At 68.3% G+C, this 57,671-nt stretch carries 45 protein-coding genes (1 of these 45 running past the window's edge); 28 read left to right on the top strand and 17 right to left on the bottom strand.

Annotated features, from left to right (window positions below; genetic code table 11):
- The 3 genes in view from IT306_08670 to IT306_08660 are tightly spaced (at most 46 nt apart) and all read left to right on the top strand, a layout consistent with a single transcriptional unit that may run on beyond the window.
- Positions 1 to 335: the 3' portion of a glycosyltransferase family 4 protein gene (locus IT306_08670; protein ID MCC7368482.1), read on the top strand. The gene continues 805 nt to the left of window position 1, outside the view; the window shows 335 of its 1,140 coding nt (coding positions 806-1,140); its start codon lies off the left edge, out of view; it ends in the stop codon at positions 333 to 335.
- Between the two features lie 46 nt (positions 336 to 381).
- Positions 382 to 1,881, top strand: coding sequence for a sugar transferase (locus tag IT306_08665; GenBank protein MCC7368481.1), 1,500 nt, complete (start codon positions 382 to 384; stop codon positions 1,879 to 1,881).
- A gap of 9 nt (positions 1,882 to 1,890) precedes the next feature.
- Positions 1,891 to 3,012: a glycosyltransferase gene (locus tag IT306_08660; protein MCC7368480.1), complete on the top strand. Its 1,122-nt coding sequence runs from the start codon at positions 1,891 to 1,893 to the stop codon at positions 3,010 to 3,012.
- Between the two features lie 152 nt (positions 3,013 to 3,164).
- Here IT306_08660 and IT306_08655 read toward each other — a convergent pair whose 3' ends face one another.
- Positions 3,165 to 4,433 (bottom strand): adenosylhomocysteinase, encoded by a 1,269-nt coding sequence (locus IT306_08655; protein MCC7368479.1) that lies wholly within the window; start codon positions 4,431 to 4,433, stop codon positions 3,165 to 3,167.
- 273 nt (positions 4,434 to 4,706) lie between these two features.
- Positions 4,707 to 5,477, bottom strand: coding sequence for a TrmB family transcriptional regulator (locus IT306_08650; protein MCC7368478.1), 771 nt, complete (start codon positions 5,475 to 5,477; stop codon positions 4,707 to 4,709).
- A 131-nt stretch (positions 5,478 to 5,608) separates the two neighbouring features.
- Here IT306_08650 and IT306_08645 point away from each other — a divergent pair, with 131 nt between their 5' ends.
- Positions 5,609 to 6,070, top strand: a complete 462-nt coding sequence (locus IT306_08645; GenBank protein MCC7368477.1) for a YaiI/YqxD family protein — start codon at positions 5,609 to 5,611, stop codon at positions 6,068 to 6,070.
- An 82-nt stretch (positions 6,071 to 6,152) separates the two neighbouring features.
- Here the strand turns inward: IT306_08645 and IT306_08640 are convergent, their stop codons facing one another.
- Positions 6,153 to 6,749 (bottom strand): DUF2199 domain-containing protein, encoded by a 597-nt coding sequence (locus tag IT306_08640; protein ID MCC7368476.1) that lies wholly within the window; start codon positions 6,747 to 6,749, stop codon positions 6,153 to 6,155.
- Positions 6,750 to 6,934: 185 nt separating this feature from the next.
- Here IT306_08640 and IT306_08635 point away from each other — a divergent pair, with 185 nt between their 5' ends.
- From IT306_08635 to IT306_08615, 5 genes are all read left to right on the top strand, one after another.
- Complete coding sequence (locus IT306_08635) at positions 6,935 to 7,729, top strand: NUDIX hydrolase (protein MCC7368475.1); 795 nt, start codon at positions 6,935 to 6,937, stop codon at positions 7,727 to 7,729.
- A complete protein-coding gene (nadC, locus tag IT306_08630) occupies positions 7,726 to 8,673 on the top strand; it encodes a carboxylating nicotinate-nucleotide diphosphorylase (GenBank protein ID MCC7368474.1) in 948 nt (315 codons plus the stop codon). The genes IT306_08635 and nadC overlap by 4 nt, the downstream gene beginning before the upstream one ends.
- A gap of 17 nt (positions 8,674 to 8,690) precedes the next feature.
- Positions 8,691 to 9,680, top strand: coding sequence for a quinolinate synthase NadA (nadA, locus tag IT306_08625; protein MCC7368473.1), 990 nt, complete (start codon positions 8,691 to 8,693; stop codon positions 9,678 to 9,680).
- Between the two features lie 190 nt (positions 9,681 to 9,870).
- On the top strand, positions 9,871 to 10,449 hold the full coding sequence (locus IT306_08620) for a Uma2 family endonuclease (protein MCC7368472.1): 579 nt from the start codon (positions 9,871 to 9,873) through the stop codon (positions 10,447 to 10,449).
- Between the two features lie 604 nt (positions 10,450 to 11,053).
- On the top strand, positions 11,054 to 11,728 hold the full coding sequence (locus IT306_08615) for a Uma2 family endonuclease (GenBank protein MCC7368471.1): 675 nt from the start codon (positions 11,054 to 11,056) through the stop codon (positions 11,726 to 11,728).
- Positions 11,729 to 11,749: 21 nt separating this feature from the next.
- Here the strand turns inward: IT306_08615 and IT306_08610 are convergent, their stop codons facing one another.
- Both IT306_08610 and IT306_08605 read right to left on the bottom strand, forming a co-directional pair.
- Entirely contained in the window at positions 11,750 to 12,598 is an 849-nt protein-coding gene (locus IT306_08610) for a TIGR03619 family F420-dependent LLM class oxidoreductase (GenBank protein ID MCC7368470.1), read from the bottom strand.
- A gap of 108 nt (positions 12,599 to 12,706) precedes the next feature.
- The gene (locus IT306_08605) at positions 12,707 to 13,276 is read right to left on the bottom strand and encodes a hypothetical protein (protein ID MCC7368469.1); all 570 of its coding nucleotides are present in this window, start codon (positions 13,274 to 13,276) and stop codon (positions 12,707 to 12,709) included.
- 266 nt (positions 13,277 to 13,542) lie between these two features.
- Here IT306_08605 and IT306_08600 point away from each other — a divergent pair, with 266 nt between their 5' ends.
- The 13 genes from IT306_08600 to IT306_08540 all read left to right on the top strand — a co-directional run bounded on the left by IT306_08600 (position 13,543) and on the right by IT306_08540 (position 27,947).
- Complete coding sequence (locus IT306_08600; protein MCC7368468.1) at positions 13,543 to 14,352, top strand: hypothetical protein; 810 nt, start codon at positions 13,543 to 13,545, stop codon at positions 14,350 to 14,352.
- Between the two features lie 204 nt (positions 14,353 to 14,556).
- On the top strand, positions 14,557 to 17,259 hold the full coding sequence (locus IT306_08595; protein ID MCC7368467.1) for a VWA domain-containing protein: 2,703 nt from the start codon (positions 14,557 to 14,559) through the stop codon (positions 17,257 to 17,259).
- A gap of 239 nt (positions 17,260 to 17,498) precedes the next feature.
- Positions 17,499 to 17,957 (top strand): RDD family protein, encoded by a 459-nt coding sequence (locus tag IT306_08590; protein MCC7368466.1) that lies wholly within the window; start codon positions 17,499 to 17,501, stop codon positions 17,955 to 17,957.
- Between the two features lie 58 nt (positions 17,958 to 18,015).
- The gene (locus tag IT306_08585; GenBank protein MCC7368465.1) at positions 18,016 to 18,591 is read left to right on the top strand and encodes a hypothetical protein; all 576 of its coding nucleotides are present in this window, start codon (positions 18,016 to 18,018) and stop codon (positions 18,589 to 18,591) included.
- Between the two features lie 380 nt (positions 18,592 to 18,971).
- Positions 18,972 to 19,964, top strand: a complete 993-nt coding sequence (gmd, locus tag IT306_08580; protein ID MCC7368464.1) for a GDP-mannose 4,6-dehydratase — start codon at positions 18,972 to 18,974, stop codon at positions 19,962 to 19,964.
- Complete coding sequence (locus IT306_08575) at positions 19,954 to 20,472, top strand: helix-turn-helix transcriptional regulator (GenBank protein MCC7368463.1); 519 nt, start codon at positions 19,954 to 19,956, stop codon at positions 20,470 to 20,472. Before gmd ends, IT306_08575 begins: the two co-directional genes overlap by 11 nt.
- 418 nt (positions 20,473 to 20,890) lie before the next feature.
- Entirely contained in the window at positions 20,891 to 21,808 is a 918-nt protein-coding gene (locus IT306_08570) for a PHP domain-containing protein (protein MCC7368462.1), read from the top strand.
- Positions 21,809 to 21,878: 70 nt separating this feature from the next.
- Positions 21,879 to 22,751 carry a nucleotidyltransferase domain-containing protein gene (locus IT306_08565; protein MCC7368461.1) on the top strand — a complete coding sequence of 291 codons (873 nt, stop codon included), beginning with the start codon at positions 21,879 to 21,881 and terminating at the stop codon, positions 22,749 to 22,751.
- Between the two features lie 79 nt (positions 22,752 to 22,830).
- Positions 22,831 to 23,103 (top strand): carboxymuconolactone decarboxylase family protein, encoded by a 273-nt coding sequence (locus IT306_08560; protein ID MCC7368460.1) that lies wholly within the window; start codon positions 22,831 to 22,833, stop codon positions 23,101 to 23,103.
- A gap of 312 nt (positions 23,104 to 23,415) precedes the next feature.
- The gene (locus IT306_08555; GenBank protein ID MCC7368459.1) at positions 23,416 to 24,591 is read left to right on the top strand and encodes a glycosyltransferase; all 1,176 of its coding nucleotides are present in this window, start codon (positions 23,416 to 23,418) and stop codon (positions 24,589 to 24,591) included.
- A complete protein-coding gene (locus IT306_08550) occupies positions 24,588 to 26,447 on the top strand; it encodes a hypothetical protein (protein ID MCC7368458.1) in 1,860 nt (619 codons plus the stop codon). Before IT306_08555 ends, IT306_08550 begins: the two co-directional genes overlap by 4 nt.
- Positions 26,444 to 27,424: a GDP-mannose 4,6-dehydratase gene (locus IT306_08545; GenBank protein MCC7368457.1), complete on the top strand. Its 981-nt coding sequence runs from the start codon at positions 26,444 to 26,446 to the stop codon at positions 27,422 to 27,424. The genes IT306_08550 and IT306_08545 overlap by 4 nt, the downstream gene beginning before the upstream one ends.
- 52 nt (positions 27,425 to 27,476) lie before the next feature.
- Positions 27,477 to 27,947, top strand: coding sequence for a VanZ family protein (locus IT306_08540; protein ID MCC7368456.1), 471 nt, complete (start codon positions 27,477 to 27,479; stop codon positions 27,945 to 27,947).
- A gap of 320 nt (positions 27,948 to 28,267) precedes the next feature.
- Here the strand turns inward: IT306_08540 and IT306_08535 are convergent, their stop codons facing one another.
- From IT306_08535 to IT306_08520, 4 genes are all read right to left on the bottom strand, one after another.
- Complete coding sequence (locus IT306_08535) at positions 28,268 to 30,451, bottom strand: glycosyltransferase family 39 protein (protein MCC7368455.1); 2,184 nt, start codon at positions 30,449 to 30,451, stop codon at positions 28,268 to 28,270.
- Position 30,452: 1 nt separating this feature from the next.
- On the bottom strand, positions 30,453 to 32,264 hold the full coding sequence (locus IT306_08530) for a DUF2079 domain-containing protein (protein MCC7368454.1): 1,812 nt from the start codon (positions 32,262 to 32,264) through the stop codon (positions 30,453 to 30,455).
- Between the two features lie 150 nt (positions 32,265 to 32,414).
- Entirely contained in the window at positions 32,415 to 34,721 is a 2,307-nt protein-coding gene (locus IT306_08525; GenBank protein MCC7368453.1) for a glycosyltransferase family 39 protein, read from the bottom strand.
- Entirely contained in the window at positions 34,718 to 38,563 is a 3,846-nt protein-coding gene (locus IT306_08520) for a glycosyltransferase family 39 protein (GenBank protein ID MCC7368452.1), read from the bottom strand. The genes IT306_08525 and IT306_08520 overlap by 4 nt, the downstream gene beginning before the upstream one ends.
- Before the next feature lie 196 nt (positions 38,564 to 38,759).
- Here IT306_08520 and IT306_08515 point away from each other — a divergent pair, with 196 nt between their 5' ends.
- Both IT306_08515 and IT306_08510 read left to right on the top strand, forming a co-directional pair.
- Positions 38,760 to 39,698: a GDP-mannose 4,6-dehydratase gene (locus tag IT306_08515; protein MCC7368451.1), complete on the top strand. Its 939-nt coding sequence runs from the start codon at positions 38,760 to 38,762 to the stop codon at positions 39,696 to 39,698.
- A 100-nt stretch (positions 39,699 to 39,798) separates the two neighbouring features.
- Entirely contained in the window at positions 39,799 to 40,914 is a 1,116-nt protein-coding gene (locus IT306_08510) for a mandelate racemase/muconate lactonizing enzyme family protein (protein MCC7368450.1), read from the top strand.
- 327 nt (positions 40,915 to 41,241) lie between these two features.
- Here IT306_08510 and IT306_08505 read toward each other — a convergent pair whose 3' ends face one another.
- The 8 genes from IT306_08505 to IT306_08470 all read right to left on the bottom strand — a co-directional run bounded on the left by IT306_08505 (position 41,242) and on the right by IT306_08470 (position 52,587).
- The gene (locus tag IT306_08505; protein ID MCC7368449.1) at positions 41,242 to 42,300 is read right to left on the bottom strand and encodes a dipeptide ABC transporter ATP-binding protein; all 1,059 of its coding nucleotides are present in this window, start codon (positions 42,298 to 42,300) and stop codon (positions 41,242 to 41,244) included.
- A gap of 2 nt (positions 42,301 to 42,302) precedes the next feature.
- Positions 42,303 to 43,364 (bottom strand): ABC transporter ATP-binding protein, encoded by a 1,062-nt coding sequence (locus tag IT306_08500; GenBank protein MCC7368448.1) that lies wholly within the window; start codon positions 43,362 to 43,364, stop codon positions 42,303 to 42,305.
- Between the two features lie 11 nt (positions 43,365 to 43,375).
- Complete coding sequence (locus tag IT306_08495; protein ID MCC7368447.1) at positions 43,376 to 44,548, bottom strand: ABC transporter permease; 1,173 nt, start codon at positions 44,546 to 44,548, stop codon at positions 43,376 to 43,378.
- Positions 44,545 to 45,528: an ABC transporter permease gene (locus IT306_08490; protein ID MCC7368446.1), complete on the bottom strand. Its 984-nt coding sequence runs from the start codon at positions 45,526 to 45,528 to the stop codon at positions 44,545 to 44,547. The genes IT306_08495 and IT306_08490 overlap by 4 nt, the downstream gene beginning before the upstream one ends.
- Before the next feature lie 31 nt (positions 45,529 to 45,559).
- Positions 45,560 to 45,946, bottom strand: coding sequence for a four helix bundle protein (locus IT306_08485; GenBank protein ID MCC7368445.1), 387 nt, complete (start codon positions 45,944 to 45,946; stop codon positions 45,560 to 45,562).
- A gap of 116 nt (positions 45,947 to 46,062) precedes the next feature.
- Positions 46,063 to 48,177, bottom strand: a complete 2,115-nt coding sequence (locus IT306_08480) for an ABC transporter substrate-binding protein (GenBank protein MCC7368444.1) — start codon at positions 48,175 to 48,177, stop codon at positions 46,063 to 46,065.
- Positions 48,178 to 48,283: 106 nt separating this feature from the next.
- A complete protein-coding gene (locus IT306_08475) occupies positions 48,284 to 49,357 on the bottom strand; it encodes a LacI family DNA-binding transcriptional regulator (GenBank protein MCC7368443.1) in 1,074 nt (357 codons plus the stop codon).
- 263 nt (positions 49,358 to 49,620) lie between these two features.
- The gene (locus IT306_08470) at positions 49,621 to 52,587 is read right to left on the bottom strand and encodes a tetratricopeptide repeat protein (protein MCC7368442.1); all 2,967 of its coding nucleotides are present in this window, start codon (positions 52,585 to 52,587) and stop codon (positions 49,621 to 49,623) included.
- 383 nt (positions 52,588 to 52,970) lie between these two features.
- Between IT306_08470 and IT306_08465 the strand changes: the two genes are divergently transcribed.
- The 4 genes from IT306_08465 to IT306_08450 all read left to right on the top strand — a co-directional run bounded on the left by IT306_08465 (position 52,971) and on the right by IT306_08450 (position 57,415).
- Positions 52,971 to 54,605: a glycosyltransferase family 39 protein gene (locus IT306_08465; protein ID MCC7368441.1), complete on the top strand. Its 1,635-nt coding sequence runs from the start codon at positions 52,971 to 52,973 to the stop codon at positions 54,603 to 54,605.
- Positions 54,606 to 54,710: 105 nt separating this feature from the next.
- A complete protein-coding gene (locus tag IT306_08460) occupies positions 54,711 to 55,832 on the top strand; it encodes a tartrate dehydrogenase (protein MCC7368440.1) in 1,122 nt (373 codons plus the stop codon).
- 72 nt (positions 55,833 to 55,904) lie between these two features.
- Positions 55,905 to 56,927, top strand: coding sequence for a site-specific DNA-methyltransferase (locus IT306_08455; protein MCC7368439.1), 1,023 nt, complete (start codon positions 55,905 to 55,907; stop codon positions 56,925 to 56,927).
- The gene (locus IT306_08450; protein MCC7368438.1) at positions 56,915 to 57,415 is read left to right on the top strand and encodes a VUT family protein; all 501 of its coding nucleotides are present in this window, start codon (positions 56,915 to 56,917) and stop codon (positions 57,413 to 57,415) included. Before IT306_08455 ends, IT306_08450 begins: the two co-directional genes overlap by 13 nt.
- Positions 57,416 to 57,671: the final 256 nt, after the last annotated feature.

Here is a 57,671-nt window from a genome sequence, read left to right as displayed (position 1 = left end):
CCGAGCAGCAGGCCCTGTGGTATAGTAGCGCGACCGTGTTCGCGTTCCCGAGTCGGTTCGAGGGCTTCGGTCTCCCCCTGCTGGAGGCGATGGCGTGCGGCACCCCCGTCGTCTCATCGTGGGCCTCATCCCTGCCAGAAGTGGTCGGGGATGCCGGACGGCTTGTCGATCCGTCGGATGTCGAAGGATTGTCGGCAGCGCTGTGCGAGCTGATGAACGACGAAACGCTGCGCGCCGAGCTGTCGGCGGCCGGCCTCGCACGAGCGGCGACCTTCTCATGGCGTCGGATGGCCGAGGAAACGGTGCAGGTCTACCGCGAGGTGCTTCAATCGTGACCGCTTCGCGCGCCGCGGACCGCCGCGTCGGACGCTTCCAACCACGATGACCGTCGTCGATCCCCAGGGTCGTGTCGGCGTCGCCCAGGCTCCCCGCCCAGGCCCGTCCGAGCGCGCTGACGGCCCGTCCGGCGGCCGCCGCGACTGGGTGCTGACGGTCGTCCACGTCGCCACTGACGCCGCCATGATCGTGCTGGCGTTCTTCACCAGTTGGGCGATCCGCTACGTGGCCGAGATCGGGCCTGAGATCGAGGAGACGAACTACGTCCCATTCTCGGTCTTCGCGCCGGTCCTTCTCGGACTCATACCGGTCTCGCTGCTGGCGATCGCGTTCAGCGGTCTCTACCGCCAGCGGCGCGGCACCGAGTGGTTCGACGATATCCCGAGCGTCACGCGGAGCATCGCCCTCGCGACCATGACGCTGTTCGCCGGCGTGGCCCTGCTGCGCTACCCGGCCACCTCCCGCCTGACGTTCATCCTGACGTGGTTCACCGCCACCCTGTTCGTCATTCTCGGGCGGGCCATCGTCCAACTGGTCGCCTCGATCCTCCACCAGCGGGGCATCGGCGTCGAGCGGGTGCTGATCGTGGGCGGGAACAACCTTGGCCGCATCATCATGCAGAGCCTCGCCTCGCGCGCTCACCTGGGGTACTACGTCGTCGGCTTCGTGGACGACGACCGCGCCGGCGACTTTGGCCGGTTCCGGCACCTGGGCGGCCTGGACGACGTCGAGCGGCTGGCCGAGGAAGAGAAGATCGACCAGGTGATCGTGGCGCTGCCGGCCGCGTCGCACGCCGCGATCCTCCGCATCGTCGATCACTGCCGGCAGGGACAGGTCAGCTTCAAACTGGTGCCCGACCTCTACGAGATGAGCCTCAGCCGCGTGGACGTGGATACCGTGAGCGGCATCCCGCTCATCGGATTGAAGGACGTCGCGATCATCGGCTGGAACGCCCTGACCAAGCGGGCCATCGACATCGTGGTGGCGTCGCTGGCCCTGCTGGCGCTCTCGCCGATCCTCGCCGTCATCGCGCTGCTGATCAAGCTCGAATCGCGCGGGCCCGTTCTGTACCACCACACCCGCATCGGCAAGAACCGCCTGCCGTTCACGATGTTCAAGTTCCGCTCGATGCGCCAGGACGCCGACAAGCTCCGCGCCGCGATGCTCAAGGAGCAAGATGGCGACAATCGGCTTTTCAAGGATCGGCGCGACCCTCGGATCACGCGGGTCGGCGGCGTGATCCGCCGCTGGAGCCTCGACGAGCTGCCACAATTCTGGAACGTGCTGATCGGCGACATGAGCGTCGTCGGCCCGCGCCCGCAGATTCCGCCAGAGGTTGCAAATTACGAGGATTGGCATTACAAAAGACTGGCAGTATCGCCTGGACTGACAGGTCTCTGGCAGGTCAGCGGTCGAAGCGAGTTGACCTTTGACGAAATGGTCATCTACGACATCTACTACATCGAGAACTGGTCGCTCGGGCTGGACTTCCGCATCCTGTTGCGGACGGTGCCCGCGGTGCTCCAGGGTCGCGGGGCGTTCTGACAGCAACAGATGAGAATCGCACTGACGCATGACTATCTGAACCAGTATGGCGGGGCTGAGCGGGTTCTCGAACAGCTACACAGCTACTACCCCGACGCTCCGATCTACACCTCAATGTACGACGCGAACGTGATGCCGGCGGCCTACCGCTCGTGGGACATCCGGACGTCGTTCATGCAGCGCTTCCCGCTGGTGACGAAGCAGCACCAGGCGTACCTGATGGCGTACCCCATCGCCTTCGAGTCGTTCGACCTGGGCGGCTACGACGTGGTGATCTCGAACAGCAGCGCGTTCTGCAAGGGCGTGGTCACCGGCCCGAACACGCTGCACATCAGCTACTGTCTGACGCCGATGCGGTGGGTCTGGCGCTACCGCGAGTATGTCGAGCGGGAGCGGCTTGGCGGCTTCGCGCGGCTGGTGCTGCCGCCGCTGATCCACTATCTGCGCGTCTGGGATGCTGGCGCGTCGTCACGGGTGGACCGCTACATCGCGATCTCGACCGCCGTGGCCGCGCGCATCCAGAAGTACTACCGCCGCGAGTCGGAGATCATCCCGCCGCCGGTCGACACCGAGCAGTTCACCCTGAGCCGGACCAGCGGCGACTACTATCTGACCGTGGCGCGGTTGGCGCCGTACCGCCGCATCGACCTGATCGTGGAGGCGTTCCGCGAGCTGGGCCTGCCGGTCAAGATCGTCGGGATCGGGCGGGATCGCGCCCGGTTGGAGGGGCGCGCCACGCCGAACATCGAGTTCCTGGGCCGCGTGGACGACGAGACGCTGGCCGACCTCTACGCCAACTGCCGGGCCTATCTCTTCCCCGGCGAGGAGGACTTCGGCATCGCGCCCGTCGAGGCGCAGGCCGTGGGCAAGCCGGTGGTGGCCTACGCCGCTGGCGGCTCGCTCGACACGGTCATTGACGGCGAGACCGGCGTGCTGTTCCCGCGCCAGACACCGAAGGACCTCGCCGACGCCGTCCGCAAGCTCGAGACGATGTCGTTCGACCCGGAGCGCATTCGCCGCAACGCCGAGCGCTTCAGCGTGTCACTCTTCCGCGAGCGGTTCACCAACTTCGTCGAGCGGGCCTACGCCGAATGGCAGACCGAGCACCGGTCGAAAGCCGAGCGTCCGTAAGCCGCACAAGCCGCCGCACCCGGGCCGACGCACGATGTGCTGTACCCGGTCAGCTTCCGGAGTGAGTGCATCCGCGGCCCCCGCTCCGTGCCGGAACGGGGGCCACGGTCCTTCGAGCGATCACCGCACGCGTGGGTCAGGATCGCTTCGAGTCAGGCGACGGACTGGGCCAGCGTGCCGACCGTCCAGGAGCGGGCGTACGCCTCCTGGTTCTCGTCGAGCGTGTCCAGGCGCACGCCGATGGCCGCCAGCTTGCGCGTGGCCACCTGTTCGTCGAGCGCGGCCGGCACGTCATGGACGCCCGGCGCGAGCGTGGCCGCACGCTCCAGCAGGTAGCGCGCGCTCAGGGCCAGCCCGGCAAAGCTGAGATCCATCACCGAGGCGGGGCTGGCCTCGGCGGCCACTTGCCCGACGAGCCGCCCCTGGGCCAGCAGGTAGATCGCCTTGCCATTCGGCAGGCGGAACTCGGCCAGGTTCGGGCGAATCTCGATCTCCGCGCCGGCCTGCTCGCGGAGGGCGGCCACCTCGACCTCGACGTCAAAATGCCCCGAGTTCGCCAGGATCGCCCCGTCCTTCATCAGCGCGAAGTGCTCGGCGCGGATGACGCCGGCCATGCCAGTTGCCGTCACGAACAGGTCGCCCAACGGAACGGCCTCGGTCATCGGGAGCACCTCGAACCCGTCCATCACGGCTTCGAGCGCCCGAGTCGCGTTGACCTCGGAGACGATCACGCGCGCCCCCATGCCTCGCGCCCGGGCGGCGATCCCCCGGCCGCACCAGCCGTACCCGGCCACCACGAACGTTGAGCCAGCCAACATGATGTTCGTCGCACGGAGGATGCCGTCCAGCGTGTTCTGGCCGGTCCCGTACCGATTGTCGAACAGGCGCTTGGTCGGCGTGTCGTTCAGGCCGATGACCGGGAAGCGCAGACCACCCTCAGCCGCCAGCGCCCGCACCCGAATCACGCCGGTGGTGGTCTCCTCGATGCCGGCAACTGTCGAGCCGATGTCACCCCGCTGGTGGAGCGCCGCGATCAGGTCCGCGCCGTCGTCGACGACGAGGTGCGGGTCGGTTGCGAGCACGGCGTTCAGGTGGCGCTCGTAGGTCGGGAGGTCCTCGCCGTGCCAGGCGTGGACGTCGATGCCGTCGTCGGCGACCAGGGCGGCGCAGACATCATCCTTGGTGGACAGCGGGTTTGACGCGCACAGTGCGATCTCGGCCCCGCCCGCCCGCAACGCCCCGAGCAGCACGGCGGTCTCGGTGGTGATGTGCAGCGAGGCCGCGATCCGCTGGCCGACGAGCGGACGCGTGGCCGCCAGCTCCTCGCGGATCGAGCCGAGGACCGGCATGTGGCGGGCCGCCCAGCGGATCTTGCCGCGGCCGGTGGCGGCCAGGGCGGGGTTGGCGATATCGAACGACATGGAGCCTCCGTGGATCGTGGATCGTGGATCGTGGGTCGTGGGTCGTGGGTCGTGGGTCGTCAATGTTGGTGAAAGCATGCAAGCTGCAATTGTCATCCTGAGCGCAGCGAAGGATCTCACCCGCTGACGCGACACCTGAACGACAGCGGGTGACGGGTACGTTGACGGTCAGTGGGTGAGGTCCTTCGTTTCGTTCGCAAGCTCACTCAACTCAGGCTGACAGGGAGGGGCACGCGTCACTCACCATTGGCTCACAACTGAAAACTTGAGGTGTCAGGCGACGCGCCCGCCACCGCCCGTCCGCCGAAGCTGCTGGTGCTTTCTGGCCTCCCAGTCCAGCCAGCCACCGTTGTCGCCGACGGCCGCCGCCGGCTGGGTCAAACGGACGGCCGGTGATGGCTGCCCGGCGCAGGCCCCACGAATCGCCAGAGCCAGGGCCGGGTTGGCGCTCACGACGGCCTGACAGTGATCGGCCGGGGCCAGCGTCCCGGCGAGCGACTCGCGGCCATCCACCAGCACGATGACGGGCGCGGACTGGCCGTCGGGGGGGGAGAGCCGGTGCTCGACCACCCGGCAGCCGCGCGTCCGTGCCCGCTCCAGCGCGGCGTCAATCTCGACGTCCGGGGCGCTGCCCGAGCCGGGCCGCCCGATCACGACCTCGGCATGGGCCTCGTCGATGGCTGCGCCGGCCCGGGTCAGCACGTTGTGCCGGCCGCGCAGCACCCAGAACCCGTCAGCGGGGTCTGGCTGCTGGATGCTCGCCAGTTGCTCGGCAAGCTCCCCGAGCACGGCCTCCTGCTCGGCGCGGGTCCGGGCCAGCACCCGCTCGGGGCGCTCGGCGAGGTAGCGTGGCGGATCTCCCGGCTGCACCAGGGCCAGCCCCCGCCGAGTCAGCCGCTCCAGCACCTCGTAACTCTTGGAGAGCGGCACGCTCGAACGTTTGCCAAGCTCATAGCCGGTCAGGGGACCATCGGCGAGGAGGGCGAGGTAGGCCTCGGCCTCGTACTTGTTGAGCCCGATGCGCTGGAGCAGATCGACCGCCACGACACCGCCTCCGCAGTAGTAACCACCGTCGTGGTTACTATCGCGCGTTCACTGGCGCCCTGTCAACCGTTCTGCCCTGCTTCGGAGTACACTCTCGGCATGCAGCCTCCACGGAGTGGGGGGCAGGCCGTGTGAGAATCCTGGTGGATGCGGATGCCTGCCCCGTCAAAGAGCAGATCTACAAGGTCGCTACCCGCTACGGGCTGCCGGTCGTCGTCGTCTCGAACACCTGGATGCGCGTCCCCGAGCAGGACAGCATCACGCTGGTGCAGGTCAACGGCGGCCTCGACGTCGCCGACGACTGGATCGCCGAGGAGACGACGGCAGACGACATCGTCGCCACGGCAGATCTGCCGCTGGCCGGCCGCGTGATCGACAAGGGCGCGCTCTGCATCGACTTCCGGGGGCGAGAGTTCACCCCAGACGCCGTCGGAGGACTGCTCGCCAGCCGGGAGATCGCATCCTACCTGCGCGGCTTCGGCGAGTACACGGGCGGGCCGCCGCCGCTCAACGCGCGCGACCGGGGCAAGTTCGCGGGCAAGTTGGACGAGGTCGTCAACCGGCGCTTGCGCGAGCGCCGAAACGGCCGCTAATCCTCACGTCAGCGGGCCGTCTCAGACGCTGTCAACGTGTACCAGCTTCGGAGCAGGGCGGCGGACGTTCCCGAGTGCGAGCCTACGGGGCGAACCAGCCGATCAGCCCTCGGATCAGCCGGCGCAGGCCGCGCTCCTGGCGCACGGGCTGCGTCGCCCGCGCGGACTCAGCCGCCTGTTCCTGCCGCCGATAGTGCGCGATCATCGAGTCGGCCTCAGCCGTGGTGATGCCGTGCCGCTGATCCTGGCCCAGCGGGTGCCGGTCGGAGATCACCAGGAAGCGTGGCCGCAGGCCGCCGCCCTGGAGATGCACGACCACGTCGAGACGGTCGGCGTCGGTATACGGTTCGATCCCGCCAGACAACTGGCCAGTGAACAGCGGCACCTGCAACTCGCTGTCGCTCTCCCAGGCGTCCACGTACTGCTCGAAGTCTGCCCGAGCAACGCGGGCCCAGACGCCCCAGGTAAACTCGCCCTGCTCCTCTGGGACCGGCACGGCCAGGATGCCGCGAATCAAGTAGTCGCGGTCGTCGATGACGCAGAGATCGGTGGTCCACTGGGCGCGCTCAGCGCGCTGGCTGGGCGGCACGAGGCAGAGGTGCTTGGGGAGCGCGAACGCGATGTCGCGTGGGCGGCCGATGAGCGCCTCTCGACTCTGAGAATGCGGTTGGGGTGACATCCGACGCTCCGTTCTCGCGTTTGCTGGCTATCAAAACGCAAAGCGCAGCGGTTAGGGGACTCGTCCACGGTGACGTGCCCATCAATCTGCGGAAAGCGCGCTCAAAGAAACGATGATGTCAAGCTCCTTGCTATTTAGCCCGGACGGGAATAGAATCGAGTTGATTCTATTCTGAGGATCGGTGGGTGCCGGACCAGCTCATCCCGAATGTTGTGGCGGCCGTCGACGTGGTCCTTTTCACGGTCCGTGCCGCGGCACGCGTTGACAGCGCCTGGCAGGTCTTGCTCGTCCAGCGCGGCGACGCCGCATTTGGCGGGCACTGGTCGTTGCCCGGCGTCTTGCTGCGCTCGGATGAGACTTTTGACGAGGCCGCGCGCCGAGCCTTGCGGAGCAAGGCCGGCCTGGACGCCCGAGACTGGTACCTGGAGCAGCTGGCTACCTTTGGACGGCCGGACCGCGACTCGCGGGGGCGGGTCGTCTCGGTGGCGCACGCAGCCCTGGTGCGGACGGATCACCTGGAGCTGGCGCCTGGAGCGGATGTCCTCCGCATCGCCTGGTTCCCGATCTCGGAGCTGCCCTGGGAAGAGCTGGCGTTCGACCACGGAGACATGCTCCGCGTCGCGATTGACCGCGTCCGCAGCAAGGTCCGCTACTCCTGGGTGGCGTTCCAGCTTCTGCCAGAGAAATTCACGCTGCCGGAGCTACGCGCGGTCTACGCGGCGATCCTCGATCCGTCGCTGGTCCGCCTCAACACCAGCAACTTCAAGAAGGCGTTTGCCGCCCTGTTCACGACCGGCGCGCTCGTGCAGACGGGCGAGCGCGCGGCGGCAGAAGGCCCGGGTCGGCCGGGCGAACTGTACCAGTTCTCCGGACCGCTGTCCGGTACGTGGCGTCGCGAGCTGCGCTGGCAGGGTGGCCCGGCCGGCTCGCGCAGTCCCCGGCTCGTGGTCGGGCCGGGATCGTCGGAGGTAGCCTCATGACCCCGCCCGGGGTATCGAACCCAGTGTCCGCCGTCTCGGCCCCGGCGGACCGTGGGAGCGTCGTCAGCCAGGCCGGCCGTGGGGCCGCTGCGAGCTTTCCGCGCAGCGACGCCGTGACCGCGATCATCCAGCTGGCGCTCGCCGAAGATGTGGGCCGGGGCGACATCACCACCGAAGCGACGGTCGCAGCGGAGACAACGGCCGTCGCCGAGATCCTCCAGAAGCAGGACGGCATCCTGTGTGGGCTGCCGGTGGTGGAAGCCGTCTTCGCGATGGTCGATCCGTCCGTCCGCATCACGCGACTGGCCGACGAAGGCTCCTGGGGCAGTCGGCGGGTGGTCGCGCGGATCGAAGGCTCGGCCCGCTCGATCCTGACCGGCGAGCGGACGGCCCTGAACTTCGTGCAGCGGCTGAGCGGGGTCGCCACCAGCAGCCGGCGGGCCGCTGAAGCCGTCGCAGGGACCGGCGCCGAGGTGCTGGACACCCGCAAGACCACCCCCGGTGCACGGGTGCTGGAGAAGTACGCCGTGCGTGTCGGCGGTTGTCGCAACCACCGGGCCGGCCTGGACGACGGCTTCTTGATCAAGGAGAACCACATTCGCGCGGCCGGCGGCATCACCGCCGCCGTGCGTGGCGCACAGGACCGGGCAGCGCCCGGTCAGCGCGTCGAGATCGAAGTGACGAACCTGGACGAGCTTGACGAGGCCATCGCGGCGAACGCCGACATGGTCCTGCTCGACAACTTCGTCGGCGGGGACGGCGACGTGACGCGCCTCCGCGAGGCCGTCGAGCGTGCGGCCGGCCGGGTGCTGCTCGAAGCGTCCGGCGGCGTCACTCACGCCACCTTGCCAGCCATCGCCCGCACGGGCGTCGACTACGCCTCACTCGGGGCGCTGACCCATTCGGCCGGCTCCCTGGACTTCTCACTGGAGGTCGTCCTGTGACCCTGGAACTGCCGATGATGGCAAACGGCTTCGGCGCCGAGCCGCCCCTGTCCGATGCGGAGCGCGCCAGGCTGTCCCGTGAGGTCCGCGAGCTGGCCCGCGAGCGACAGGCCGTCATTCTCGCGCACAACTACCAGGTGCCCGAGGTACAGGATGTCGCTGATTTCGTGGGCGACTCGCTCGGACTGGCGCGCGAGGCGGCGCGCACGGACTCGAAGGTCATCGTGATGTGCGGCGTCTACTTCATGGCTGAGACGGCCAAGATCCTCAACATGGAGAAGACGGTCCTGATCCCCGATCCGACGGCTGGCTGCTCGCTGGCGGACTCGATCACGGCGGACCAGGTGCGGGCCTGGAAGGCCGAGCATCCGGGCGCGGTCGTGGTGAGCTACGTCAACACCACGGCGGCCGTGAAGGCGGAGTCAGACTACTGCGTCACCAGTGGCAACGCCGAATCGATCGTCCGCTCGATCCCTTCCTGGAAGAAGATCCTCTTCCTGCCGGACTTCTTCCTCGGCACCTGGCTCAAGGCGACACTCGGCCGGGACAACATGGAGATCTGGATGGGCGAGTGTCATGTGCATGCCGGCATCCGCCCCGACGAGCTCGAGGCCAACCGCAAGGCGAACTCGAACGCCGATCTGCTGGTGCACCCAGAGTGCGGCTGCAGCAGCCAGTACGTCTACGGCAAGCAGGCCGGCATGCTGTCCGCCGACTCGACCTACATTCTGTCGACCGAGGGCATGGTGAATCATGCCAAGAAGAGCTCGAAGGAGCTGTTCCTGGTGGCGACCGAGGTCGGCATTCTCCATCGGCTGGAGAAGGAGATCCCCGACAAGCGGTTCCTGGCCGCCGACCGTGCCGCCGTCTGCTCGTATATGAAGCAGATCACGCTGCGGAAGCTGCACCGGACGCTGCTGGAGATGTCCCCGGCCGTCGAGGTCGAGCCAGAGATGGCCGACAAGGCGCGGCTGTCCATCGACCGGATGCTGGCCGTCGCCGTCTAGTCACGGGACTCAGGCCACAGGTTCAAGGGTCATGGGGCGGTGAGCCTCATGACCCTTGATGGCTTTTCCGATTGTGCCGAGGCCGTGATACGCTGATAGGCGAGCCAGCGTCCCGGGAGGGAACCCGAACATGCTCAATGTCGATCTGACCGGCCCCGACCGCCCATCTCCGTCGCCCTCGCCAGCGCGCGTGACCTGGGAGGAGTTTCACGACGGCTGGGACAAGGAGGAACGGCGAACCGAGTGGGTCGACGGAGTGCTCATCAGCGTGTCACCGGAGAACATTCGCCACCTACTTCAGACGGCCTTTCTTGCTGACCTGATCAAGTCGCGTGTCCGACCGAACAAGCTCGGCATCGTCATCACGTCGAACTTCATCATGCGGCTGCGATCTCGCCCCAGCGGTCGGATGCCGGACATCCTGTTCGTGGCGAACGAACATCTGGACCGCGTGAAGGACACCTATCTTGACGGCCCGGCTGACATCGCGATTGAGGTAGTCTCGCCGGAGAGTCGGGGGCGTGACCGCACGGAGAAGCTCGCCGAATACGAGGCTGCTGGTGTTCCCGAATACTGGATCATCGACGAATCACGGACGGAAGCGCTGTTTTACGTGCTGGACGATGCGGGCCAGTACACGTTGATCGCACCCTCTGCGGATGGCGTCTACACGTCGGCGGTACTGCCGAGTCTGCAGCTTCGCGTTAGCTGGCTCTGGCAATGGCCGCTGCCGGACCTTGAGGACGCGCTGGCCGACCTGCCGGCGTGACACGGCGGTTCAGGCTCGGCGCTTGAGGAAGCCCGGCCGGAAGGTAGGCTACCGGGGCGGGGTGCTGGCCGGGTAGGATAAAGCAACCGGTCAGGTGAGTGAGGGAAGCGGAAAGGCCGGGAAGCGCGGGCCACAGCATGTGCTGTTTGAGGCGGACACAGTGTACAGGGCGTTCGTGGGACGGGACAGCTTCTACGGGTGGCTGGCGAGCCAGCGTGGGGAGTTGTTCGACGATGAGGCGTTCGCCGGGCTGTACGTGCTGAACAACGACGGGCCGAGCGTGCCGCCAAGCCTGCTCGCGCTGCCACCAGCAACTGCCCGTCGACCCGCATCTGCCTGCCGTTGGGCTGTGCCTGGGCCTCTTGGGGCTGCTCCGAGTCGCCATGACGGGCCCGCTCGCCTCCGGGTGGCACGACAACGTTCCGACCGCGTTCCGATCCTCCCTAACCACGTCACGCAGTCCGCAGCTCAGATCGCTGCAAACCGCGTTCATCAGACCCGGTTGTCGGCCGGGCTTCTCCTAGCAACACTGCCAGAGCTGAACGAACGAGGTCGCGAGACGTACGGGTCTCGCGACCTTTGTCGTGTGACCCTGGCATGCCCCATGGTACGCTTCAGAGAAGCAGTTCGCGGTCGAGGAGGTCTGTCCGTGGCGATTCACTCCAACGAGCGGCGATCTCCGAGCCGCTACGAGCCGCCGCTGATGTCTTTTGAAGATTTCCACGACTGGCTCGATGAGGACCGACGAGCCGAGTGGGTCGATGGAGAAATTGTCGAGATGTCGCCATCAAACCTCGGTCATCAGGACATCCTGACGTTTCTCACGCTCTGGCTGGGGACATACATCGACCGATTTCGCCTGGGACGCCTCTACCTTCCACCGACGCTGATGCACCTGCCAACGCGCCCGAGTGGACGTGAGCCTGACCTGCTGTTTGTGGCAAACCAGAACCTCCATCGGCTTCAGCGCACATATGTCGATGGTCCCGCTGACCTGGTGGTGGAGATTGTCTCGCCAGACAGCATCGTGCGGGATGGTCGCGACAAGCTTCTTGAATACGAGCAGGCAGGCGTTCCTGAGTATTGGATCATCGACGAACTGCGCGACGAGGCCCGATTCTTTGTGCTCCAAGAAGATGGCCGGTATCGTCGTATCGAGCCGAGTCCAACCGGCATCTACACATCGACGGTATTGCCTGGGCTCAGTCTCCGTATAGAGTGGCTCTGGCGCCGACCGCTGCCCACGCTCGATGAGGCCCGAGCAGACTTGCCATCCTGAAAGGCACCGGGGATCGGGGCGCTACGCCCGGCCGACCAGGGTCTCGCCGACCATCGCGATCAGCGCTTCGACCTCGGGACCGTCGAGATCGCGCGGTTGGAGCAGCAGCCGGTCCACGCCAAGCGCCGCGTACTGGCGCGCAAGATCGAGGGTCATCGGCTCTGTTGGCGTGACGGTGATCTCCAGGTCGCCGAGAGCGGGCGGGCGATCCAGCGACGCGGCCAACGCCCGGATCTCGCGCAGCACCGACTCGGATTGCGCGACCGTATAGTTCGAGCCGTAGAACCCGTTGGCGGCGAGGATGGCACGCCGATAGGCCGGCCTCGAGCTGCCACCGACGACAATCGGCGGGTGTGGCCGCTGCACTGGCAGCGGGCGCTGCATCACCGAGGCGAAGCGCACATACCGACCGTCGACGTCCGGGGCATCGGCGGCCCAGATCGCGCGGATGGCGGCAAGGTACTCGTCCGTTCGCGCACCTCGATCGGCCAGAGATGCGCCGAGCGACTCCAGCTCTGGTTCGAGGTAGCCAACACCGATCCCGAAGATCAGCCGGCCGCGAGAGAGCACGTCAACGGTGGTGAGCTGCTTCGCCAGCAGGACCGGCTGGCGCTGCGGCAGCACGATCACGCCGAGACCGAGTCGGACCCGCGAGGTGACGGCGGCAAGGTAGCCGAGGGCCACCACCACCTCAAGGCGCGGCTGATCGGCGGGCAACGTCGGGAGGGCCTGCGCGCCGAACGGCAGCATGATGTGGTCGCCGAGCCACAGGGACTCGAAGCCGGCATCCTCCGCGAGCCGTGCACGACGGGCAAGCACGTCGGGATCAGCGTTCGCGCCGCGATGCAGGCCGAAGAGGCCGAACTTCATTGTCGCTCCTGTGTCCCGGACCCCGGGATCTATCGCGGAGTACGCTCAGCGACCAGATGCCGAGACCCCTGGAGCCTCGGCATCCTCAAAGCACGGTCGGCGCCGAGGCTAGTCGGCGGTGAACTTCCAGACCAGCTCCGCTTCGTTGCCGGACGTGTCGCGAACCTTCGCGTAGACGGCATAGTAGCCTGAGTAGCGCGGGACGACATTCCAGGCGAACGCGCACGGGACAGCCCCGGCACAATCGTAGGTCTGCTCACCGCGATGGGCCATGTCGTCGCCAGCCGGATCGTCGGCGGTCGGACCGACCGCCCGCCAGGACACCTGCGAGATCGGGGCCTGATCCCCCTTCACCGCCAGCGTCAGGTTGGAGTTCGCCTTGGGCCACTCATTCGAGCGCCACAGCTCGACAGTCAGGCCGCTCCGCGCGGAGCCAATCGAGCGCGCGTCCGGGCCGCCGCCCGTCGTCCAGGCGTTGTCGTTGTCCCAGCCGTTGTAGCGGCACTTCTTCTGCTTGCGCGGGTTGCCGCTCCGGCACAGCTCGTCCGGATCGTCGTTGTTGATACCGGCCGCCGGCGAGAGCACGCTCGCTCCCTGCAGCGCAAGATCGCCGGCCGCCATCACGATCCCCGTCGGCGCCAAGAGCACCGGCGCTCCGAGCAGGAGCAGCGCAGCCAAAGCTCGCCACACTCTTTGCATCTCCGGAACCTCCTACCCATCGTCCGATGCGCCAGCTTCGTGTCCGTCCAACGTGACAGAACCGCGCTCATCAACAACTGTAAACGGAGCCTTCTGACAACGGTGTCGCAAAAACCTGCCGGTCACGGCTCGGTCACGAAATCTGTGACGCGTCTGTATTCCTGTACGCTTCTGGTGAGGCGTCAGGCTCCCCCACGATGACCGGCGCACACTCCAGCGTACAACTCCACTGTGACGGATCGAGGATGGTCGACGCGCAGCCTCTACGGATCGTCTCGCTCAACACCTGGGGCGGAAAAGTGTTGCAACCGCTGCTGTGGTTCCTCCGCCAGCAGGCCGACACCACCGATGTCTTCTGCTTCCAGGAGATCCTACACGCCTCCGCCAATGTACCGCTCGACTGTGGTTTTCGCACGGACCTCTACGCCGAACTCTCGACCACCCTTCACGAGTTCGAAGGCCGCTTCGACACCGTGGTGTCGTGGGACCAGCCCCGCGCCGACGGTCTGCCACCGATTCACGTTCCGTTCGGGCTGGCGACCTTTGTCCGCCGAGGTCTGCCGATCGTCGACCGGGGCTGCGAGCCGATCATCGTGCACGACGACACGCTCGACGCCGTGCCGGGCGTGTTCAGAACGGCGCGCAAGCTCCAGTGGATCCGGGTCAGGGGCCCGAGCGGCGGCTTCCTGATTGCGAACTTTCACGGCATGGCGCGTCCGGGCACGAAGCTCGACAACGAGGAACGCCTGGAGCAGTCCCGGGCGATTCGGCGCGTCATGGACCGCCACAGCGGCCCCGCCCTACTGGTCGGCGACTTCAACCTGCTGGCCGAGACGCTCAGCGTGCGCCTCCTGGAGTACGGCCGGCGCAACCTGATCGCCGAGTACGCCATCGAGACGACGCGCAGTAAACTGAATCCGTACTACGGCACCCCCCAGGAGCAGAAGCACGCGAACTTCGCGTTCGCCACGCCAGGACTGGACATTGCGTCGTTCCGTGTCCCGGACGTCGAGGTCTCCGACCACCTCCCGATGTTGATCTCGGTGCGTCCCTGATCCCTGCGAGATTCTGGCCGCCGAGGTGCATTCCTTGCAGCGCCCTGCAGCGGGCGCTGCTCTACGATCCGGAATTGGATCTTTTCGGCGGCGGCCGGCGTCTCGCAGTGAGAGCGCAGGCATGCGGGTAGCCAGGCGTACTGTCGAGACCCATCGTCTTTTGCGCGGCCAGCACCGTGCGTCAACACGCCCGTGGAGGCCCAGGTGTTCAATCCTCGCACGTTTGAGAACGCCCGTCCGGACGGCTTCCCCGTCCTGGAGATCATCCCCCGGCCAGATCGGCCAGACTCCGCCACCGGCCAGCTTCGCCAGTTTGTGCCTCTCCAGCGCACCGACCTGATTGGCGAGATCGCAGGGCCAGTCGCCGCGCTCCAGCTCGTGCAGCGCTTTCGCTTCGGCGCGGAGGTGTCCGCCGAGCCGATCGAGGCGGCCTACCGCTTCCCGCTGCCCGGCGACGCTGCCATCACCGGCGTCAGCGTCCAGTTCGGCGAGACGAGCATCCAGGCCGAGCTTGCCGAGCGCCAGCAGGCCGAGGAGACGTACAAGCGCGCCCGTGACGAGGGCCGACAGGCGACGCTGCTCAGCCGAGAGGCGCCAGACGTTTTCACCCTCCAGGTAACGGGCGTCAAGCCTGGAGAAGACGTGACCGTCCGCACGTCCTACACGCAGCTCGCGCACGCCGAGGGCGACGGCTGGAGCCTGCGTCTCCCGCTGACGACCGTGCCGCGCTACGTGCGCGGCGACGAACGCGGGTCGTCGGCAGCCGATGGGCAGCCGTTCGCCCTCCTGCGCGACCCCGGTCACCGCTTCGCACTCGACCTGACCGTTGAGGCCGCCGAACAGGTCGCCAGCCCGACGCATCCGCTGGCCGTTGAGGCTGGCGAGGGACGGCTCCGCATCCGCCTGCGCGACGGCGAGGTGATCCCGGACCGCGATTGTGTGCTGACCTGGCAGCCGCGGCGACAGGCCGGCCGGCCATCGTTCCAGGTGCTGCGGCACGCCCTGCCCGAGGGCAAGGCCTCGTGCTTCCTGGCACTGGTCTCCCCGCCGGCGTCCGGGGCCGCCACGGCCCTGCTGCCGCGTGAGCTGATCCTGCTGATCGACCACTCCGGCTCGATGGAGGGTCCGAAGTGGGAGGCCGCCGACTGGGCGGTGCAGAACCTGCTGGCCGGCCTGACGCCCGCCGACTCGTTCAACCTCGGCCTGTTCCACTCCACGACTCGCTGGTTCGCGCGCGGACCTGTGCGCGGCGACGAGCGCACCGTTCGGCAGGCGCGCGAGTTTCTGGTCAACCACCGCGACAGCGGAGGTACTGAGCTTGGTGTGGCGCTGGAGCAGGCCCTCCGACAGCCCCGCGACGCAGAGGGTCGCGCCCGGCACGTACTGATCGTCACCGACGCCCAGGTCAGCGACGCCGGTCGGATTCTGGCGCTGGTCGAGCGGGAGGCCGGCGAGGTCGCCCGGCGCCGGGTGGACGTCCTCTGCATCGACGCCGCGCCGAACGACGGCCTCGCCAACGAGCTTGCCGAGCGCGGTGGCGGCATCGCCCGCTTCCTGACCAGCAACCCCGCCGAGAACGACATCGCCTCGGCGCTGGACGAGATCCTGACCGACTGGGCCGCACCGGTCGTCCGCAACCTGACCGTCGAGGTCGCCGGCACGGCGGTTCAGGCGGCCGGACGGCGCGTCACGGTGGACCCGGCGCGCGGAATGAGCCAGATCGACCTGGGCGATCTGCCGGCCGGCCGGGCGGTCTGGGTGGCAGGACGAGTGGAACACGGGCACAGCGAGACGCCACACCTGCGCCTGCTCGCTGACGGCGAGCCGCTTGCCGAGACCGCTCGATCTGAGGGCGCGGCCTCCAGGCCGGCCGTCGCAGCCCTCTTCGGGGCGCGTCGCGTGCTCGACATCGAACTGATCCAGACATCGGGTATCGCGCAGGAGGAGCGCCTGCGGCAGTTGGGCTACGACCCGGCCGCGCTCGTGGCCGGCTCCGCACCGGTCTACGCCGAGAACGCGCGCGGCGAGTTGACGGATGCGCTCCGCAGCCTGCTGGTGCGGGAGTCGCTGGCCTACGGCATCGCCAGCTCGGCCACCTCATTCGTGGCGACGCGGGCTGAGGCGGGCGCGAAGGTCGCCGGCACGGTCGTGGTGGCGAGCGCGCTGGCGCACGGTTGGTCCGAGAGCTTCTTGATGCCCCGCCTCGCGCTGAGCGGCGGGGGCGCAGCTTTCATGGCGATGCGGGCCTCCCCGATGCCCGTGACGTTCGCCGCACCACCCGACGTAGATGACGGGGCGGTGATGGAGGAAGCCGTCTCGTACGATTCGTCGGACGACAGCCCCGTCAGTCGCTCGGCGTCCTCGCCCCCGCCGATGTCGCCACCGACACCGGGTGCAGCCCCTGGAAGCAGCCTGCCAGACATGTCGGCGCTCGCTCGTACGCCGCTCGACGCGGCCCGGTCGCTGGCCGGCCGCCTCCGCAAGACGGCATCCGGCAGGGATGGGGGCACGCCGCACGGGCCTGCAAGCCCCGGCCGCCGCGTCTCCGAGTCTCAGCCGCCGGCCGCGCCAGTGTTCGCGGGCACGCCACAGCTCGTGAACGGCGAGGCCCTGCTGTTCGACTCGACGCAGCATCCAGCGCGGCTCGCCAGCAGCAACCTGCTCTCGCGGCTCAGCGTACGGATCGGTGGCAGCGCACCGATGGACGGCGGTCTCGTGCTGGCGCTCTTCGTGGACGACCTGACAACGCCTCGCGCCCGGGTGCGCCTGGCCGACCTGCTGCGTCAGGGTGGCGCGCGCCCGCTGAACATCCGTCGGGACCCGGCCGGCGTGGTGCGGCTGGTGCTCCTCGACTCGGGCGGGGCCTGGGCCGCCGGCGCGCCCACCATGGAGGTGTACCTCAGCTAGCGTCGGCCAGATCGTGCCTGAGTGAACCCCGCATCCTGAGCCGAGATGCGGGCCAGCTCGGTGACGCCGGCCCCTGGCTGCTCGCATCCTGCAGCGACTCGACATTTGCGAGCGACCACACCACCGTCTGCCCGTTTGCATATGCGGCGGGCACGGCGGTGGTGTACCCTCTGCCTGCAGGCAGGTCGCCCTGAGAACGGCGTCTTGCCGTGGATGTGGAGCGCTGGAGGAGTGTGCGCGTGATGGAGCTGAACGGCCAGCCGCCCTTGGGCAGCCCGCTGAAGCGGCTGGCCGCCATCCTGCTGGACGGCCTCGTGCCGGCGATCATCATGATCCCGGTGGCGGCAGCGTCGTCGGTCGCCTCGGCGAGCCTGCCGAGCATGCCGAGCGACCTGATGCTGACGGTGCTCATCTTCCTGGGCATCCTGACCTACGCCGGACTCTTCTCCTACTCAGCGGTCGTGCTGGGGATGTGGGCCTACGGCCTGACGCCCGGCAAGTGGATGATGGGGCTGCAGGTCATCAAGATCGACACCGGCGCACCCGTCGGCTTCTGGCGGATGGCGCTGCGCCAGATCGTCGGGCAGTGGGTGTCGGCGATTGTGTGCTACCTGGGCTTCCTGTGGATCCTCTTCGACCGCAACAAGCAGGGCTGGCACGACAAGATCGCCAAGACGCTGGTGATCGCCACGAAGTAGGATCCGGCGGCCCAGCATACTCATGACGGGATTTGCCCCGTCGCGGTATCCTCCGTCCATGCAAGACATGGGCGCGTTGTTCGGGCCGCTGACCGGCGGACGGATCTCGAGACGGCTCTCGCGCAGGCAGCACGAGGATGAGGCGCGCATCGCCGAGATGCCGCCCACCCCGGGTGACGGCACGAACCTCAGCGAGCACATCCCCAGCTCGCTGATCTCGCTGGACGACCGCGTTCGGGCACTGGCGGTCGGCGGCGCGCCGGCCTGGTCCCGCCGCCTGAAGCGCATCCACGAGCTGACCGACGCCGCCGACGAGCAGCTTGCACTGTCGTGGCGCACGGCGGCTCGCAAGGCGCGGGGCAACGCCAGGCGGTTCGCCGCCGAGTGGCAGCGGGTTGTGGACGGCATCGACTTCAGCCAGATCAACGAGCTGATTGACCACCACAATCGCTACTTCCCCATCGAAGCGAACCTGCCGATGGACGTGAAGACCCGCGATTACGTCAAATTCGGCGGCGAGGACTACCGACGCCGGCCGCTCGACGCCGCCTGGGTGCTGGCGCGCTTCCCGGCCGACCTGGAAGCCGCACTCGCCCGGCCTGAACGGTCGAGCGGCAATCTGCCGAAGGGCTGAGCGAGAAACTCAGGGGGAGGGGACAGGCCGCCTCGGCCCAGGGCGATTGCATGACAAGCACGTCCTGCGACCTCGTCGGGGACTGAAGTCCCCGCCTACCATCATGCTGTCGCTCTGCGACGCTCCTGTCTCGCGTGTCGATGGTTGATCCGATCCTTCGTCGCGCAGCGACTGCATGACGGTAGGCGGGGACTTCAGTCCCTGACCGCCCGATTCACCGTCTTCGGGAACACCAGAGATCATGCAATCGTCCTGCGCCTCGGCCACCGACGATTGACGTCCTGACGCTAAGCAGCCTAGCAGACAATCCGTCGCCGTCAGGCCTACGCTGATCTCAGCGATCAGCCTGGACCGTTCTTTCGGTTCTGACGGGAGAGACTATGAAGCGACGCGCCCTCATCACCGGCATCACCGGGCAAGACGGCTCCTACCTCGCCGAGCTGCTGCTGGAGCAGGGCTACGAGGTGATCGGGCTGCTGCGCCGCACCAGCACCGTCAACTTCGAGCGCATCAGCCACATTCAGGACCGCGTGACCTTCGTGAGCGGCGATCTGCTGGACGAGATGTCGCTGGTCAGCGCCCTGCGCGAGCACCGCCCGACCGAGGTCTACAACCTCGCGGCGCAGTCGTTCGTGCCGGCCTCGTGGACCCAGCCCGTCTTCACCGGCGAGGTCACGGCGCTCGGCGTAACCCGCATGCTCGACGCGATCCGGATCGCGGATCCGGACATCCGCTTCTACCAGGCGTCAAGCTCCGAGATGTTCGGAAAGGTGCGCGAGGTGCCCCAGCGCGAGACGACGCCGTTCTACCCGCGCAGCCCCTACGGCGTCGCCAAAGTCTACGGACACTGGATCACCGTCAACTACCGTGAGAGCTACGACCTGCACGCCTCGTCCGGCATCCTGTTCAATCACGAATCGCCCCGACGCGGGCTGGAGTTCGTGACTCGGAAGATCACCTACGGCGTCGCGCGGATCAAGCTCGGCCTGGACCGCGAAATGCGGCTCGGCAACCTCGAAGCGCAGCGCGATTGGGGCTACGCGCCCGACTACGTCCGCGCGATGTGGCTGATGCTCCAACAGGGCGCCCCTGACGACTACGTGGTGTCTACCGACGAGACGCACACCGTCCGCGAGTGGGCCGACATCGCGTTTCAGGCGGTGGGCCTGGACTACCGCGACTACGTGGTGCAGGATGAGCGGTTCATGCGGCCGGCCGAGGTCGACGTGCTGATCGGCGACTCTGCGAAGGCGCGTACGGTGCTCGGCTGGCGACCATCAGTGGACTTCCCGACACTGGTGCAGCGGATGGTCGAGGCCGATCTCGACCTGATCCGCGCCCGCCAGGGCGACCGGCTGGCTCATGGCGCCTGACGACGCCCCGCCGAACGAGACGCTCGGACGCCGTGTCGGGCGGCTGCGCGGACTGCTCGGCTGGACGCAGCAGGAGCTGGCGGACCGGATCGCCATCTCCAGGGTGGCGGTCTCGCACCTGGAGATGAGCCTCAGCGTGCCCAGTGAGCGCACGGTCACGCTGCTGGCCGGCGTCTTCCGTGTCGAGCCGCACGAGCTGATCGAGGGCACAGCCTATCCGACCGCCAAGGCCGAGCGTCTGCCACTGGTCGCCGCCCGCTACACCGAGGTCGAGCTGCAACTGGCGCTGCTCCAGCGAGATCTTGAGTGGCTGCAGCGGCTCGGAGCCGAGGCAGCGACGGCGTCCGTTCAGGTGCAGGTGCGCGAGGAATGGGCGCGGCGGCTGGCGACGCTCGCTGATTCCACCGCCGATCCCGCCGAGCGACGTCTCCTGGCCGAGAGCCGCGCCACGCTGGGCCACCAGATCGACGGCATCAGGCAGGCTGCCCGAGGCTCACACACGGTCTGATCTATGGGTCGGCGAACCTGCGCTGATGGGTTCGTGGCGATTCGTGCGGAGTGCACAACGGGGTGTTGCAGAACATTGGCCGGTCTGCCCGTAGTTGGCAGCGTGCGGGAGCCCCATACTAACGCCATCCCCTTCTGTGAGGGGCCGCCGCCAGAGCCGAGCTGGCGGCGGCCCCGCTCCCAAGGAAGCACGGGATTGCCGGTGGCCCTCCCCCACTGGTAGCCGACGCGACCGTGGTCTCCCAACACGGTCGCGTTTCTTCTTGTCCTGGTCGTCGCCTGTCTCGCGAATCCAGCGACACGGCGACCATCGGCACACCGGCCGCCGCGACGACAACAGCCACCGCTGTGCGGTACCCTCTGGGCGCGGCGCTGGCCAGAGGATGGCCCGCCGACGCTCCTCTGTGAGGCCGTGGCCGATGGCTCGCCGCTGGCTCAAGGGCAACACCCACACCCACACGCAGTACAGCGACGGCGACAGCCCGCCCGAGACCGTCGTCGATTGGTACGCCGCGCACAACTACGACTTCCTCTTTCTGACGGACCACAACATCCTGATCCCGGACGATCACCTTGCCAGGCTCCAGCGACCGAACATGCCGGTCTGGCAGGGCGAAGAGGTGACGATGGCGGCGGTCCACGTCAACGGGCTGGGGGTCACCGAGCCGATCCTGCCGCCGTGGCCCGGACGCAGCATGTACGAGGCGGACGTCCAGGAGAGCCACTCCGAGCGCGTGCGCTGGGCCATCGAGCAGATTCTGGCGCAGGGCGCCGTTCCGCACGTCAACCACCCCAACTACCTGTACACGCTCACCATCGACGATCTGCTGGCGTCGGGCGACTTCGGGATGGTCGAGGTGGCGAACGGTCACAACATCGTGCACAACGAGGGCGACGAGTCGCACCCGTCCACCGAGGTCATCTGGGACAGCCTGCTGAGCGCCGGCCGCGAGGTCTGGGCCGTCGCCTCGGACGACGCCCATCATTTTCAGAGTTGGGGCGCGGATTGGGCGAATCCCGGTCGCGGGTGGCTCCAGGTCGAGGGCGAGACGGCCAGCCTGGGTGACGTGCTGGAGGCGCTGCGGCAGGGGCGATTCTACTGCTCGTCGGGGCTGGAGCTGGCAGCGTACGACGCCTCGCGCTCCGAGATCAGCCTGGAGCTGGCCGAGGATGGCGGCCTGATCGAGCTGATCGGCCAGGGCGGGCAGATCCTGGAGACGGTCAGCGGACAGCGGGCGTCGTTCCGAGTTGACGGCTCCGGCAGCAGCTATGTGCGCGTGCGGGCCTCAGCGGCAGACGGCCGGCAGCTGTGGACCCAGCCGGTCTTCCGGTCGTAAGTCTGAAGGCCCTCGCCCCCCGCCCGGAGCCTGCCAGCACGACACAGCAGCACCGGATGAACGGAGTCACATGCAGGGCAGCCTGATCCCAGGGTTTCCAGAGTCCTTCCCGCTCGACGAAATCGTCAGGCAACTGCGGGCGGTCCGAGGCGTCGTTGCGATCGTGCTCGGCGGCTCCTGGGCGGCCGGACGCGCCCGGGCAGACTCCGACGTGGACCTTGGCATCTACTACCGTCCGAGCACGCCGCTCGACATCCCGGCCGTCCGCCAGGTCGCGGCGGCGTTCAACGACACCCAGAACCCCGTGGTTACTGAACCGGGCCAGTGGGGGCGGTGGGTCAACGGCGGCGCGTGGCTCACCGTCGGCGGGCGACGGGCCGATTTCCTGTACCGCGACCTGGATCTGGTGAGTCGGACCATCGACGAGTGCATCGCCGGCCAGTCACGGGCCGACTTCTGGCAGCAGCCGCCCTACGGCTTCCACAGCCAGATCTACTGCGCCGAGACTCGCGCCTGCGTGCCGCTCCACGACCCAGAGGCCGTGATTCCGCCACTCAAGGCGAAGGTGGCGGTCTACCCGACCGGTCTGAAGCGGCGGCAGATCAACAGCTTTGTCTGGGGCAGCGAGTTCACGCTGAGGGCCGGCACGAAGTCCGTCAAGAGCGGCGAGGCCTACATCGTGACCGGCTTCCTGGTCCGCTGCGTCATGGAGATGGTGCAGGCGCTCTACGCTCTCAACGAGACGTTCTTCATGAACGACAAGTACGTCTACCGCGAGATCGCCGAGTTCACGATCGTGCCGGCCAGCTTTCTGGCGCGGGTGGACCAGATCGTGAGCGGTGGCATCAGCCCCGAGCAGCTGGCAGCACGCTATGACGCCGCGGTCGTGCTCCAACGGGAGCTACGGGCGCTTGCCGGCGACCAGTACACACCGCGCTTCTGACTCGCCACACCCCGAGTGCTCGGTATACTGGCCCGCATCGGCCACGCTGGCCGCCAGACTCCCTGCGGAGGCCCCCCACATGGCCGACGAGCCAAACGTCTTCGAGCAGTTCGAGCAGTGGTACGCCAACTGCCGCGACAACGACGTTCTCGATCACAAGACCAAGGCGCTGATCGGCATCGCCGTGGTGCTGGTCGGCAACTGCGAGCCTTGCACGCAGCGCCGCATCACCGGGGCCAAACGGGCCGGCGCCACTGACGCCGAGATTGAGGCCGCGCTCGCCTGGACGATGGCGATCCGGGCCGGGATGGTCCAGTCGCTGTTCCGGCGGGCCGAGCAGCACAACCACTGACGGCGCGGCGCGCCAGTCCGGCGGCGTGGCACAGCCCCAGGTGTACGCGACGCTGTCGGGCGTGCACGCTCGGAGGCGGGGAGGGACGTTCTGTCGTCTTGCAGGCGTAGTCAGGGCAATCGCATGTTGAGCGCGTCGTGCAGCGGCGTCGGGGCTTTCAAGCCCCGACCGCTCGCTTGACGGCGTTTCGGGAACACCAACGGACATGCAATCGCCCTGAAGGCACAATGGCGGCGCTTTGAGTATTCGGGCGTGCAACCGTATACTCTGGCCGCGCGTTCACCCGCGCGCGACTGCTACCGCCGAGGGATCATGCCGGAAAAGCTGCGGGTCCTACGGGCCATCACCCGTCTCAACATCGGTGGCCCGGCGATCCACACGATCCTGCTGACACGGGGTCTTCAGAACGACCGTTTCGCATCCGTCCTGGTGACCGGCCTTGAAGGGCCGCGCGAGGGTTCGATGCGTGACCTTGCGGCAAAGCATGGCGTCCAGCCGCACTACCTCAACGAGCTGGGCCGTGAGGTCAGTCCGCTGAACGACCTGAAAGCTCTCCTGGCGATGTACCGCCTGATCCGTCGGAATCGGCCGCACATCGTCCACACGCACATGGCGAAGGCCGGCACGGCCGGGCGGCTGGCGGCGAAGCTGGCACGGGCACCGATCATCGTGCACACCTTTCACGGCCACACCTTTCACAGCTACTGGGGGCCGGTCAAGTCGGCGGTCTTCCTGCAGATCGAGCGGTCGCTCGGCGCGATGACCGACCGGATCATTGCCATCACCGACGCTCAGAAGGCCGACATCGCGAAGTACGGCGTTGCGCCGCTCAGCAGGATCACCACCATCCCGCTCGGGCTGGAGATCGAGGAGATGCTCGACGCCGAGCGGCACACCGGCAACCTCCGGCGCGACCTTGGCATCGCGGCAGATCGGAAGCTCGTCGGCATCGTGGCGCGGCTGGTCCCGATCAAGGCCCACGAGGTGTTTCTTGAGGCAGCTGTGGCGATCCGGGCCGCCCAGCCGAATACCACGTTCCTTATCATAGGAGACGGTGAGCGGCGGGCTGAGCTGGAGTCGATGGCTCAGCGGCTCGGTGTTTCGGACGTGACGCGCTTTGTGGGCTGGCGGGCCGATATGCGCGATGTCTACGCCGATCTGGACGTGGTGACACTCTGCTCCAACAACGAAGGGTCGCCGGTGGCACTCATTGAGGCGCTGGCTGCAGCGCGCCCGGTCGTCTCGACCCGCGTCGGCGGCGTGCCGAACGTCGTCCACGACGGCGAGAACGGGTTGCTGGTGCCCCCGCGCGACGCGGCAGCGTTCGCAGACGCGGTCGTGGCCCTCTTGAGAGATCCCGCACGCGGCGCCCTGCTCGGGCAGGCTGGCCGGGCCGAGGTTTACCCGAAGCACTCGTCGGGGCGGTTGGTGCAAGATATCGAGCGGCTGTACCTCGAGCTGGCACGAGAGAAAGGCCTGGCCGCGTGACATCGCAGCCCTTCCTACTCATTCACATCATGGCCGGGTTGCTGGCCCTGGGCGTCGCCACGCTCGCGACGCCGCTCGTCGGGCGGCTGGCCGGCCGGATCGGGCTGGTCGCGTACCCGAAGCGTGACCGCTGGCACACCACGCCGACGCCACTCATGGGCGGCGTCGCGATCTTTGTCGGCAGCGTCCCGCTCGTCGTCGGGCTGGCCGAGTTTGTGTCGGCCCACATGCTGGATCGGTTCGCCGCGCTGCTGATCGGCGCCGTCCTGATCTTCTCGCTCGGGCTGATCGACGATCTCAAAGCGCTGCCGCCGTACGCCAAGCTGCTCGGGCAGATCGTGGCGGCTTGCGTGCTGGTCGCCAGCATGCCGATTGGCCGGTACCTGCCCTGGTCCGTGTTGATGGTGCCGGTGATGATCTTCTGGATCGTCGGCGTCACCAACGCGTTCAACCTGCTGGACAACATGGACGGTCTCAGCGGCGGCATCGCGGCTATCTGCTCGCTGACGCTGTTCGTCTTCAACTTCGTGCAGGGAGATCACCAGACGGCGCTGCTCTGCATCGTGATCGCCGGCGCCTGTGGCGGTTTCCTGATCTTCAACTTCAACCCCGCCCGCATCTTCATGGGCGACGGCGGCAGCCTGCTGATCGGCTACCTGCTGAGCGGCATCGTGCTGCAGGGGGCGGCGAAGGCCGGCTCTGAGCTGGCGCTGACGCTGCTGGTGCCGGTCGGCGTCATGGCCCTGCCGATCCTCGACACGACGCTGGTCACCATCGTGCGCTCGCTGCACCACCGCCCGATCTCGATGGGCGGGCGGGACCACCTGTCGCACCGGCTGGTGGCGCTCGGCCTCAACGAGCGGTCGGCGGTCCTGGTCTTGTACGCCGTCAGCGTGCTGTTCGGCGGCCTCGCGGTGGCCTCCAACTACGTCAGCGGCCCGGTGACCGTCCTGCTCGGCTCGCTGCTGGTGCTGGGCATCGGGTTCTTCGGCATCTACCTGGGGCAGGTCCGCATCTACACCGAGGTCGATTACGAGCGGATTCGCTCGCAGCCGGGCATCGTCGGCAAGCTGGTGCTCGGCGGCTCGTGGCTCTACAAGCGGCAGGTCGCCGAGATGGTGCTCGACCTGACCCTGATCTGCCTGGGCCTGCTGGCGGCGTACCTGATCCGCTTCGAAGGCAGCCTGGAGCGCCATTACGTCGAGCAGTACGCTACGATGCTCCCGTGGGTCGTCAGCGTCAAGCTGGTCACCCTGTTCGCGCTGGGCGTCTATCGCAGCATCTGGCGCTACATGGGCACCAGCGATTTGCTCCGGCTGATGGTGGCCAGCACGGTCGGGTCGGCGCTGGCGTTCGGCGCGATTCAACTGGCGTTCCGCGGCGAGGGTGGCGCGCCCCGGGCCGTCCTGATGGTTGACTGGATCGTCGTGACGGCGCTGTTGATCGGCGCACGGATGTCGTTCGTGCTGATCCGGGACATCCTGGCACGGCTTCGCAAGCGCGACCTGGTCCGTGTGCTGATCGTCGGCGCGGGAGACACCGGCGAGCTGGTGCTCCGCGCGATGGCTCGCAACCACACCAAGGCCTACCGGGTGATAGGCTTCCTGGACGACGATTCCGACATGCGCGACCGCTCGATCCACGGGGTCCGCGTCCTGGGGTCGTCATCCACGCTCGGCGCGGTGGTGGACCGCCAGCCGGTTGAGGAGGTCGTCTTGACGACGAACCGCTACGCAGACGATCTCGTCGCCGAGTGCCGGCGGCGCGGCATCACCTTCCGCGACGTGGGCGCATTCTTCCGCTCCCAGCTTGACGCAGAGGCCGAGAAGCAGCCGGCCGGGGTCGGCGCTCGATGAAGATCCTGGTCACTGGCGGGGCCGGCTTCATCGGCTCGCACCTCGTGGACGAGCTGCTGGCGCGCGGCCATGAAGTCCACGTCGTCGACGCGCTGACGACCAGCGCCCGCGACAACCTCTCGCACCTGGACGGCAACCCCAACCTGAAGGTCACCATCGACTCGGTCCTGAACGAGTCGATGATGGACGAGGCGATCCGCGAGGCCGACCTCGTCTTCCACCTGGCGGCGGCGCTGGGTGTGAAGTTCATCCTGGAGCACCCGCTCTGGTCGCTCCAGACCAACATCCGGGGCACCGACGTGGTCTTGACGGCGGCGGATCGGCACCGAAAGCCGGTCTTGATCGCGTCCACGTCCGAGGTCTACGGCAAGAACGACTCCGGCCCGCTCAAGGAAGACGACGACCGCATCATGGGCTCCAGTCAGTTGAGCCGCTGGTTCTACGCCACCGCCAAGGCCGCCGACGAGGCGCTGGCGGCGGCCTACTGGCAGGAGAAGAGGCTGCCCACGATCTGCGTACGCTTCTTCAATACCATCGGGCCGCGCCAGACCGGCCGCTACGGCATGGTGGTGCCGCGATTCATCCGGCAGGCCCTCCGCAACGAGCCGGTCACGGTCTACGGCGACGGCCAGCAGACGCGCTGCTTCACCTACGTCGGCGATGTGGTCAAGTCCGTCATCGCGCTGACTGAGACCGACAAGGCCTGGGGCGACGTCTACAACGTGGGCCGGAACGCCGAGATCTCGATCTACGACCTCGCCAGCCGGGTGATCGAGCTGACCAGCAGCCGGTCCGAGATCGTGCTGGTGCCGTACACCGAGGCGTACAGCGAGGGCTTCGAGGACATGCGGCGGCGGGTGCCCGACGTGAGCAAGCTGCGGTCCACCATCGGGTACACGCCGGACACCGTCCTGGACGAGGCGTTGCGGCGCATCATCGAGGCGCACCCGGCCAGCGGCGTGGCCTCGGCAAGCTGATCCCGTCTGGCCGGCGGAGGCCGCGCGTGTCGGTAGACTGGCGGACCGTCTGATGCTCGGGCGTGTGGCGCGCATCGTCTGGATCTGGCTGCCGCCGCTGGTCTGGATGGCGGCCATCCTCTGGATGTCCGGGCGCTCCGACCTGCCCGTGCGGACCAATCCCCAGACGGGCGAGACGATCAAGACCACCTTCACACTGGCGAAGCTGGCGCACGTCTTCGAGTACAGCGTGCTGGCCCTGCTGCTGCTGCGGGCCGGCCTGTCCCGCGCTGGCGGGCTCGGCCTGCGGCTTGTCCCCGCCATCGTGGCGACGGTCGCCTGGGCCGGCCTCTTCGGCGGCCTGGACGAGCTGTGGCAGTCGCTGACGCCCAACCGCGAGCCGCGCCTGACCGACGTGGCCCTGGACACCGCCTCGGCACTCGCCGCCTGCCTCGCGGTCGCCCTGTGGCGGCGCAGCCGTGCGGACAAGATTCCCCATCCGAGTCCGCGCAGCGTCGGGCTGCGCCGCGAGGCCGCGCCGTGATCCGCTGGCTGCTGGTCGGCCTCTGGTACGCCGCTATCGTCTTCACGTCGTCGCTGACCTCGACCCCCGAATCCACTCAGCCCTGGCGTGACTTCCTGATCGCGAAGGCCGGGCACGTCTTCGTCTACAGCGTCCTCGGCTGGCTCGTCGCCGAGGCGCTCACGTCGCCGTGGGCCGGCCTCTCGGTGGGGCGGCGGCTCGCCATCGGCGTGACGATTGTCTCCGGGGCGCTGCTCGCCAGCCTGGACGAGACGCGCCAGACATTCGTGTACGGGCGCACGGGACAGCCGGGCGACGTGCTGCTGGACACGGTCGCGCTGTCAGGCGGGACGCTGCTCCATCACTGGCTGGTGCGTGGCCTGTCGGCGCCGGCGCTCCCCGACGAACCGGACGACCTGGGCGATGAGCGCGCCGTCGAAGGCGAGCATCAGCACCTGCATCGGCAAGACCTGCCGGTAGCCGTAGACGTACGGCAGGAACGTCATCATGATGCCGAAGTGGATCACGATGAACAGGTGCAGCGGCCAGGTGCGGAGCGTCCGCGCAGCCGGTAGGCAGACGACGGCCAGGACGTAGAGCGCCGTGATGCCCAGGACGTCGGGCGCGACGGCCCGGTTGTCCTCGACCGCCCCGGAGACGCCGACCGAGTACAACCCGAGCGGCACCAGCGTCCAGATGTAGCCGACCGGATCCTGCCGCGCGAACTCCACCACCTCGCGGGTCGCGCGGTCCAGCCCGAGGCGGTTGTAGAGCGGATCGCGGTCGATGCCGCTCAGGCGGACCTTTTCGGTGGGCTGGTGGGCCAGCAACAGCGTCGCCCCGCCGTTCGACGCGACCAGCGCCGGCTTGCCCGAGACGATGAGGTTGCGGATCGGCACCAGCGCCGCCACGACCGTCGTGCAGAGCGCCAGCACCATGAAGCCGGCGGCGACACGGCGCAGCGGCACGCCGGACCGCCGCCACGCCAGCACCAGGATGAGGGCTGCGCCCGGCATGAAGAGCAGCGTCGGCGCGCGCGTGATCGCCGCCACCCCGAAGAGGAGTCCGGCCCAGGCCAGATCCCGCAGACTGCGCTCGTCGACGGCACGCGCCAGCATCAGCAGGGCCGCCGGCAGCACCACAAAGTAGAGGTTCTCGGAGAGCAGCTTGCGGGCGATCCAGTCAAGCTGGGTCAACCCAAGCACCAGGAACAGCCCGAGGGCGGCGACGCCAGCCACCGCGCCAAACAGCCGCTTCCCCAGTGCATAGATGACGACGGCCGCGACACCCAGACCCGCAAGCTGCAGAACGATTGGTCCCCACAGCCCCTCGCCGGTCAGCCAGTGCAGCCCCGCCAGGTAGTACGGGTAGAACGGCTGGAAGAAGAACGGCTTCCCCTTGCCGAGCGGCTCGCCAAGGGTCATCAGCGGGCCGTTGAGCAGGATGTCCCGCGCATACGACTCGTAGGTCAGCCAGTCCTGGCCGCCTTCGAGGATCGTGGCGCGGCCAGCCAGCGGCGCGGTGGTCACGAGCGCGTAGACCGTCGCCACAAGCATGACCAGCGCCAGCAACGGACGCTCGACCAGGACAGGCCACGCGTGCGACTCGTACCGAACGAGCCGAACCCGCCGCACCACCGTCACCAGCGTAGCGGCCGCCAGCCCGACGATCGTCAGCGCGTCCAGAATGACCGCGATGGACCCGGCCGCCCGGTCGCGCGTCAGCACGTCGGGCCGGATCGGCTGAACGGTCAGGCTCGGCGCGGCCAGCGGGTGGATGCCCTGTCCCAGATCGGCGGCAAGCCGTAAGGACGGTGCGTTGCCGCCCTGGTGCAGGAAGTCCAGGCGGATCGGGTGCGGCCCCGGCGCGAGCGTCAGCGCAGCCTGATCCGTGGCGATGGCGTCCCGCCCGCCGACCGTGAGCGCGGGCGAGCCGTCCACCGAGAGGATCGCGACGCCGCGCGCCGACAGTTCGAACGGCACACCGCGGGGCGATTGATCGTCGCCGCGCGGACCGCCAGCCGGGACGTGTAGGTAGCCGTCGTAGCGTACGGCGAACGGCAGCGACAGGCGGTCGGGATCTGGCGCTTCGTAGTAGTTGAAGCGCTCCACGTCGTTGAAGAAGTGGAGCTGGAAGCCCTCCGCGCCCGGGCTGCGTTCCAGACGGGTGTAGGCGGCCGTGGGGTGCTGCGTGGAGCGCTCGGGAGCGCCGCTGAGACGGGCGCGCGGGTAGTAGGAGGCCGCCAGCCCGTACTCGGGTGCGCTCACCCAGAGCAGCAGCTTCAGCGCCAGCAGCACGAGCGCCGCCGCCGCGATCGTCCGCAGCAGCCGGTTCACCGACTCCACGCGGGCCAGCCCGCCGGTGGGCAGCCCGAACGCGAACAGCAGGCAGCCCAGCGCCGCCAGCAGCGACACGCCGAGCCAGTCCAGCGGGAGGCCCCGCGACAACGCCAACGGATGCCCTGGCAACAACACGTAGCTGCCCATGGACAGCGCCAGCAGCGCCGCCCAGCCCCGAGACGACACGCTATCGGCTCGCGTCGATCATCAGATCGAAGTGCTCGGCCCGGTTCTGCAGCAGGAACGGGCGACGCTTGTCCTCGGCCACCCACTTGATGCGGACGCGGATCGGGCCGTCAGCCGGCGGGATCAGCACCTCGTCCATGATGGTCTGGCCGAGCCGCCACTTGTTCAAACCGTAGACGGCTGAGAGCGCCATGTCCTGCTCGTACATGACGGGCAGCTCGTTGCGATCCACGATGTCAAGCTCGCGGTCGTAGCGGCCACGGGCGTCGTCGTAGCGCTCCCAGTAGAGCGTCAGGCGCGTGCCCTCGGCCACGCGCTCAGCGTCGTACCCCTTGAGCAGGACGCGGTCGCCCCAGCGCTGATCGAGCAGGTGCTGTGGCGCGCGGTCGGCATCCATCAGCACCATCACCTTGTGGCCGGCCGACCAGACGTTGAACGGCTTGTCGGCGGCCAGCGGATTGAGCCGCTCGGAGTTGGTGGCGCGGTTCGTCAGCTCGTCCACCAGATCGAGGGCGTAGTAGTCGGGCCGCTTCTTCCGCCAGCCCAGCTCCTCGGCGTAGTGGCTGTCGATGGGGAAGACGTAGGCTTCGGGCCGGTCCGCAAGATGCGCCACCAGATTCGGGCTGGCGACGACGACACCCTGGTCAGGAATCCGCTCGACGGCCCGCTGGAGCAAGCGCGTCCGCTCATCCGGGCGGAGGGCGGCCGGGTCGAACTTGCCGCCGCCCGGCAACGGGCTGACCAGCCGGTACGCCACAGCAGCACCGACGACCAGCAGCGCCAGCCCGGCGCTACGCCGCCAGCCGGACGGCAGGCGCGCCAGTCCCAGGGCCGTCGCCATCCAGACTCCCACCAGCAGCGGCGCGACCCAGTGCCGACCGAACGTGTCGTCGCGGTTCTGGAGCAGCAGCGCCGCCAGCGACGGCCCGGCCGTGATCGCCGTGGCCGGCGAGAGCAGCGCCAGCCCGCCCGTCGAAAGGCCCACCCATTTCAGGGCGTCCTGGCCGCGCTCCCCGAATACCCGGTCCAGCACCTTGCGGGGATCCTGCCGGATCTCTTGAAAGTGGTTCAGCGTGCGGTTGCCTTCGACCGATCCGAGCGTCCGCTGATCGTGGAAGCTCGGCATGACGACCAGGATCAGCAAGGCGAGATACGCTGCCGCGATCCCCGCGACGGCGATGCCGAGCAGCCGCTCACGGCGCAGGAAGAGCATCGCGCCGACGCCGATGACGACGAGCGCCGTCTCCTCCTCGAACGGCAGCGCCAGCAGCGCGATAGCCGCCCCCAGCCGGGGCCGGCCGGTCAGGATCAGCGCCATGCCAGCGGCCAGCGGCAGCGCCGCGACGGCCACGGCGTGGAAGTCGTCCAGGGCCACCCCGGCCAGCGCCGGCGTCAGGTAGAAGCCGGCCAGCACGACGACGGCCTGCCACGCCGACCCGAGCCGCTGGCGGGCCACGACGAACAGCGGCCAGCCCAGCAGCGCCAGCGAAGCTTGCTGGATCGCGATCAGCAGTTTGGGATCGGGGTAGAGCCGATAGAGGGCGGCAACCGGCAGCAACACCAGCGCGACGTGCTCGGCGAGGTGGCTCAGGTTCGTCTTGAGCAGGGTCGTCTCGAAGGGCCGCCCGTGCGCCGTGTTCCAGACGACCTGGGTGTAGATCTCCAGGTCATACCGCCCGGTCATGAACGTGTCGTGCCGGGCGAACGCCAGCCAGGTCGTCACGGCGAAGAACCCGAGTCCGAGCAGCGGGGCGAGCACCAGCGCCAGCACGTCGAGCCTGATCCGCGCGGACGCCTGACTGCGCGCACTCACAGGAGGCGCGGCGGGGCGAGCGGCTCGTTCGACGACGTCAGTGACCATGCGGGAGGCCGCCTCAGAGGGCCGGACTGGCCGGCCGGCAGGCTCGGGTGAGTATAGCGGAGGGCAGGCCGCGCACTCGCGATTCGGCCTGATTGTGCATCGTCACCGCACGTCCTCGCGCGGCGTCGCGACACCCGTCAGACGCCCCCGATCCGTCGCCAAGGTCAGGCCCGAGGCGGCCACGGTCGCGTCGGCGCGCATGCGACCGGTCAGCGGCGCGGCGGCTCGCTGAATGACGGTCGCCAACAAGTAGCCGCCGAACACGATGATGGGCAGGTACATCGGCAGCACCAGCCGGTTGTCGTAGTCGTACGGCACGAAGATGACCATCGTGGCGAAGTGGATCAGCACGAAGGCGTGCAGCAACAGCGCCCTTGGCGAGCGGGCACGCGCCAGGAGGATGATCGCCAGCAGATACAGCAGGTTGAACAGGATCAGCTCCGGCCAGACGGTGATGGTGCTCTCCTCGACGGCCGCGCCGTACCCGAGGGTGTAGGCCGCCAGCAGCACGCAGGCCCAGGCGTAGCCGGCCGGATCTTGCAGCAGGAATTCGACCGTCTCACGGGTCGGGGCGTCGCCGATGAACGGCGCGAACCAGCGCTCCTGCGCCACCCCCAGGCGGACGCCGTTGGACGGACGGTGCAGTTTCTGGAGGTTGACGCCGCCGCTCGACGCCAGCAGCGACGGCTGTCCGGCCACCAGTTGATTGCGGATCGGGACCAGCCCGATCGCCAGCGCCATCGCGAAGGCCAGGACAGCCAGTTGCCGCGCCACGACGGCCCGCGCCAGGCCTGTCCGTCGCAGCCCCCACCAGAGGATCGCGCCGACAAACGGCACGTAGAGCAGCGTCGGGCCACGCGTCACGATGGCGAGGCCGAGCAGGACGCCGCCGAGGATCAGGTCGCGCGCCCGCCGCTCGTCCAGCAGGCGCACCAGTATCAGCAGCAGCGCCGGCAGGATCGCGAAGTAGATCGCCTCGGAGATCAGCCGGTAGGCCACCCATTCGAGGTGCCACTTCCAGAGCGGCAGGTACAGCACGAAGGTCGCCAGCGCCGCCCACTGCCCGAACAACCGCTTCGCCAGGAAGTAGAGCAGCACACCCGTCAGCGCCGAGCCGAGCACCTGGATCGCCAGCGCGCCGAACTGATCCTCGCCGGTCAGGGCGTGGAAGGCGGCCAGGGCGTACGGGTAGAACGGCTGCGCGTAGAAGGTGCGCCCCTCGCCGAGCGGCTTCCCGAGCGTCATCAACGGCCCGCCGATAAGGATGTCGCGGGCGAACGTCTCGTGGGTCAGCCAGTCCTGGCCGCCGCCAAGCAGCGCCATCTTGTCCACGCGGTCGAGGCGCGGAACCGTCGCCGTCCAGAACACGGCCAGCAGCCACACACCGAGCAGCACGTGCTCAAGGATCGGCCAGCGCGCGGCCGGCAGTCGGACGAAGCGCCGCACGGCCAGCCCGGACAGCAACACTGCACCGACGCCGACCAGCACCAGGAACGCGGCGTCCAGCGCTCTTGAGGCCGTCAGCCATGTGCGATCCGCCTCCCACTGGGCTGGCGTAACGCTGGCGGGAAACCAGTACGGCACGCGGATCGGCTGGCGGCGACCGTCGAGCGACCACTCCAGCTTGAGATCGGGCGAACGGGGCGGTCGGCGGGCATAGGTCAGGCGGACGGGGTGCGAGCCAGCCGCCAGATCGAGCGTCACGACGGCGGTCTGGCGACCATCGGCGTCCACGGCTGCGACTTGCCGGTCACCTATCCGCAAGGCGGCCGGCCCTGACGCTGTCAGCCAAAGCTGGTAACTGCCGCCGGCCGGCACGTACAGGAAACCGTCCCAGCGGGCCGAGAACGGCAGGTTCTTCCGCCGCTCAGCCTCGGAGCCGTAGAAGTTGAAGCGCTGCACGTCGTTGAGGAAGAAGGTCGGGAACTCGTCGCCGCCGAAGTCGATCTCGCGCTCGCGGCGGGTCCACGGCTCGCCGAGGAAGTCGGTCGAGCGCTCGAAGTCGCCCTGGAAGCGGCTGTTGTCGAAGTACCAGCCGGGCAGTCCCGAGGGGAGCGCCTGCCAGCCGACGACGCCCCTGGCAGCGGTGAGGATCAGGATGGAGGCTGCAAAGATGAAGGGTAACCTCACGCCCGAGGAGGCCCTCACCCCCCAGCCCCCTCCGTTGCGCGGCGCGAACATCGGCTGCGCCGACGTCTCTGTGCGCGGGAGAGGGGGAGAGACCTGCCGGGGCCAGAGCACCCAGGCTGCCACGCCACCCACCACGGCGACTGCCAGGCTGAGCGGTCGCCAGGGCAATCCGTTCAGCCAGCTTTCCGGGTGGCCGTCCACCAGCAGGTACGCCAGCGCCGCGGCCACCACGAGCAGCCTCGCGCGTCCAGGGCTGATGACCATCAGGTGCCGGCTCACTCGGGCGTGACCTCCAGCGGCAGATCGACCCAGACCCCGCCGGCGGTGGTCAGGATGCGCTGGTTGGCGACGGGGTCGATCGTCGAGACGGCCAGCCGGACCTTTCCCTTCGGTAGCTCACGCGGCAGACGGACCTTCCAGCCGTCCTCGATGAACTCGTCGGTCGTCCAGCCGGAGGTCGGACGCTTGCCGCCGGCCGGCTCGCTCTCCCACTGCGAGAGGATGCGGCCGGACTCGTCCAGCAGGGCCAGCGCGAGTACCTGATCGCGTAGACTCGGTTGCGCGGCCCGCCAGACGAGCGTCAGATCGAGGTTGTCGCCGGGCCGCACGCGCCGAGCCTTCAGATCGTAGCCGAGCAGTTGCGCGCCGCCCACGAACGCCGCGTCCACCCGCATGCGCAGCTCTGGCTCCTTCAATTCGCGGTCGGCAGCCTGCACCGTGATATGTCCAAGGCCGATAGGTCCCGTGGCCGCCTGTCCCGGTACCACGAGCGCCGCGGCCAGCTCGAACGCGCCCGCGCCGAGCGATGCCGGCAGGGTGAGATCCCAGGTGTCACGCACGATCTCGCCGCGCTTCCAGTCGGTTGTCGGGTAGGCGCCATCGACCGGGACGCTGCGCCACTCCGTGAGGACCGCTCCGCCCGGCTGCCGCAGCACGAGGCTGACCTCGCGTGGCTCGGGGCGGGGGCTGGTACTCTCCCAGAACAGGCTCAGCCGCAGACGCTCGCCGGCCCGGGCGGCGTCTCGGTCGAAGTCCACCCCGACCAGCCGTGCGCCGTCCGCCTGCGCGTCGAGGCGCCGATCCAGTGGCAGGACATCTGGCGAGAGTGGCATGGAGCGGCTGACCAGCCGGACGGTTGCGCCGCGCGCCTGTGGCAGGCCGGCGCTGCCCCACGGGCCATCTTCGACCGTCCTGGCCTGTCCTGACGCCACCGTGAAGCCGCCGTCCAGGCGGTACTCGCCCGGCGGCAGCGTCGGATCGACCTCCAGGCGCGCCACGCCGACGGCCCGCTCGCCGGGCCGCCAGGCGGCGCTCGGGTAGACGGCCGTCTCGGCCTGCCCCCAGCGACGGCCCTGGCTGTCCACCAGCCGCACGAACGGCCGGGCGCGGTTGCGTGGCCGACTGACAGCCTCCCAGTAGATCAGCACATCCATGGTACGGCCCGGCTCGATGGAGGCCGGACCATCCAGGCCCAGCAGCTTCGCGTTCTCGGTCTGCCCCTCGCCGAACGACGCGCCGAGCGTCTGGCGCGGCGCAGCGCACTCCCCGACGCCGGCTCCGGCGAGGTAGAGGTTGAGGGCAGCGCCCGTCACCGCGTCGCGCTCCCGCCCGAGCAGCGCCCCGTCACCCAGGCAGCGCACGGCGAAGTCAGCGGCAGCGCGGTCCGGGGCGACGTACAACGCGTCCTGGCCCTGAGGCGGCAGCACGAAGCCACGCGCGCCGTCGAACCAGCGGAGCGTCGGGTAGGCGAGGCCGGTCAGGTAGGCCACGTCCGTCGAGCGGCTGTCGTCGCCCACGAAGTAGACGGCGTCCGCCCGCATCAGGAGCTCCGGCCGACTCGCCTGCCGGGTGGCGATGGCCACGTCGCCGTTCAGGCCGTAGAACGCCTCGCGGGCCGCGTCGTGGCCGCGCCACTCACCAGCCCCCAGGCTGGCCGAGCCACCCACAACTGCTACCAGCACCAGGGACGCACGTGCCGCCGGCGGCAATGGCGCGCCGGACGGCAGGCGAACCCCGAGCGGACGCATCAGGCGCCCAAGGCGCTCGGCGACCGTCCAGATGCCGACGGCAGCGATGGGGACCATCGCCACGTACATCGGCAGGATCAGTCGGAAGCCGTACTGGTGCGAGAAGAAGACGGTCATCTGGGCGAGATGGCTCCAGATGAAGGCGTGGACGAACCACGTCGGCAGCGCTCGCGCGCGCGGCAGCAGCAGCGTCACCAGCAGGTAGCCGACCCACAGCCCAAAGAGGCCGGGATGGATCTGCCACGAGCCGCTCACCGCGCCGACCACGCCAACAGCGTAGAGGAACATCGGGACCAGCGTGCCGACGTACCCGACGGGGTCCTGGCGGATGAACTCGACCACCTCGCGGGTGGTGCGGTCCAGGCCCAGCCGCTCGTAGAGCGGGTCTTTGTCCACCCGCGAGAGGTCGACCTTCGCGGACGGGCGATGCGCCTCCCAGAGGTTCGCCCCGGCGCTGCTGGTGATCGGCACGAAGCGGCCCGAGACGACGTAGTTGCGGGTGGTGGCGAGGCCGAGCGTCAGGATGACCACGGCGACGAACACGGCGAGCAGGCCGGCCGTCCTTCGCCAGCCCAGCGGACAGAGTGAGCCGCCGTACGCCAGCCAGCGCGGCCCGACGCGGCTCAGGTCGAAGCGCCGCCACGCCAGCAGCAGTACCAGCACGGCCGGGGGCAGGATCGCCAGCGGCGTGGTGCGGGCCAGCCCGCCCAGGCCCAGCACGAAGCCGGCTCCGACAGCCGCTCGCCACCGCCCGGACCGGGCAAGCCGGACCAGGAGCAGCAGAAAGATTGGCAGGATCGGGAAGATCAGGTTCTCGGAGAGCAACAGGCCAGCCGTCGGCTCGAAGACGGTCTGGCGGTACGCCTCGAACAGCAGCAGCGCGACGACCGCCGCGCCCCGCCCGAACAGCTCACGAGTGAGGGCAAACAGCCCGAGGCCGGCGCAGACGCCGAGCACGGCGTTCATGAACAGCGGCGCGAACAGGCTCTCGCCCAGGATCAGGTGGGAGAAGGCCACCCAGTAGATGTAGAGCGGCTGGTAGTAGAACGGCAGCCCCTGCCCGAGCGGCCGGGCCTCGGTCAGCAATGGGCCATTGGTGAGGAGATCGCGAGCGAAGCCTTCATAGGCGAGCCAGTCGTTGCCGCCGGACAACAACACCGCCCGACCGTACAGGTGCAGATGCCCGAGAAGCTCCCAGCCGCCGGCCAGCACGAGGTAGGCGGCGAGCAGGAGCCGCGCGGGGAAGACCTCACGCCCCGGGCCAGAGGCGAATCTCGCCCCCCAACCCGCTCTGGGCGTCGGAGAAGGTGAGACGAGTCCGCGGACCCGCAGGTGCGCGAGGAACCCCAGGGCGACCAGGCCGACGAGTGCAGCGTCGAGCAGCGTGCCAACCTGCCGCAGCCACGTATCCCGAGCGACCGCCTCCGCCGATGTGCCCATCGTGACGAGCGCCGACGGCGTGTCGAGCGCCAGCCACGGCATCATCTCGTCGGGGCGGCTGTAGCTGACCACAATCGGGTAGAGGCCGGGCGGGACGTCGAACGTCAGGCTCGCCTCGCGCACGCGGCCGGATTCCGCAATCGAGGCTGGCGGGCCGTTGTCGATCTGAACGGACGCCAGACCGTTGGACTGGAGCGTCAGCGTCTGCGGCCCACCGGCCGAAACGACGATCTGCCCGGTCCAGGACACGGTGAACGGGAGCAGGTCGCGCTTCGGATCGGCCGGCGTGTAGTAGTTGAAGCGCCGAACGTCGTTGAAGAAGTGGACCGGGAACTCGTCGCCGTGGAGCGCCAGCACGCGATCCACGCGGACCGTCCCTGGCTTGCCGTCGGTCAGATACTCGCCGGTCAGGCCGTAGGTCGGCGCGAGCCAGAAGGTCGCCAGCTTCAGCGCAGCCAGCAGCGCCAGCGCACCGGACCAGAGGCCCGCCCGTGTGGGCACGCCCGGCAACGCTACCATCCACCCCGCGACGAGCAGCACGAGGCAGAGGCTCGGCACGCTCAGCGGCAGACCGCTCAAGTGTGCAAGCGGGTGTCCGGGCATCGCGAGCGCGAGCAGGACAGCGCCAAACAGCAACGGACGGGCCTGGGGCATCAGGACGACGAACTCACCTCGTTGCCCGAGGGCGGCCAGCTCAGGGCGCGCGCATGGGCTGGAGCCGGAAGACACCGAAGTATACGGCACACCCTCGTCCACACCCGCACACCCTCATCCACACCCGCATGCCTGCTTCCACATCCGCGTGGCCACTCCTGATGCTTCTCTGCTGTAATTCCACGCGGAGGATGTTATGCGCTGTCTCGTCACCGGGGCCGCCGGGTTCGTCGGCTCACATCTCGCGGAGCGGCTGCTGCGCGAGGGCCACGAGGTTGTCGGGGTGGACATGTTCCACGCCTACTACCCGCGCGCCCGGAAGGAGCGGCACCTGGCCGCCCTGCTCGAACATCCACAGTTCACCCTGCACGAGATCGACCTTCGCACGGCTGACCTGGACCCGGTGGTGGCGGGCTGCGAGGTGGTGTACCACGAGGCGGCGATGCCGGGCCTGGTCCGTAGCTGGGACTGGTTCGAGGAGTATGTGTCCTGCAACGTGCTGGCCACGCAGCGGCTGTTGGAGGCCGCGCGCAAGGCGGGTCCGCGCTCGTTCGTCCAGGTCTCCACGTCGTCGGTGTACGGCCGCAGCTCGAGCTGCGCCGAGGACGCCCCCCCGCGGCCGATCTCTCCGTACGGCGCCACCAAGCTGTGCGCCGAGAACCTCGCCTTCGCCTACCACACCGAGATGGGCCTGCCGGTGGTGGCGGTGCGCTACTTCTCGGTCTACGGGCCGCGCCAGCGCCCGGACATGGGCTATACGATCTTTGTCGAGAAGGTGCTGCGCGGCGAGAAGATCACCATCTTCGGCGACGGCGAGCAGACGCGCGGCAACACCTACGTCGAGGATGCTGTGGACGCCACCATCCGGGCCGGGCTGGAAGGCCGCCCCGGCGAGGCGTACAACGTCGGGGGCGGCGAGGCGCGCTCGGCCAACTGGATCGTCGAGACCATCCAGCGGCTGGCCGAGAAGCGCGTCGAGGTTGTCCACGGGCCAGCCCGCCCCGGCGAACAGCGAGATGCCCTGGCGGTGACCGACAAGGCCCGATCCGAGCTTGGATGGTCGCCGAAGACCCCGCTGGAGGACGGGCTGCTGGCGCAGATCCGCTGGCAGCAGGCAGAGTTAGCTCGGCAGTAGGCAACCGCTGCCAGCCGGATGTGCGATAAACCCGGCCGGTGCAAAATCGATCTACCTGCTGGCCACGGACCGGCCAGACTGCACGCACAGGAGCTGCTCGGTGAAGATCACGAACGTCACCGCCTATCACCTGCCGGGTACCCGCTACCCGTGGGTTTTCCTCCGCGTGGACACCGACGAGGGGCTGTACGGCTGGGGGCAGGCCTCCAGCGGTCCGCACAGCGCCGTCGTCGCGGCGGCGGCCAGCCGGCTGGCCCCGATCCTGATCGGCGAAGACCCGACCCGCATCGAGTTCATCTGGCACAAGCTGTACGCCAGCTTCAACTCGCTCGGCTCGCTCGGGTTCGTCTCAGCGTTGATCTCCGGCATCGACATCGCACTGTGGGACATCCGGGGCAAGCAGCTTGGACAGCCGATCTACGAATTGCTGGGCGGCAAGTTCCACGAGAAGCTGGTGCTGTACAGCAATGGCTGGTTCGACGGCTGTGAGACGCCCGAGCAGTACGCGAAGGCGGCCCGCGCGACGGTGGACGAGGGCCATACGGCCATCAAGCTCGATCCGTTCAAGCGCGGCGCAGCCTACCTCGCCGGGTACGCCGCGAACTACCCGTCACACGAGGACTACGCGGCCGTCGAGATCATCGATGCGATCCGCACCGAGATCGGCAACAACGTCGAGATCTTCATCGACGCACACGGTCGGTTCAACATGCCAACGGCCGTCCGCCTCGCCAACCACCTGCGGCCCTACCGCATCGGCTGGTTTGAGGAGCCGGTCCCACCCGAGAACTGGGACGCTCTGCGCCAGTTCCGCGATCAGACGGACGTGCCGATCTGCGTCGGCGAGCGGCTGTACACGCGCTGGCAGTTCCGGCCAGTCCTCGAGCAGAAGCTGACGGACTACATCATGCCGGACATCATCCGGACGGGCGGCATCTCGGAGATGAAGAAGATCGCCACGCTGGCCGAGACCTTCTTCGTGCCGATCTCCCCGCACGACGCGACCGGCCCGATCACGCTGATCGCCGGCGCCCAGACGATGATGTCCACGTCGAGCTTCTTCCGGCTGGAGATCGCCTACTCGGAGCTGCGGAAGTACCAGCAGATCATGGATCCGCCGTTCGACGTCCACGACGGCTACTTCCACGTGTCGGACGCGCCGGGCCTCGGGCACGAGCCGCGCGCGGACTACCTGGAGCAGGGCATCCCGTACTGACCGGAACTCCGCACCTCGCACGTGCAGGGCCGGACCACCCAGAACCATGTCATTCTGAGAACCATGTCATTCTGAGCGAAGCGAAGAACCTCACCCGCGGACCGTCAACGGCGGCCCCAGCGGGTGAGGTTCTTCGCTTCGCTCGCAAGCTCGCTGCCGCTCAGAATGACAGGCAAAGATGCCTTCGACCGTCCCGCTCATCAGCACTCCCCGATCGGCATGCTCCACGCGTTGAGTGTACGGCGACGATGGTCAGCGACAGCACCGATCCACCGTCTCTGGGAACGGTCCCCCAGAACCCGAAACCGAACACCCGGCACCTCTCGCTCAGTGCTCGATGCCGATGAGCTGCAGCTCCTTCGCGAAGTGGCAGGCCGCCTGGTGTCCAGGCTCGACCTCGACCAGCGGCGGCTTCTCGGCGCGGCAGATCTCCTGCGCGAAGCGGCAGCGCGGGTTGAACGTGCAGCCGGCCGGCGGGTTGGCGGGGTTCGGCACGTCGCCCTGGAGGATGATCCGCTTGCTCTGCTTCTCGGGGTCCGTCTTCGGGATGGCCGAGAGCAGCGCCTCCGTGTATGGGTGCTTCGGCGCGGCGTACAGCTGCTGGGCCGGCGCCATCTCGACGATGCCGCCGAGGTACATCACCGCCACTCGGTCGGAGATGTGCTCCACCACTGAGAGATCGTGCGAGACGAACAGGTACGCCAACCCCAGCTCGGTCTGGAGATCCTTGAGCAGGTTCAGCACCTGGGCCTGAATCGACACATCCAGGGCCGAGACCGGCTCGTCCGCCACGATCAGCTTGGGCTGGAGCGCCAGCGCCCGGGCCACGCCGATCCGCTGCCGCTGGCCGCCGCTGAAGGCGTGCGGGAAGCGGTTCATGTGCTGGACCCGCAGGCCGACCATCTCCAGCAGCTCGCGCACTCGGGTCTTGATCTGGTCGCCGTCGCGCATGCCGTGGATGACCAGCGGCTCGGCGATGATCTCCAGCACCGTCATTCTCGGGTTCAATGAGGAGAACGGATCCTGAAAAATCACCTGCATGTCACGGCGGATCGGCTTCAGCTCCTTGCGCGACATCGGCGTCAGATCCTGCATCCGCCCTTCGTGACGGAACCAGATCTCGCCGGCCGTCGGCTTCGAGGCGCGCAGGATCATCCGGCCGGTGGTCGTCTTGCCGCAGCCGGACTCGCCGACCAGCCCGAGCGTCTCGCCCTCGTCGATCTGGAAGCTGACGCCATCCACGGCCTTGACGTAGCCAACCGTCCGCCGCAGCAAGCCGCGCTGGATCGGGAAGTACTTCTTGATATCGCGGACATCCAGCAGCAGTTCGCCGGACGTCTTCGCCGCCCCCGGCGACGGCTGAGGGGCGGGCGCGGTCTCGTGCAGGGTCACGCGGTCACCCCCAGGATGTGGCTCGTGCTCGGCTCATACAGGGTACAGCGTACCCAGTGGCCCGGCTCGATCTCCACCAGCGGCACCTCGTCCTGGCAGCTCTCGCGCTTGGGCGCGGGGCAGCGCGGGTAGAAGCTGCACCCGCTCGGCAGGTTGTACGGATCGGGGACGCTGCCGGGGATCGAGGCCAGCCGCGCCTTGACGTCCTTGCCGACCTTCGGCAGGCTCCGCAACAGCCCGATGGTGTAGGGGTGCAGCGGATCCTTGAAAATGGTCCGCGAGGCCGCCATCTCCACGACCTTGCCCATGTACATCACGGCCACGCGGTCGGCCATCTCGGCGATCACCCCCAGGTTGTGGGTGATCATCAGGATCGCCATGCCGTAGTCGCCCTGCAGCTTCTTGAGCAGCTCCAGAATCTGCGCCTGGATCGTGACATCGAGCGCCGTGGTCGGCTCGTCGGCGATCAGGAGGCGCGGGTTGCACGACAACGCCATCGCGATCATGCAGCGCTGACGCAACCCGCCCGACAACTGGTGCGGGAACTCGTGAAAGCGCTGCTCGGCGTTGCCGATGCCGACCTGCTTCAGCGATTCGACGGTGCGAAGGTAGGCGTCATGCTTGTTGGCGCCACGGTGCAGCACGATCGCTTCGGCGATCTGGCTCCCGACCGTGTGGACCGGCGACAACGAGGTCATCGGCTCCTGAAAGATCATCGCGATCTCGTTGCCACGGATCGAGCGGATCTGGCTGCCGCGCGGATCAATGTTGGTGAGATCGACCACCTCGCCAGTACGGCGGGTAAAGCGAATCTCCCCGCCGACGATCCGGCTGACCTTCGGCAGCAGGCGCAGGACGGTGTGCGCCGTCACGCTCTTGCCGCAGCCGGACTCGCCCACCAGCCCGACCGTCTCGCCGGGCTTGATGTCGATGGTCACGCCGTCAACCGCTTTGACGATGCCGTCGCGAGTGTAGAAATGCGTCTTCAGGTTATCGATCTGGAGCAGCGAGCCCGTCGCGGACTGGTGCGCTGCCTGAACTGCCAGTGGTGTCGTCATCAGGGCTGCACCTACACCGCCGTGTACGGGTCGGTCGCGTCGCGCAGACCGTCGCCGAGGAAGTTGAACGCCAGCACCGCCGTCGCGATGAAGATGACGGGCATCAGCAGCCAGGGGAAGTGGGCGAGCGTCTGGATGTTCTGGGCCTCCTGCAGGAGGGTGCCCCAGCTGACCAGCGGCGGCCGAATCCCGATGCCCAGGAACGTCAGGGCCGTCTCGGCCAGGATCATGTTCGGCACCTGGAGCGTGGCGATCACGACGATGTGGCTGGTGGCCGACGGGATCAGGTGCTTGAAGATGATGCGCCAGTCGCTGCCGCCCGCCAGTTGCGCCGCGAGGACGTACTCCTCCTCGCGCAGGGCCAGCACCTTGCCGCGCAGCTGCCGTGCAAGCCACGTCCAGCTGATCAGCGACAGCACCACGCTGATGGCGAAGTAGACCTGGAGCGGTGGCCAGTGCGGCGGGAAGGCGGCGGCAAGGGCCATCCAGAGGGGGATCGACGGGAACGAGCGGATGATCTCGATGGTCCGCTGCATCAGGTCGTCGATCCAGCCGCCGTAGTAGCCGCTGGCCACGCCCATGACCGACCCGATGAAGAGGCTGAGGGTCACGCCGACGAGGCCAATCGACAGGGAGATCTGGCTGCCGACGATCAGCCGCGACAACTGATCCCGCCCCTGCCGGTCGGTCCCGAGCAGGAAGACGCCCCACTCCTTATCCTCGATGCCGAACAGGTGAGTCTCCATCGGGATCAAGCCGAACAGGTTGTACTCGGTGCCCTTGACGAAGAACTTGATGGGAATCTTTGTGTACGGGTCTGGGACGTAGGTGCGCCGCAGCGTCTCGCGGTCGATGGTCCGCGTGACGCCGAGGACGTGCGGGTAGAACCGGCCGTCGTCCACGAGGTAGATCGGCTGGGGCGGCACGTAGATGCCGGCGTCGAAGCGAAGATCGGCATCGTACGGGGCCAGGAAGTTGGCGAAGAGCGCCATGAGGTACATCGCCAGGATGATCCCGCCGCCGACCATCGCCGCGCGATTGCGGAGGAAGCGCAGCCAGACCAGCTGAAGCTGCGTTCGGGCGTAGCGCTTCTCGTCGGCGGCGCTGACGACCTCCTGCTCGACGGTGCGGTCAGCAGAATCCTCGGGATAGGACCAGTCGCCGCGCTGTATCACGCTGCTCATTCGTACCGAATCCTTGGATCGACCCAGGCAAGGGCGAGGTCTGCCAGCAGGTTGCCAACCATCAACAGGGCCGCGAGCATCAGCAGGATGGTGCCGGCGAGGTACACGTCCTGGTTGCGGAGCGAGGTCAGGAACATCGGGCCAATGGTGGGCAGCGAGAGCACGATGCCCAGTAGCGTCGCGCCGTTGATCAGGTTCGGCAGCTCCATGCCCATGACGCTGACGAGCGGATTGATCGCGACGCGGACAGCGTACTTGTTGATGACGATCTTCTCGGCCAGCCCCTTGGCACGTGCCGTGGTGATGTACTGCTGACCGAGGATCTCCAGCAGGTTGCCGCGCATGATCCGGATGAGCTGCGCGGTGCCGGCCGCGCCGACGATGATGGTCGGCCAGAGCAGGTGATTGACGATGTCGAGGATCTTCGCGCCGGTCCAGGGAGCCGTCTCATATTCTGGAGACATCAGCCCGCTGACCGAAGCATTGAACCAGAATGCTGCGATGAACATGTACACGAGGCCGAGCATGAACGCGGGAATGCTCAGGCCCAGGAACCCGATCAGCGAGAGCAGGACGTCGCCCCAGCTGTACTGGTGCGTGGCCGAATAGATGCCGATGGGAATGGCGACGACCCAGGTAAAGGCCAGCGCCAGCAGCGAGAACAGCAGCGTGAAGCTCAAGCGGCTTGAGATCAGCTCCGACACGGGCGTCTTCCACTCGACCGAGTAGCCGAAGTCGCCGCGCGGGAACCCGGCGATCCAGGTCGCATACTGAACCCACATCGGCTTGTCGAGGCCGTACTGCTGCCGCAGCGCTTCAACGGCGCGGTCGTCGATGGCGCCGCCGGCCTCCGCCGCCTGCAACGACAGCGTGGTCATGAAGTCGCCGGGCGGCAACTGAATGATGATGAACGTCAGGACCGACACCACGAACAGGGTGGGGACCATCCCGATGAGCCGGCGAATCAAGTAGGTCAACATGAAGCATCGGTCCCGAACGAAGGGTCGCGGATCATGGATCGTAGGTCATGGGATACGGGGACGATTCCTCGTGGACGGCGGTGTTACGACGATGCCCGGGGTCTTTTCGCTCAAGCGCCATTCGCAGTGCCTTGAGTTGACGAGCCACCGAGTGCAGGCTTTGAAACAACGCCACGGCATCGCGCTGCGGTAGATACTCGAAACCGAGCGCAAGCTCCAGTTGCGTCTCCAATTCGGCGAGTGAGCCTTGAGCTATCGACAGGTGATGGAGGTACTCGCGGAGGTGCTCCCGAGCGTGACCTTCAGCGATGTTCGACGGCACCGACACCGCAGCCCGTCTGATCTGACCCGTCATCCCGTAGACCTCCTCACGCGGGAAGGCCCGCGTGAGGAGATAGACTGTCCGGGCGAGATCCATGGCGGCGTGCCAGACACGAAGCTCACGAAACCCTCCACCGGAGGCTCGCTCCCACTGCTGCTCTGTCACGCCACTCCCACGACCTTCGACCCTCGACCTACGACCCTCGACTCCGCCTATTTCTTGAAGAAGAACTGGGCCGGGTCGAGGTTGCCCGGGCTCATGAAGATCCAGTCGGTGACGGCCTCCTCGGGCACGTTCCGGAAGTTGTTCTTGACGACGGCGATGGACGGCACCGCGCCGACCGTCCCGATCACCCAGACGTTGTCCGCGCCCAGCTTCACGATCTGCTTGCCGATCTCGACCTGCTTGGCCGGATCGACCGTCGAGCGGAACTGGTTGAACAACTCGTGCGCCTTCGCCACGTCGCCCTCGGGCTTCTCGCCCTTCGTGCCGCCCGACGCGAAGTAGACGCCCCAGGCCGGAGCCATCCACGAGCGCTGGTCGTATGGGAAGACATAGACCGGATCGACGAACGGCTCCAGGCCCCGGTCGGTGCCCCAGGTGCCGATCTGCAGCTCGCCGTTGTTGCCGCGTGGCACAAACGTCTCGCGCGGGGTGCTCTTGAGCGCCATCTTGAGGCCGACGGCTTCCCAGTCCTTGCGGACCAGCTCCATCGCGTCGAACTCGGGACCGCTCGTCTGGTACGTCTCGATGGTCAGCTCGAGCGGCTTGCCGCTGGGAAGGGTTCGGAAGCCGTCCGCGCCCTTCTTCAGGCCGACCTCGTCCAGCAATGCGTTCGACTTGTCCTTGTCGTAGGTCGCGTGCAGCGTCTCGGTCGCGGGGTCGTAGAACGGCGACGCCGGGATCAGGATCGCGTTGCGCTCCTTGCCCAGGCCGAAGTACGCCACCTCGTTGATGCGCTTGCGGTTGACCGCGTACGAGAGGCCCTGCCGGAACTTCGCGTTCTGGAAGAGCGGCTTCAGGTCGGCGTCGGCAATCGTCTGGTTGACGAAGAACGCGATCTTGGAGCCGCTGGCATCCGGCCACTGGAACACCCGGTAGCCGTTCTTCTGCTTGTTCTCCTGGAGCAGCGAGAACTTGGAGATCTGAATGCCCCGGAACTGCATGTCGATCTCGCCGTTGATCGCCTTGAGGTTGATCGCCTCGTCGTTCTCCACGAGGTCGACGCGCAGCTCGTCGATGTACGGCAGCTGGTTGCCCTGGGTGTCCACCTTCCAGTAGTACGGGTTGCGGGTCGCCAGCAGGAAGCGGTCACCCGCCTTCCAGGACGTGACCCGCCAGGACGTCATCCCAGGGCGCTCGGTGTTGTAGTCGTCGGCCTTCTCGTTGAACGCCTTGTAGTCCGTCACCGCCTTGTTGTGCTTGGGGTGGAACTGGGTCAGGTAGTGCTTCGGCGCGTAGAACCCGAACCGCTCGAAGTTGAGCGGCCACTGGTTGCCGTGGAACGCCAGCATCCGCAGGGCCAGGCCGTTCGGACCGTCGAACTTGAGCCGGATCACCTCAGCGGAGACCTTCTCCAGCTGCATCGGCTTGCCGTTGACCACCCACTCGGGCGGCGGCGACGGGCTGAGGTTGGCGTCCAGCGCGATGTCTTCCCACCAGAAGATGATGTCGTCGGTGGTGAACGGCTGGCCGTCCGACCATTTCAGGCCCTTACGCAGCGTCAGGGTCAGCTGCTTGCCGTCCGGGGAGAACTCCCACTTCTCGGCGAGGCCGGGGCCGATCGGATCCTTCGGGTTGCGCGGCCAGCGCAGCATCGACTCGTAGACGTTCCGCTGGTAGGCGTGGAAGTCTGCCACACCCTTGAACGCCAGCCGCCAGGTGCCGCCGTACGCGCCCACCTCTTCGACCGGGGTCACGACCAGCGGATTCTCGGGCATGCGCTGCTCGACGGGCGGCAGCTTGCCGGCCTTGACCTGCTCCTCGAGCGCCGGTGCCTGCTTGAACGAGGTCGGCTTGGCCGGGGCCGGGGCAGCGGCCGCCGGCTTCGACTCGGCCGGCTTGGCGGCTTCGGCGGGCTTCGCAGCCTCGGCCGGCTTGGCCGGGGCAGCGGCGGTTGTCGGCGCGGCAGCGGCCGGCTTGCTCTCGGCCGGCTTGGCGTCCGCCGGCTTGGTCTCGGCCGGCTTGGTGGCTGGCGGGCTCGGGCTGCAGGCGACGGCCAGCGGCACGGCAGCCAGCGAGAACATGCCGATACGCAACAGGCGCCGCCGGCTCAGGCGAAGCACACGCGTCGTCGTCGCGGACGATGCTGAGTTGAGGCTGTCCATCCTGTGAGGACCTCCACTCCGAGGTTGGAGTTACGAACGGTGAGTATGCGGCATCAAAGGTCTACGGCGGGTGACGGTCAGGCAGGCCGACACGGGGGTGCGACGGTCAGACGAAGCTCGCGCGGACGATCCCTCCTCTGTACTCGGGCGTCACCTGGGCCGTCGAGCCTCGCACCAGGAGGCGCGGCGCCAGCCGCCAGTGAACGGGGCCTTCCGGCCCGCCGCCTTGCATCCGTGCCATGAGCAGGTCTACCACCTGCCGAGCCTGCTCGTGGCGGTCGAAGCCAACGGTCGTCAGGCCGCTGCGAACCGCGCCGGATAGCTCGATATCGTCCATGCCGACCAGGGAGATCTCTTCGGGCACCCGGACGCCGAGGCGCTCCAGCCCCAGCCAGAGGCCGATCGCCAACACGTCGCCGATGGCTACGACGGCCGTCGCGCCGGAGTCACGCACGCGCTCGGCCATCGCGTCAGCCGCCGCCATCGTCGCCTGTTCGACGCCCAGGATCAGACAGGGGTCCACTTCCAGCTCGAACTGGCGCAGGACGTGGAGGTGGGCCTCGACACGGGTCTCCATCGCGCTCAGGTTGGCTGTACTGTCGAAGATGGCGATGCGCCGATGCCCCAGTCGAATCAGGTGCTCCATCGCGATCTCGACGCCGAGGGGCCGGTCAGGGAAGACGGCGTCCACGTTCGGATCGGCCACGAAGCCAGCCAGCGTCAGCACCTTGATGCCGGCCCGCCGCAGCTTGTCAAAATCGCCGGGGGCGGCATGGGCCATCGCGATGGCCACGCCCTCCGCTCGCAGCCGACGCATCTGCTCCAGCGCCGCCAGCTCGCGCTCGCGCTCGGTGCCGATGCTCATCAGCACAAGGCTCAAGCCGCGGTCGCGGAGGTACGTCTCCATGGCCAGGGCGAGTTCGGTCCAGCGCGGGTTGGCAAGGTGGCGCACGCCCAGCACGACGAGGCCGGTGCCGCGCCCCCCGAGCGCCCGAGCGGGCTGGCTGGGCACGTAGTCCAGCTCGCGAATGGCCATCTCGATGCGCGCGCGCGCATCCGCGCCAACGTAGCCGCTCTCGTTGATGAAGCGCGAAACGGTGGCCAGCGAGACGCGCGCATGCTGAGCAACATCGTAGATGGTGCGGCGAGAGGAAGGCGCGGCAGCATCGCCAGCGGACACAGAGGCCACTCCCGAATGGTGCCTGGTATGAAAGCGCTTCCATACCACACAAGGCGATTCTACTCCTGCCTTCTGGGGCTGTCAAGAGCTTTCCCAGACAGCGCGCAACGACTCCGACAGGCAGTATTGACACGACCATCCATCGCGGGTACGCTCCCGCCGGACCTGCCTGCGTGCTGACGACCGGTCCTTGCCCGCTGGCGGTCACTCACTGAACTGGAGGGGGTCGCTCCGTCGCTGATGCTGCGTCGTTCGGGCGCCGGCTATCGGCCAGTCTCGACGCCGCCCTCGCCGAACACCGGAATCTCACGCGCGCCCGCTCGGCTCGTCGCCCTCGCCCTGGGCAGCCGCGCCGCCGGACCCTGCGGCGGCAGCGGCGGCGTCCACCCGAAGACCGTCCAGGGCGACGCCTGCCACTGCGCCAGCTCGGCCTCGTCGATGCGCTCCCGATCGCTGTCGCCCAACCACGCCAGGGCCTCGTCCACCGCACGGTCCACCGAGAGCGCTGCACCAGCCTCGAAGGCCGCCGTCGCAGCAGCCTCGCCTAGCCGGGCACGCACCGCTGCCATCTCGACGTTGGTAGCAGACAGGGCTGGCGGCGCCCGCACCGCGCCCACCGCCTGGGCTGCTGACCGGGCCGCGCCGTCGAAGCGCAGCGCCAGTTCGGCGTCGCCGCGCGCCGCCGCCAGTGACCCCACCGCCGAGAGCGAGAACGCCAGCCGACGCACGTTCCCAACTTCGCGCGCCAACCGCAGCCCCTCCGAGAGCGACCGTCGCGCCTCCTCCAGGCTGCCGTGCCGGACCGCCAGCTGGCCCATCAGGTTGAGCGTCATGCTCAGCACGTGCCGATCCCCGAACCGCCGCGCCACCGGCAGGCACTCCTGGAACCGACGCCGTGCCTGCTCGATGTCACCAGCGTACTGCTGTACCAGCCCCTGGTAGACCAGCGCGTCGGCCAGCACCCGCTGGTCCCCGATGACCCGCGCGATCGTCGCGCCCTCGCCCGCCAGCGACATCGCGCGGATGAAATCGCTCTCCATGAAGCAGATGTAGCCCAACCGCGTCAGCGCCGTGGCCTTCCAGGCAGGATCGGCCAGCCGCTGGAACAGACGCAGACTCTCCTCATAGTGCGCGCGGGCCTGGACGGTATCCCCGCGCAGGACGTGCAGCCAGCCCAGGCTGTGCAGGACATCGGCCACCATGCGGGTCTCACCCAACAGGCGGGCGGTCGCCAGACTCTCCTCGTACAGCCGCTCGGTCGTGTCGTAGTCGGACAGCTCGCGGGCGAGGCTGGCCGCGCCGAACAGTGCCCGTCCACGCGCCGACGCCGGACCGACCGCGCCCGCCAGCCTTACGACAGTCTCCACCCGCCGGCGGGCATCGGCAGCGCTGCTCCGCACGGCCCAATAGCGCCAGAGCGCCGCCCCGAGCCGCAGCCCCAGCTCAATCCGTTGCGGATCTTCGAGCGCACCAGCGCACCACTCGAACGCTGCTTCCAGGTTCGGGGCCTCGCCATCCAGCCGTTCGATCCACTCCAACTGCGTCGCGTCGAGCGCAAGGTGCGGCGCAGCCACCTCGGCCAGGTCCAGATAGTGCTGCACATGCCGTCGCCGTATCTCGTCACGCTCGCCGCTGGCCTCCAGGTGCTCGGCTGCCAGCTCGCGGATGGTGCCGAGCATCGTGAAGCGAGCTTCGCCGTCCGGCAGCTCCTCGCGCAGCACGAGGCTCTTGTCCACCAGCGAGGAGAGGGCGTCAATCGTCGCGAGCGGGTCGTCCTCGAAGCCGCAGACGATCTCGGCCGCTTCGAGCGTCCAGCCGTCCGCGAAGACGCTGGCCCGCCGGAAGACCGTCCGATCCCGCTCGTCGAGCAGGTCGTGGCTCCAGGAAATCGCGGCGCGCAGCGTCTGCTGGCGGGCTGGCAGGTCGCGCGGGCCACCCGTGAGCACGGCCAGCCGCCGGTCCAGGCGCGCCAGCAGTGCAGCCGGCGTCAGGAACCGAATCCGCGCCGCCGCCAGCTCGATGGCCAGCGGCAAGCCGTCCAGCCGCCGGCAGATCTCGGCGATCACGGGGGCATCGTCGTCCGTCGGGTGAAAGTCGCGCTTCGCCTCGGTGGCCCGCGCGACGAAGAGGCGCGGCGCGGCGAGGTCGAAGATCCGCGGCGCCGCCGAGGCCACGCTCATGCTGGCAGGGGGCAGCTCCAGCGGCGGCACCAGCAGCTCACGCTCGCCCGTCAGGTGGAGCGGCTCGCGGCTGGTCACCAGCACGCTAAGGCGCGGGCAGGCCGCCAGCACATCGGCGACGAGCGTCGCGGCGTCGAGCAGATGCTCCATATTGTCGAGGATCAACAACTGCTCGCGGCCAGCCAGCACGTCGATCAGCCGCTCGGCCGCCGGGCGTGGCCCCATCTCGCGCACCCCGAGCGCCTGCGCCACGGTGATCCCCACCAGGGACGGATCGGTCACCGTCGCCAGCGGGACGAAGCAGATGCCGTCGTCGTAGCGGTCGTGCAACCGCTCGGCCAGGGCCACAGCCAGCCGCGTCTTGCCGCTGCCACCTGGACCCGTGAGCGTCAGCAGCCGCATCGCGGGATCGGCCAGCAGGCTCAGGCAGGCGTCCAGCTCGCGCTCGCGGCCGATCATCGAGCGGTGCTGGCCGGGCAGGTGAAACGGCACTTCGACAGTTCGCAGGCGCGGGAAGCTGGTTGGCTGGCCAGCCACGTCAAGCTGGTACACCCGTTCGGCGAAGCTGAAGTCCTTGAAGCGGTAGGAGCCAAGCTCGGACACCGTCAGACGGGGCGACAACGTCGCGGAGACGAGGTCGGCGGTGGTGCTGGAGATCAGGATCTGCCCGCCGTGCCCGGCCGAACAGATGCGCGCGGCCCGATGCACGTCCAGGCCGGCGTAGCCGTGCGGCGTCACCATCGGCTCGCCGGTGTGCATGCCGATACGCACTCGCACATCCACGCCGTTCGGCCACGGGTAGGCGGCCAGCTCAGTCTGGATGGCGGCGGCGGCGGCAACGGCCTCGCTGGCACGGACGAACACGGCGAAACAGGCGTCGCCCTGGGTGTCGAGCAACTGACCGCCGCCGTTGGCGATAGCCTCGGTGAGGATCCGACGGTGCGCCTCCAGCACAACGGAGTAGGCCGCGCCCAGCCTCAGCAACAGTCGGGTCGAACCCTCGATGTCGCTGAACAGTAGGGTGACGGTTCCCGCTGGCAAGCCCGTCATGTGTGCTCCCCTCCCACACGCTCGGTCCGCCGCCGACGATGCTCCCAGAGTGGCGGCTGGTAACGATGCGGCATTATGCCCCGCTCCCTTGCCGAAACGCGCCGTTTTGTCGGCATTTCACGGCAAGGTGTCTGATGCTTGACATTCGACACGTTCGGCACTGAGCGGCCACGGCTGCGAGTGGCGTTTACGGCCGGCACGCCCCGTGCAACGGTCGTCGCCCGGCGGCAGCGGGCCCGGGAAAGTGAAACCCTGCCGGCGCCCAGCCGTTGCAAGGGAGAGGCCGATCGGGCATGCCGGCCGTGGTGACCAGCCATTTGACTGTTCGACATCCTGCTTCCACCCCCCACCCTGAGACGCCCGGCGGATCGTCCCTGACGAGCATGCCGGGCGTCGCCGTTCATTCGACCGACCCGCGGGAGCGCCTCCCCCGCTCCCCACTCCAGGTGATCCCGCCTCGCTGGACCCGCGCCGAGCTGACCCTGGTCGGCCTTGTCGTGCTGGCGGCCCTGGCCTTGCGCCTGCCATATCTCTGGCAGGTTCCCCGCTTCACGGACGAGCTACAGGAGATCCTGTGGGCGCTCGCGATCTATCGCGGCGAGATCCTGCCGCTGACCGCCGTCGACTCCTACTACGGGCCACTCTGGAGCTACCTGCTGGCCGGCGCGTTCTTCCTCGAACGGCTCGGGGCGGACGTGGAACTGATGCCCAGGCTGATGGCGACCCTGCTGGCCGTGGCCGGCGTCGGCGTGACCTACGCCCTGGCACGGGAGATCGCGAGCAGGCGGGTGGCCCTGGTCGCCGCTGCGCTGATGGCGACCTCCGGCGGCCACATCATCATCAACAGCCACACGGCCCGCTCGAACTCGGTCACGCCGCTGATCACCACCCTGCTGGTCTGGTCGCTGATGCGCGCCGTGCGCGATGGCAACGGGCGCTGGCTGGTGGCGGCGGGCGCGTTGTTCGGGGTGGCGCTCCAGACGCACCTCTCGGTCATCACGTTCGTGCCGGGACTGGCGCTCGGGCTGTTGGCGTTGCGGCCCCGCCTGGTGCTGAGCTGGTGGACGCCGGCCGGCGTCCTGGCGTTCGTGGCCGCCTACGCCAACATGCTGATCTTCAACCTCCAGACCGGGTTCTGGTCGTTGGTGCATGCGCGGGCGCTCCAGCAGGGGTACACCAGCGGCCGGTCCACCGACCTGAGCGCCTACCTGACGAACGTCGATGCGCTGGTTGAGTCGCTCTCGCGGCTGGTGAGCGGCACGATTGACGAGGCCGGCAATCCGGCCGCGCCGCTCTACCTGCTGATCGGCGTCGTCGGAGTGGTGCTCCTGGCACGGCGTGGGGCCTGGCTGCCGCTGCTGTTCTGCCTCTCGGGCGCGCTGGTGCTGCCGTACTTCAACCCCAGGTACGGCCCGATCCTCTCCGGGCGGTACCTCATCCCGCTGCTGCCATTCCTGTACATCGGCGTGGCCCTGTGCACCGAGGCCGTCGCCGAGCGACTGCCACGCCTGAGCGCAGCGCAGCGCATGCTGGCGTCGCGGGTGGTAGCGGCGGCGCTGGTACTGTTTCCGCTGGCGCCGCTGGTGCTCTACTACCGCGAGGTGCTGGGCGACGACCGGACCAACGAGCCGCTCTACCATTTGAACCAACTCCTGGAGGCTGAGTACCAGCCGGGCGACCTCGTGCTGGTGGACGAGTCGCTGGCTCAGGAGCCGCTGACGGCCGGCGGCACGGATCTCAAGGCGATCCGCATGCTGCTGGAGGCGGACGGCATTCCGTATCAGGTGGCGAAACTGGCCGGCGCCAACCCCGATCGGCTCCCGCTGGGCGAGCGGCGCATTCTGACGGTGATGGCGGCCAAGAAGGTGGACACCATCGAGAAGCATGCCGACGTGGTCGCGCTCGGCCCGGAGGTGGAATCGGCGTCCGGCAGCGGGCGTGAGTACGGCGTCTACCGCATCGAGCCGGAAGAGGCCCGGCGGCCGGCCTTCGCTGGCGTCCCCGAACCCGGGCCGTAGCAGCGCGCGCTCAGAGTGGGCGCATCCCGGCCCCACCGCCTGAAGAGGTACACCGTCTGACGGAGTACACTCCGTCAGACTCGCACTGGTAGAGGAAGCACACGCATGGCCGCAGCCACCCCCACCACCCTCCGGATCGCCGTCATCCCCGGCGACGGCATCGGGCAGGAGGTCGTCCCGGAAGGGATTCGCGTTCTGGATCGCCTTGCTGAGCGCTCGGGCGGTCGGATCTCGTTCGAGTACGAATCGTTCCCCTGGGGCTGTCAGTATTACCAGGAGACCGGGCGGATGATCGACGAGGCCGCCCTGGAGTCCCTCAAGACGTTCGACGCCATCTATTTTGGGGCGGTGGGCTGGCCGGGCGTGCCCGACCACATCAGCCTGTGGGGCTTGCGGCTGGCGATCTGCCAGGGTTTCGACCAGTACGTGAACATTCGGCCAGTCCAGCTGCTGCCCGGCGTCGAGAGTCCGCTCCGCGCCGCGACCCGTGACAACATGGACTGGATCGTCGTCCGCGAGAACAGCGAGGGCGAGTACGCCGGCATCGGCGGCCGCAACCTCTCCGGGCGCGGGCGCGGCAAGGAGGTCGCCATTCAGGCCGGCCTCTTCACCGAGGAGGGCTGCGAGCGCGTCATCCGCTACGCCTTCGAACTGGCCCTGACCCGCAAGCGCAAGAAGGTCACCAGCGTCACCAAGTCGAACGCCCAGCAGTACGGCATGGTGCTCTGGGACGAGGTGTTCCGGCGCGTCAGCCAGGAGTACCCCGGCGTCGAGACCGAGCAGTGGCTGGTGGATGCGATGGCGGCGCGCTTCGTGCTGCGGCCGGACACACTGGAGGTGGTGGTCGCCTCGAACCTGTTCGCCGACATCCTGTCGGACCTGGGGAGCGCCCTGGCCGGCAGCCTGGGGATCGCGGCGAGCGCGAATCTCAACCCCGAGCGCCGCTTCCCGAGCATGTTCGAGCCGGTCCACGGCTCCGCGCCGGACATCGCCGGCAAGGGGATCGCGAACCCGATTGCCGCCGTCTGGAGCGCCGCCCTGATGCTCGAGCACCTCGGGCTGCCGCTGGAAGCGAGCGCGATCATGGCGGCCATCGAATCGGTGACGGCGGCCGGCATGCTGACGCCGGACCTGGGCGGAACGTGCACCACCCGCGAGGTCGGCGATGCGATCCTCGCGGCACTGGGCGAAGCCCCGCGGCAGGCGCAGCCGGTTCCTGCCAGCTAGCGAGCGGAGTCGGGCCGCCGGCCGATCTGCCCCCGGGCGAGCGGCGGCCCCATCGTCACACACCACGAGGCCATGCGGGTGACCGGTCAGGCGAGCATCGACGCGCACCCGTTCCTGCCAGACGGCGGGCGCGGCCGGGTGCTCCATTCCGACAACCTGGACGTGCTGGCGGGCCTGCCCGACCGGTTGATTGACCTCGTGTACGTCGATCCGCCCTTCAATACGGGCCGAGCACAGGTGCTGACGCGCCTGAAGACCGCCCGCGACGACGACGGCGACCGAACGGGCTTCCAGGGACAGCGGTATCGGACGGTAGCGCTGGGGCGGGCCAGCTACGTGGACATCCACGACGACTACCTCGCGTTCATCGAGCCCCGCCTGGCCGAGATCCATCGTGTGCTCAAGCCGTCAGGAACGCTCTACTTCCACATCGACTACCGCGAGGCCCACTACTGCAAGCTCTTGCTCGACCTGATCTTCGGGCGCGCCTGCTTCCTGAACGAGATCATCTGGGCCTACGACTTCGGCGGACGGCCGCGCCGCCGCTGGCCCGCCAAGCATGACACCATCCTGGTGTACGTCAAGGACGTCGACCGCTACTACTTCGACGCCGAGGCCGTCGAGCGGATCCCCTACATGGCTCCGGGGCTGGTCGGCGCCGAGAAGGCAGCGCGCGGCAAGCTCCCGACCGACACGTGGTGGCACACCATCGTGCCGACCGCTGGCAAGGAGCGGACAGGATATCCAAGCCAGAAGCCGCTGGGCATCCTGCGGCGCATCGTCCAGGCGTCCTCGCCGCCCGGGGGCCTCGTGGCCGACTTCTTCGCCGGCAGCGGCACGACCGGCGCGGCCTGCCTGGAGCTTGGGCGTCAGTTCCTGCTGGTGGACAACAACCCCGCGGCCATCGCCACCATGCGTACGCGCTTCCTGGGTCACGACGGCATCAGATTCGACGTGGTCGGCTCGCCGGAGGCCGCGCCGGTGCCGGATGATGCTGATCACGCCACGCCCGGCTTCCCGCCTCGACCCCTCGGAGCTGCGCCCTCGCCGACCGAGCCAGCACCCCCTGGAGACGGACCCGCATGCCCTACCTGATCGGCTACATCCTGGTGATTGTCCTGGCCAACTGGGCCATCTCCACCTTCGGTCTGGTGCCGGTCGGTTTCGGGCTGCTGGCGCCGGCCGGGGTCTACTTTGCCGGGCTGGCGTTCACCCTGCGAGATCTGGTGCAGGAGCAGCTCGGGCGCAAGTGGACCGTCGGGGCCATCGTCGTCGGGGCGGGCGTCTCGGCCATCCTGTCACCGGGCCTCGCCATCGCCAGCGGCGTCGCGTTCCTCGCCAGCGAGCTCGCAGACTTCGCCGTGTACACGCCGCTCCGCGAACGGAACTGGCTGCTCGCCGTGGCCCTGTCCAACACCGTGGGGCTGGTCGCGGACAGCATTCTGTTCCTGCTGCTGGCATTCGGCAGCCTTGAGTTCCTGGCGGGTCAGGTGGTGGGGAAGGGCTGGATGACGGTGCTCGCCATCGCGCTGCTCTGGACGGTGCGCCGCCGGCTCGCGCCGCGCCCAGCATCGACCGGCTGAATCCGGGTTCGTATCTCTCGCGGCCGGCATGACTCGCGACTGCCAGGAGATTGCGCTTCCGTTGCGGCGGAGTCACTCACGGTCGCTGACAGGGCGATGGCATGTTCATTGGTGTCCCCGAAGCATCATGGAACGGGCGGTCGGGGGTTGAAACCCCCGCCTACAGTCACACCGTCGCTGCGCGACGGAGACCGGGAACAGCCGTCGTCCGGTGAGACTGGAGCGTCGCGCAGCGACTGCAGGATCGTAGGCGGGG

It is taken from the genome of Chloroflexota bacterium, from assembly GCA_020850535.1.
GTDB lineage: Bacteria > Chloroflexota > UBA6077 > UBA6077 > JACCZL01 > JADZEM01.
This window is presented reverse-complemented; position numbering and strand designations above follow the sequence as displayed.

Coding starts and splice junctions, on each gene's coding strand:
- IT306_08665 (MCC7368481.1), top strand. CDS start 382: ATGACCGTCGTCGATCCCCAGGGTCGTGTCGGCGTCGCCCAGGCTCCC.
- IT306_08660 (MCC7368480.1), top strand. CDS start 1,891: ATGAGAATCGCACTGACGCATGACTATCTGAACCAGTATGGCGGGGCT.
- IT306_08655 (MCC7368479.1), bottom strand. CDS start 4,433: ATGTCGTTCGATATCGCCAACCCCGCCCTGGCCGCCACCGGCCGCGGC.
- IT306_08640 (MCC7368476.1), bottom strand. CDS start 6,749: ATGTCACCCCAACCGCATTCTCAGAGTCGAGAGGCGCTCATCGGCCGC.
- nadC (MCC7368474.1), top strand. CDS start 7,726: ATGACCCCGCCCGGGGTATCGAACCCAGTGTCCGCCGTCTCGGCCCCG.
- nadA (MCC7368473.1), top strand. CDS start 8,691: ATGGCAAACGGCTTCGGCGCCGAGCCGCCCCTGTCCGATGCGGAGCGC.
- IT306_08615 (MCC7368471.1), top strand. CDS start 11,054: ATGGTACGCTTCAGAGAAGCAGTTCGCGGTCGAGGAGGTCTGTCCGTG.
- IT306_08610 (MCC7368470.1), bottom strand. CDS start 12,598: ATGAAGTTCGGCCTCTTCGGCCTGCATCGCGGCGCGAACGCTGATCCC.
- IT306_08600 (MCC7368468.1), top strand. CDS start 13,543: ATGGTCGACGCGCAGCCTCTACGGATCGTCTCGCTCAACACCTGGGGC.
- IT306_08585 (MCC7368465.1), top strand. CDS start 18,016: ATGCAAGACATGGGCGCGTTGTTCGGGCCGCTGACCGGCGGACGGATC.
- gmd (MCC7368464.1), top strand. CDS start 18,972: ATGAAGCGACGCGCCCTCATCACCGGCATCACCGGGCAAGACGGCTCC.
- IT306_08575 (MCC7368463.1), top strand. CDS start 19,954: ATGGCGCCTGACGACGCCCCGCCGAACGAGACGCTCGGACGCCGTGTC.
- IT306_08570 (MCC7368462.1), top strand. CDS start 20,891: ATGGCTCGCCGCTGGCTCAAGGGCAACACCCACACCCACACGCAGTAC.
- IT306_08565 (MCC7368461.1), top strand. CDS start 21,879: ATGCAGGGCAGCCTGATCCCAGGGTTTCCAGAGTCCTTCCCGCTCGAC.
- IT306_08560 (MCC7368460.1), top strand. CDS start 22,831: ATGGCCGACGAGCCAAACGTCTTCGAGCAGTTCGAGCAGTGGTACGCC.
- IT306_08555 (MCC7368459.1), top strand. CDS start 23,416: ATGCCGGAAAAGCTGCGGGTCCTACGGGCCATCACCCGTCTCAACATC.
- IT306_08545 (MCC7368457.1), top strand. CDS start 26,444: ATGAAGATCCTGGTCACTGGCGGGGCCGGCTTCATCGGCTCGCACCTC.
- IT306_08540 (MCC7368456.1), top strand. CDS start 27,477: ATGCTCGGGCGTGTGGCGCGCATCGTCTGGATCTGGCTGCCGCCGCTG.
- IT306_08520 (MCC7368452.1), bottom strand. CDS start 38,563: ATGCCCCAGGCCCGTCCGTTGCTGTTTGGCGCTGTCCTGCTCGCGCTC.
- IT306_08515 (MCC7368451.1), top strand. CDS start 38,760: ATGCGCTGTCTCGTCACCGGGGCCGCCGGGTTCGTCGGCTCACATCTC.
- IT306_08500 (MCC7368448.1), bottom strand. CDS start 43,364: ATGACGACACCACTGGCAGTTCAGGCAGCGCACCAGTCCGCGACGGGC.
- IT306_08495 (MCC7368447.1), bottom strand. CDS start 44,548: ATGAGCAGCGTGATACAGCGCGGCGACTGGTCCTATCCCGAGGATTCT.
- IT306_08490 (MCC7368446.1), bottom strand. CDS start 45,528: ATGTTGACCTACTTGATTCGCCGGCTCATCGGGATGGTCCCCACCCTG.
- IT306_08485 (MCC7368445.1), bottom strand. CDS start 45,946: ATGGATCTCGCCCGGACAGTCTATCTCCTCACGCGGGCCTTCCCGCGT.
- IT306_08480 (MCC7368444.1), bottom strand. CDS start 48,177: ATGGACAGCCTCAACTCAGCATCGTCCGCGACGACGACGCGTGTGCTT.
- IT306_08470 (MCC7368442.1), bottom strand. CDS start 52,587: ATGACGGGCTTGCCAGCGGGAACCGTCACCCTACTGTTCAGCGACATC.
- IT306_08465 (MCC7368441.1), top strand. CDS start 52,971: ATGCCGGGCGTCGCCGTTCATTCGACCGACCCGCGGGAGCGCCTCCCC.
- IT306_08460 (MCC7368440.1), top strand. CDS start 54,711: ATGGCCGCAGCCACCCCCACCACCCTCCGGATCGCCGTCATCCCCGGC.
- IT306_08455 (MCC7368439.1), top strand. CDS start 55,905: ATGCGGGTGACCGGTCAGGCGAGCATCGACGCGCACCCGTTCCTGCCA.
- IT306_08450 (MCC7368438.1), top strand. CDS start 56,915: ATGCCCTACCTGATCGGCTACATCCTGGTGATTGTCCTGGCCAACTGG.